At 66.7% G+C, this 57,671-nt stretch carries 47 protein-coding genes and 1 tRNA gene (1 of these 48 running past the window's edge); 17 read left to right on the forward strand and 31 right to left on the reverse strand.

Annotated elements, in window-relative coordinates; translation table 11 throughout:
• Positions 1-263: hypothetical protein (locus CXY76_RS02805; RefSeq protein ID WP_369826053.1), on the reverse strand; the 263-nt coding region annotated here is incomplete at its 3' end.
• Positions 260-1,405 carry a TadA family conjugal transfer-associated ATPase gene (locus tag CXY76_RS02810; protein ID WP_104162750.1) on the reverse strand — a complete coding sequence of 382 codons (1,146 nt, stop codon included), beginning with the start codon at positions 1,403-1,405 and terminating at the stop codon, positions 260-262. The genes CXY76_RS02810 and CXY76_RS02805, both read right to left, overlap by 4 nt.
• Before the next feature lie 705 nt (positions 1,406-2,110).
• Here CXY76_RS02810 and acs point away from each other — a divergent pair.
• Both acs and CXY76_RS02820 read left to right on the forward strand, forming a co-directional pair.
• Entirely contained in the window at positions 2,111-4,072 is a 1,962-nt protein-coding gene (gene acs / locus CXY76_RS02815) for an acetate--CoA ligase (RefSeq protein ID WP_104162751.1), read from the forward strand.
• Between the two features lie 134 nt (positions 4,073-4,206).
• On the forward strand, positions 4,207-5,460 hold the full coding sequence (locus tag CXY76_RS02820) for an acyltransferase (protein ID WP_104162752.1): 1,254 nt from the start codon (positions 4,207-4,209) through the stop codon (positions 5,458-5,460).
• A 298-nt stretch (positions 5,461-5,758) separates the two neighbouring features.
• Here the strand turns inward: CXY76_RS02820 and CXY76_RS02825 are convergent, their stop codons facing one another.
• Together CXY76_RS02825 and CXY76_RS19505 are read right to left on the reverse strand one after the other, a co-directional pair.
• Positions 5,759-6,229, reverse strand: a complete 471-nt coding sequence (locus tag CXY76_RS02825; protein WP_104162753.1) for a RidA family protein — start codon at positions 6,227-6,229, stop codon at positions 5,759-5,761.
• Positions 6,230-6,231: 2 nt separating this feature from the next.
• Positions 6,232-6,399: a hypothetical protein gene (locus tag CXY76_RS19505; protein ID WP_165787876.1), complete on the reverse strand. Its 168-nt coding sequence runs from the start codon at positions 6,397-6,399 to the stop codon at positions 6,232-6,234.
• Between the two features lie 111 nt (positions 6,400-6,510).
• On the opposite strand from CXY76_RS19505, the gene CXY76_RS02830 reads away from it, so the two are divergent.
• The 6 genes from CXY76_RS02830 to CXY76_RS02855 all read left to right on the forward strand — a co-directional run bounded on the left by CXY76_RS02830 (position 6,511) and on the right by CXY76_RS02855 (position 14,887).
• On the forward strand, positions 6,511-8,997 hold the full coding sequence (locus CXY76_RS02830) for a transglycosylase domain-containing protein (protein WP_233199527.1): 2,487 nt from the start codon (positions 6,511-6,513) through the stop codon (positions 8,995-8,997).
• Complete coding sequence (locus tag CXY76_RS02835) at positions 8,994-9,962, forward strand: metallophosphoesterase (protein WP_104162755.1); 969 nt, start codon at positions 8,994-8,996, stop codon at positions 9,960-9,962. The genes CXY76_RS02830 and CXY76_RS02835 overlap by 4 nt, the downstream gene beginning before the upstream one ends.
• Positions 9,963-10,028: 66 nt before the next feature.
• On the forward strand, positions 10,029-12,563 hold the full coding sequence (locus tag CXY76_RS02840; RefSeq protein WP_104162756.1) for a transglycosylase domain-containing protein: 2,535 nt from the start codon (positions 10,029-10,031) through the stop codon (positions 12,561-12,563).
• A 58-nt stretch (positions 12,564-12,621) separates the two neighbouring features.
• A tRNA-Pro gene (locus CXY76_RS02845) sits at positions 12,622-12,695 on the forward strand.
• Between the two features lie 75 nt (positions 12,696-12,770).
• Positions 12,771-14,255 (forward strand): DHA2 family efflux MFS transporter permease subunit, encoded by a 1,485-nt coding sequence (locus CXY76_RS02850; RefSeq protein WP_104162757.1) that lies wholly within the window; start codon positions 12,771-12,773, stop codon positions 14,253-14,255.
• 131 nt (positions 14,256-14,386) lie between these two features.
• The gene (locus CXY76_RS02855) at positions 14,387-14,887 is read left to right on the forward strand and encodes a VanZ family protein (protein WP_158253823.1); all 501 of its coding nucleotides are present in this window, start codon (positions 14,387-14,389) and stop codon (positions 14,885-14,887) included.
• Positions 14,888-14,940: 53 nt separating this feature from the next.
• On the opposite strand, the gene CXY76_RS02860 is transcribed toward CXY76_RS02855, so the two are convergent.
• The gene (locus CXY76_RS02860) at positions 14,941-15,984 is read right to left on the reverse strand and encodes an LCP family protein (RefSeq protein ID WP_158253824.1); all 1,044 of its coding nucleotides are present in this window, start codon (positions 15,982-15,984) and stop codon (positions 14,941-14,943) included.
• 125 nt (positions 15,985-16,109) lie between these two features.
• Between CXY76_RS02860 and CXY76_RS02865 the strand changes: the two genes are divergently transcribed.
• Entirely contained in the window at positions 16,110-16,493 is a 384-nt protein-coding gene (locus CXY76_RS02865) for a hypothetical protein (RefSeq protein ID WP_104162760.1), read from the forward strand.
• A 228-nt stretch (positions 16,494-16,721) separates the two neighbouring features.
• Here CXY76_RS02865 and CXY76_RS02870 read toward each other — a convergent pair whose 3' ends face one another.
• The 3 genes from CXY76_RS02870 to CXY76_RS02880 form a co-directional block, all read right to left on the reverse strand.
• Positions 16,722-17,483, reverse strand: coding sequence for an HAD-IIB family hydrolase (locus CXY76_RS02870; protein WP_104162796.1), 762 nt, complete (start codon positions 17,481-17,483; stop codon positions 16,722-16,724).
• A 6-nt stretch (positions 17,484-17,489) separates the two neighbouring features.
• Positions 17,490-18,803, reverse strand: a complete 1,314-nt coding sequence (locus CXY76_RS02875) for a UDP-glucose/GDP-mannose dehydrogenase family protein (RefSeq protein ID WP_104162761.1) — start codon at positions 18,801-18,803, stop codon at positions 17,490-17,492.
• 70 nt (positions 18,804-18,873) lie between these two features.
• Positions 18,874-20,697, reverse strand: a complete 1,824-nt coding sequence (locus CXY76_RS02880) for a DUF4012 domain-containing protein (protein WP_146073346.1) — start codon at positions 20,695-20,697, stop codon at positions 18,874-18,876.
• A 23-nt stretch (positions 20,698-20,720) separates the two neighbouring features.
• Here CXY76_RS02880 and CXY76_RS02885 point away from each other — a divergent pair, with 23 nt between their 5' ends.
• From CXY76_RS02885 to CXY76_RS19765, 3 genes are all read left to right on the forward strand, one after another.
• Positions 20,721-22,430, forward strand: a complete 1,710-nt coding sequence (locus CXY76_RS02885; RefSeq protein ID WP_104162763.1) for a lipopolysaccharide biosynthesis protein — start codon at positions 20,721-20,723, stop codon at positions 22,428-22,430.
• 62 nt (positions 22,431-22,492) lie between these two features.
• Positions 22,493-23,743: a polysaccharide pyruvyl transferase family protein gene (locus CXY76_RS02890; RefSeq protein ID WP_104162764.1), complete on the forward strand. Its 1,251-nt coding sequence runs from the start codon at positions 22,493-22,495 to the stop codon at positions 23,741-23,743.
• 57 nt (positions 23,744-23,800) lie between these two features.
• Positions 23,801-24,346, forward strand: coding sequence for an acyltransferase (locus CXY76_RS19765; protein WP_104162765.1), 546 nt, complete (start codon positions 23,801-23,803; stop codon positions 24,344-24,346).
• Positions 24,347-24,431: 85 nt separating this feature from the next.
• On the opposite strand, the gene CXY76_RS02900 is transcribed toward CXY76_RS19765, so the two are convergent.
• The 17 genes from CXY76_RS02900 to CXY76_RS02975 form a co-directional block, all read right to left on the reverse strand.
• Complete coding sequence (locus CXY76_RS02900) at positions 24,432-25,421, reverse strand: nitroreductase family protein (RefSeq protein WP_104162766.1); 990 nt, start codon at positions 25,419-25,421, stop codon at positions 24,432-24,434.
• Positions 25,421-26,812, reverse strand: a complete 1,392-nt coding sequence (locus tag CXY76_RS02905) for an O-antigen ligase (protein WP_146073347.1) — start codon at positions 26,810-26,812, stop codon at positions 25,421-25,423. Before CXY76_RS02905 ends, CXY76_RS02900 begins: the two co-directional genes overlap by 1 nt.
• A complete protein-coding gene (locus tag CXY76_RS02910) occupies positions 26,787-27,755 on the reverse strand; it encodes a glycosyltransferase family 4 protein (protein WP_158253826.1) in 969 nt (322 codons plus the stop codon). Before CXY76_RS02910 ends, CXY76_RS02905 begins: the two co-directional genes overlap by 26 nt.
• A gap of 68 nt (positions 27,756-27,823) precedes the next feature.
• A complete protein-coding gene (locus CXY76_RS02915) occupies positions 27,824-28,954 on the reverse strand; it encodes a glycosyltransferase (RefSeq protein WP_104162769.1) in 1,131 nt (376 codons plus the stop codon).
• Positions 28,941-29,639 carry a DapH/DapD/GlmU-related protein gene (locus CXY76_RS02920; RefSeq protein WP_104162770.1) on the reverse strand — a complete coding sequence of 233 codons (699 nt, stop codon included), beginning with the start codon at positions 29,637-29,639 and terminating at the stop codon, positions 28,941-28,943. Before CXY76_RS02920 ends, CXY76_RS02915 begins: the two co-directional genes overlap by 14 nt.
• Complete coding sequence (locus CXY76_RS02925) at positions 29,627-30,781, reverse strand: glycosyltransferase (RefSeq protein ID WP_104162771.1); 1,155 nt, start codon at positions 30,779-30,781, stop codon at positions 29,627-29,629. The genes CXY76_RS02920 and CXY76_RS02925 overlap by 13 nt, the downstream gene beginning before the upstream one ends.
• 2 nt (positions 30,782-30,783) lie before the next feature.
• Positions 30,784-32,271, reverse strand: coding sequence for a sugar transferase (locus tag CXY76_RS02930; RefSeq protein WP_233199528.1), 1,488 nt, complete (start codon positions 32,269-32,271; stop codon positions 30,784-30,786).
• Entirely contained in the window at positions 32,217-33,212 is a 996-nt protein-coding gene (locus CXY76_RS19610; RefSeq protein WP_233199529.1) for a hypothetical protein, read from the reverse strand. Before CXY76_RS19610 ends, CXY76_RS02930 begins: the two co-directional genes overlap by 55 nt.
• Before the next feature lie 9 nt (positions 33,213-33,221).
• On the reverse strand, positions 33,222-33,827 hold the full coding sequence (locus CXY76_RS02935; RefSeq protein ID WP_233199530.1) for a low molecular weight phosphatase family protein: 606 nt from the start codon (positions 33,825-33,827) through the stop codon (positions 33,222-33,224).
• Complete coding sequence (locus CXY76_RS02940; protein WP_104162773.1) at positions 33,827-35,272, reverse strand: polysaccharide biosynthesis tyrosine autokinase; 1,446 nt, start codon at positions 35,270-35,272, stop codon at positions 33,827-33,829. The genes CXY76_RS02935 and CXY76_RS02940 overlap by 1 nt, the downstream gene beginning before the upstream one ends.
• Positions 35,273-35,443: 171 nt before the next feature.
• Positions 35,444-37,846, reverse strand: a complete 2,403-nt coding sequence (locus tag CXY76_RS02945) for an ATP-binding protein (RefSeq protein ID WP_104162774.1) — start codon at positions 37,844-37,846, stop codon at positions 35,444-35,446.
• The gene (locus CXY76_RS02950; RefSeq protein ID WP_104162775.1) at positions 37,843-38,493 is read right to left on the reverse strand and encodes a response regulator transcription factor; all 651 of its coding nucleotides are present in this window, start codon (positions 38,491-38,493) and stop codon (positions 37,843-37,845) included. The genes CXY76_RS02945 and CXY76_RS02950 overlap by 4 nt, the downstream gene beginning before the upstream one ends.
• A gap of 70 nt (positions 38,494-38,563) precedes the next feature.
• On the reverse strand, positions 38,564-39,286 hold the full coding sequence (locus CXY76_RS02955) for a thymidine kinase (protein WP_104162776.1): 723 nt from the start codon (positions 39,284-39,286) through the stop codon (positions 38,564-38,566).
• A 34-nt stretch (positions 39,287-39,320) separates the two neighbouring features.
• Positions 39,321-40,679: a hypothetical protein gene (locus CXY76_RS02960; protein WP_104162777.1), complete on the reverse strand. Its 1,359-nt coding sequence runs from the start codon at positions 40,677-40,679 to the stop codon at positions 39,321-39,323.
• Positions 40,676-42,052 (reverse strand): sensor histidine kinase, encoded by a 1,377-nt coding sequence (locus CXY76_RS02965; protein WP_104162778.1) that lies wholly within the window; start codon positions 42,050-42,052, stop codon positions 40,676-40,678. The genes CXY76_RS02960 and CXY76_RS02965 overlap by 4 nt, the downstream gene beginning before the upstream one ends.
• Positions 42,053-42,173: 121 nt before the next feature.
• A complete protein-coding gene (locus CXY76_RS19770) occupies positions 42,174-44,819 on the reverse strand; it encodes a glycoside hydrolase family 3 protein (RefSeq protein WP_104162779.1) in 2,646 nt (881 codons plus the stop codon).
• 110 nt (positions 44,820-44,929) lie between these two features.
• The gene (locus CXY76_RS02975) at positions 44,930-45,181 is read right to left on the reverse strand and encodes a hypothetical protein (protein ID WP_104162780.1); all 252 of its coding nucleotides are present in this window, start codon (positions 45,179-45,181) and stop codon (positions 44,930-44,932) included.
• Positions 45,182-45,344: 163 nt separating this feature from the next.
• Between CXY76_RS02975 and CXY76_RS02980 the strand changes: the two genes are divergently transcribed.
• From CXY76_RS02980 to CXY76_RS02995, 4 genes are all read left to right on the forward strand, one after another.
• A complete protein-coding gene (locus CXY76_RS02980) occupies positions 45,345-46,406 on the forward strand; it encodes a LacI family DNA-binding transcriptional regulator (RefSeq protein WP_104162781.1) in 1,062 nt (353 codons plus the stop codon).
• Positions 46,407-46,631: 225 nt separating this feature from the next.
• Positions 46,632-47,657 (forward strand): TRAP transporter substrate-binding protein, encoded by a 1,026-nt coding sequence (locus tag CXY76_RS02985; RefSeq protein ID WP_104162782.1) that lies wholly within the window; start codon positions 46,632-46,634, stop codon positions 47,655-47,657.
• Positions 47,658-47,770: 113 nt separating this feature from the next.
• Positions 47,771-48,364, forward strand: a complete 594-nt coding sequence (locus CXY76_RS02990; protein ID WP_104162783.1) for a TRAP transporter small permease — start codon at positions 47,771-47,773, stop codon at positions 48,362-48,364.
• 8 nt (positions 48,365-48,372) lie between these two features.
• On the forward strand, positions 48,373-49,680 hold the full coding sequence (locus tag CXY76_RS02995) for a TRAP transporter large permease (protein WP_104162784.1): 1,308 nt from the start codon (positions 48,373-48,375) through the stop codon (positions 49,678-49,680).
• Between the two features lie 69 nt (positions 49,681-49,749).
• Here the strand turns inward: CXY76_RS02995 and CXY76_RS03000 are convergent, their stop codons facing one another.
• Positions 49,750-50,838: an Rv2578c family radical SAM protein gene (locus tag CXY76_RS03000; RefSeq protein ID WP_104162785.1), complete on the reverse strand. Its 1,089-nt coding sequence runs from the start codon at positions 50,836-50,838 to the stop codon at positions 49,750-49,752.
• A gap of 522 nt (positions 50,839-51,360) precedes the next feature.
• The gene (locus tag CXY76_RS03005) at positions 51,361-52,836 is read right to left on the reverse strand and encodes a malate:quinone oxidoreductase (RefSeq protein WP_104162786.1); all 1,476 of its coding nucleotides are present in this window, start codon (positions 52,834-52,836) and stop codon (positions 51,361-51,363) included.
• Between the two features lie 226 nt (positions 52,837-53,062).
• Here CXY76_RS03005 and CXY76_RS03010 point away from each other — a divergent pair, with 226 nt between their 5' ends.
• Complete coding sequence (locus tag CXY76_RS03010; RefSeq protein ID WP_369826056.1) at positions 53,063-54,016, forward strand: response regulator transcription factor; 954 nt, start codon at positions 53,063-53,065, stop codon at positions 54,014-54,016.
• Positions 54,017-54,160: 144 nt separating this feature from the next.
• Here the strand turns inward: CXY76_RS03010 and CXY76_RS03015 are convergent, their stop codons facing one another.
• The 4 genes from CXY76_RS03015 to CXY76_RS03030 form a co-directional block, all read right to left on the reverse strand.
• On the reverse strand, positions 54,161-54,523 hold the full coding sequence (locus CXY76_RS03015; protein ID WP_104162788.1) for a hypothetical protein: 363 nt from the start codon (positions 54,521-54,523) through the stop codon (positions 54,161-54,163).
• Entirely contained in the window at positions 54,520-54,861 is a 342-nt protein-coding gene (locus CXY76_RS03020; protein WP_104162789.1) for a hypothetical protein, read from the reverse strand. The genes CXY76_RS03015 and CXY76_RS03020 overlap by 4 nt, the downstream gene beginning before the upstream one ends.
• Positions 54,862-55,009: 148 nt before the next feature.
• Complete coding sequence (locus CXY76_RS03025; protein WP_104162790.1) at positions 55,010-56,206, reverse strand: GGDEF domain-containing protein; 1,197 nt, start codon at positions 56,204-56,206, stop codon at positions 55,010-55,012.
• Between the two features lie 34 nt (positions 56,207-56,240).
• Positions 56,241-57,671, reverse strand: the 3' portion of a protein-coding gene (locus CXY76_RS03030) for a cell wall metabolism sensor histidine kinase WalK (RefSeq protein WP_104162791.1). Its footprint extends 231 nt past the window's final position; the window shows 1,431 of its 1,662 coding nt (coding positions 232-1,662); its start codon lies beyond the right edge, outside the window; it ends in the stop codon at positions 56,241-56,243.

The raw sequence follows: 57,671 nt of genomic DNA on the forward strand, positions 1-57,671 counted from the left end.
GCCGCGGCGATGGCGTCGGCCACGCTGTCACCGGCGTGCGCGGCCCGCGCGGCGGCCCGCAGCAGTTCCCGGTTGCCCGGGTCGCTCGGCAGGCCGGCCCGGCCCGGGGCGCGGCGGCGATGTGGCTCGGCCTCCGCGGCGGGCGGCATCAGGTAGTCCCAGGCCGACACCGGCGACACCCCCGCCGAGAGCAGCACGGCCAACCGCTCGGCGATGCGGGCCACCTCCTCGATCGGCGGCGGCGCGGCCCGACGGCGGCTCATTCGGGCACCGTCGCGAGCCGTTCGGCGGCATCGAGAGTGAAGCGGCCCACCTGCGCCAGGCGCCGCCGGCCGCCGCGGCGTTCGAGGTGCAGCACCAGCCCGATGGCGCTCACGGTTTGCCGGGCCACCGCCGCCGGGCTCATGCCGGCGAGCGCGCCGAGGGCCTCGAGCCGGGCGGGCACGTCGGCCAGGGAGTTGGCGTGCAGGGTGCCGGCGCCGCCGTCGTGGCCGGTGTTCAGGGCAGCCAGCAGCTCCCGGATCTCCACGCCCCGGCACTCGCCGAGCACCAGCCGGTCCGGACGCATCCGCAGCGCCTCGCGCAGCAAGCTGTCCAGGCCGATGCGACCGGCGCCTTCGAGGTTCGCCTGGCGGGATTCCAGGGCCACGACGTGCGGGTGGTTGATGCGCAGCTCGGCGACGTCCTCGATGGCCACGATGCGCTCGGCCGCGGGCGCCTCGCCCAGCAACGCGGCGAGCAGGGTGGTCTTGCCGCTGCCGGCGGCACCGGTCACGAGCAGGTTCTCCCGGTCGAGCACCGCCGCGCGCAACCTGCCCAGCTGGGCGGCGGCGTCCTCACCGTGGCCGAACAGGCCGCCGGCGGCGAGGGCGTCGAGGCTGAGACGCTCGGCTCGCGGCAACCGGATCGACAGCAGAGTTCCGGTGCTGGACACCGGCGGCAGCACGGCGTGCACCCGGATGCCGTCGGCCAGTCGCACGTCGACGCAGGGACTGGCTTCGTCGATGTGGCGGCCGCCGAGGGCGATCAGCCGCACCGCCAGGTCACGGATGCCGCGCTCGTCACTGTGCCAGTCCGGCGCGGGCACCAGCCCGCGGCCGGCGTCAAGCCACAGGCCGGCATCGCCGTTCACGAACAGGTCGGTGACGGCGGGGTCGCGGGCGAATCGGGCGAGCGGGCCGAGCGCGGAGAGGTCGGTGCGGGAGGAAGGCGGCGGCGGGGCGGGGTCGGCGGCGGGTTGGGAGGCGGCGTCGCGGTTTGGGTCGGTCGCGGCATCCAGCCAGGTGGCCGCGTAGGACGGGCGCGGCGACTCTCCCCCGGGCGTCGCCCGAGCGGGGTCGATGCCGACGGTGAGGGCGCTGGGCCGCTTGAGGAAGGAGGGCACGGCGACGTAGGGCTCTGGCATGCGAGCACGCTAGCGGCCGGGCGGGTGCGGGGGCCGGGGCACATCCGGTGGTGTGCGATGGTCGGCCGGGACGGGACTGTGGAGGAGCGGCGATGCGACACACACACACACACACGTCACCGGGTCTCGATGGGCTCGACCGACGGGTGGAGCTCGACCACCGGGAGCAGAGACAACTGTTGCCCGGACGGACTTCTGCGCCTGGTGTGCGGGGCGCAGTTGTCCGGCCGGGCAACGGTTCTGCCTGGAGGGGGCCGATACAGCGATATTGCGGTACAGCGGGTCACGCAGTTGCCCGGTTCGCACGGGGGGATGCACGAACCGGGCGGGAAAACACGGGTGCGCCGTTGAGAGACACAGAACGTGCTGTTAAAAGAGGGGGGCGGCACCTATTGGGGGGAACAGGTGCCGCCTCGGCAGTGCATTGATTGGGGGGAACCAACGCACCACAGGTCAAAACTTTCGTTCAGACATTGATAAGCATACTTGGGAAAATCAGATCCGCAAGTCCTCCAGGTCCCCCTAAATGAGGACACAGAAATATCAGCCCGTGAGAGCCCGATTTCAAAAATATCGACAGCAGAAATCGGGTCGTTCTTCCGGCCAGTTTTGTTCTCGAAAGGGTCGTATCCGCCGTGTAGGGTTCAGGGACGGGTCCGCCGCGGCGCCCCGACACCGCCTGAACTCGCAAAGGAGCGAACCATCATGAGCGTGCAAATCGACCATCTTCTCCACGAATCCCGCCGATTCCCGCCGTCTCCGGAGTTTGCCGCGACATCGGTGGCCACCGAGGCGCTCTACACGGATGCCGCAGCAGATCGGCTTGGTTTCTGGGCCGAGCAGGCCCGCGACCTCCTGCACTGGCACAAACCGTTCACCCGCACACTCGACTGGAGCAACCCGCCGTTCGCGAAGTGGTTCGACGACGGCGAGCTCAACGTGGCGTACAACTGCCTCGACCGGCACGTGCTCGCCGGCAACGGCGACAGGGTGGCGCTGCACTGGGAGGGCGAACCGGGCGACACCCGGGCGATCACTTACGCGCAGCTCACCGACGAGGTCAAACGCGCCGCGAATGTGCTCCTCGGTCTCGGCGTGCGCGCCGGCGACCGGGTGGCCATCTACCTGCCGATGATCCCCGAGGCCGTCGTGGCGATGCTCGCCGTGGCCCGCATCGGCGCCGTGCACTCGGTGATCTTCGGCGGCTTCAGCGCCGAGAGCCTGCGCTCCCGCATCGACGACGCCGAAGCGGTGGTCGTGATCACCTCCGACGGCGGTTACCGCAAGGGCCGGGCCACCCCGCTGAAGCCCGCGGTCGACGCGGCCCTGGCCAGCGGCGACTCCTCGGTGCACACCGTGCTCGTGGTGAACCGCACCGGCGGCGACGTGGAGTGGAACGAACGCGACAAGTGGTGGCACGAGGAGCTCGCCGCCGTCTCCGGCGAGCACGAGGCGCAGCCGTTCCCCGCCGAGAACCCGCTGTTCATCCTCTACACCTCCGGCACCACCGGTAAGCCCAAGGGCATCCTCCACACCAGCGGCGGCTACCTCACCCAGGTGGCCTTCACCCACAAGAACGTCTTCGACCTCAAGCCCGAGACCGACGTGTTCTGGTGCACCGCCGACGTGGGCTGGATCACCGGGCACAGCTACGTGGTCTACGGGCCCCTGGCCAACGGCGCCACCCAGGTGCTCTACGAGGGAACCCCCGACACCCCGCACCCCGGCCGGTGGTGGGAGATCATCGAGAAGCACAAGGTGAGCATCCTGTACACGGCGCCCACCGCCATCCGCACGTTCATGAAGATCGGCCGGCAGGAGCCGCAGAAGTTCGACCTGACCAGCCTGCGCCTGCTTGGCTCGGTGGGTGAGCCGATCAACCCGGAAGCGTGGATGTGGTACCGCGAGGTGATCGGCAACCATGTCACCCCGGTCGTGGACACCTGGTGGCAGACCGAGACCGGCGCGATCATGATCTCCGCGCTGCCCGGCCTCACCGAGACCAAGCCCGGCGCAGCGCAGGTCCCCATTCCCGGCATCGCCATCGACGTGCTCGGTGAAGACGGCGAGCATGTGGGGCACGGCAACGGCGGCCTGCTCGTGGTCACCGAGCCGTGGCCGTCGATGCTGCGCGGCATCTGGGGCGACCCGGAGCGCTTCATCGAGACCTACTGGGAGAAGTTCCAGGATGCCCCGAACGCGCCGCTGTACTTCGCCGGCGACGGCGCCCGGCTCGACCGCGACGGCGACATCTGGCTGCTCGGCCGGGTCGACGACGTGATGAACGTCTCCGGGCACCGGTTGTCCACCGCCGAGATCGAGTCGTCGCTGGTCGCGCACCCCATGGTGGCCGAGTCCGCGGTGGTGGGCGCGCACGACGAAACCACCGGCCAGGCCGTGGTGGCGTTCGTGATCATCAAGTTCAGCCAGACGGATGTGGCGTCGCACGCCGACATCAGCGCCGTGCTGCGCGCCCACGTGACGTTGCAGATCGGGGCGATCGCCCGGCCGCGGGAGATCCACATCGTGAACGAGCTGCCCAAGACCCGCTCGGGCAAGATCATGCGGCGCTTGCTGCGTGACGTAGCGGAGGGCCGCGAGATCGGCGACACCACCACCCTCGCCGACACCTCGATCATGCAGATCATCTCGGAGAGCATGCGCTAACGCTCGTTCCCCCCCGCGAACTGTGAGCTAAGCACCTTTCCGAGGCCCGGGAAGGTGCTTTTCTCACAGTTCGCGGGCGGGCGGGCGGGCGAGCTCGGAGCAAACGTTCACAAACGCCCCCTACGGTAGGCCGAATGTCTCGAGATAGTTCCCGAACCCGGATGGGCGGGCTCGACGCCCTGCGCGGGGTCGCCGCCGTGATCGTGCTCGTGCACCACGTGTCGATGACCGCGCCGTCCGTTTCGGCCGCGTACACCTCCAGCGCCGACGTGGCCGTGTTCTCCCCCGCCTGGTGGGTCACCCTGTCGCCGTTGAAGATCCTCTTCGCCGGCCCGGAGTTCGTGCTGGTGTTCTTTGTGCTCAGCGGGTTCGTGTTGGTGCTCACCCCGCTGCGGCGCTGGCCGTGGACCCGGCCGGGCACCCCGGACACAGCCAGCCCCACGAGCACGGTCGAGGCCGACTCCCCCGGCCCGCCCGCGCCGGCCCCCGGCTACGACTGGTTGGCCTACTACCCGCGCCGCATCGTCCGGCTGGCGATCCCGGTGGTCGTGTCGGTGGGCCTGGCCGCCGCGTGGATCCTGCTCGTGCCGCGCACCGGAGCCGGCGGCGCGTGGATGGCGAAGCAGGGCAGCCCCGACCTCGGCATCGGCAATCTGCTGCGCGAGGCCAGCATCCTGGGCTTCACCGGCCGCCCCGACGTCAATCCGCCGCTCTGGTCGCTGGCCTGGGAGATGTGGTTCTCCCTGCTGCTGCCCATCGGCGTGATCTTCGCCGTCGCCACCCGCCGGTGGACGCCGGCCTGGGTGGCGGTGCTGCTGGCCACGTCCACCGCGGGGTACCTGCTCGGGGTCGAGCCGCTGATGTACCTGCCCGCGTTCGGTCTGGGCGCCCTGCTCGCGGCCAACCACGGGTCGCTCCTGGCCTGGTCGACCCGGCTGGCCGCTCGCCGCGGCGGCACCCTGGCCTGGGCGGCCATCGCCGTACTCGGGCCGGTGCTGCTCATCGCGTACTGGCTGCTGCGGCCGGCGCTCACCGAGCCGTGGAACAGCGTGGCGCTGTCGCTGCGGGTACCGGGCGCGGTGCTGGTCGTGGCGACCGTGGCGCTGTGGCCGCCGGTGCAGCGGATGCTCGGCGGGCGCCTGCTGGCCTGGCTCGGAACCATCAGCTTCAGCCTGTACCTCGTGCACTTCCCCATCGTCGTCACCTTCGCGCAGTTGTTCGGGCCGGAGCACTGGTGGTGGGGCGCGCTGGTTTCGGTGCCGCTGAGCCTGGTGCTCGCCCAGCTGATGTACCGCTGGGTGGAGTTGCCCGCGCAGACGCTGGCGGGTCGGGTCGGCGCCAGGTTCTCGGCCGGGCATCCGCGCCCCGAGGCTGTGCCCGCGGCGTAGCGCCCGGAACTCGGGAGCGTCCTTTCGGCGAGGTGACACTTGAGGCCCGCTCCCGGGCTTGCGACGGACCGCAACTGTCGTCTCGCGGTGTAGGCCGGCGGCGAAGGGACACTTCGGGCCAGTTCACGGGCTCGCGACGGGCCGCAACTGTCACCTCGCGAGCGGTGGGGGCGAACGCGGGCATGTCGCGAGGTCTCGACAAGCTCGACCAACGACGTGGGGCGGCAAACCCCCGCGAACTGTGAGAAAAGCACCTTCCGAGGCTCCGGGAAGGTGCTTAACTCACAGCTCGCGGGGTCTAGGCGAAGGAGACGGTCAGCTCCACCTCGACGGGCGAGTCCAGGGGCAGCGCGGCCACGCCGACCGCGGAGCGGGCGTGCACGCCGATGGTGCCGAAGATCTCGCCGAGCACGTCGGAGGCACCGTTGACCACGCCGGGCTGGCCGGTGAACTCCGGGGCGGAGGCGACGAACCCGGTGACCTTGACCACCTGGGTGATCCGGTCCAGCGAGCCGATCACACTCTGGATGGCGGCGAGCGCGTTGAGCGCGCACTGCCGGGCGTAGACCTGAGCGTCCGCGGCCGGCACGAGGCCGAGCCCATCCCCGACCTTGCCCGTGGCGGGCATCACGCCGGCCACCATCGGCAGCTGGCCGGAGGTGAACACCAGCGACCCGCTCACGACGGCGGGAACGTACGAGGCCACCGGCGGTACCACCGACGGCAGCTCAATACCCAGTTCGGCCAGACGGGCCTCGATCTGCGACACGATCAGGCGCCGGTCGAGCCGGCGACGGGACGCTTCAGGTAGGCGACGAGCCCGCCTTCCGGGCCGGTGACGACCTGCACGAGTTCCCAACCTTCCGAGCCCCAGTTGTTGAGGATGGCGGCTGTGTTGTGGATCATCAGCGGGGTGGTGAGGTATTCCCAGGCAGTCATGCGGCTCCGATTCAGGCGATTTTTCAGGTTGTGTCCCTTACGCTCAATTGTATGTCTGCCAAAAAACGTACGGTTAGTGGAGCGCTCGGCGGCCTCCTTGGCTTTATTGGAATGAGCGCCGTCGCCGGTGTCCTCGTCACCGTTGCCGTGACCCCCGCCCTCGCCGTATCGGGCATGACGGCCACCAACACGATCAACGTGTTCGAGAACCTGCCCAACTACCTCACGGTCGATCAGCTCTCCCAGAAGAGCACTATCTACGCCATCGACGGCAACGGCTCCCCGTTCGCCCTGGCGTCGTTCTACGACCAGAACCGTGTCGAGGTGCCGGTCGAGAGCATGAGCCAGGACGTGCAGGATGCCGCGGTCGCCGGCGAGGACCCCCGCTTCGAGCAGCACGGCGGCGTGGACCTGCAGGGCACCATCCGCGGCGCCCTGTCCACCGTCACCGGTGGCGGCACCCAGGGTGGATCATCCATCACCCAGCAGTACGTCAAGAACGTTCTCGTGCAGAAGTGTGAGGTGCTCACCGACCAGGACAAGCTGGACACCTGCTACGACGAGGCCACCGAGACCTCTCCCGAGCGCAAGCTCAAGGAGATGCGTCTGGCCATCGGCGTGGAGAAGGAATACAGCAAGCTCGAGATCCTGCAGGGCTACCTCAACATCACCCTCTTCGGCGGCAGCGTGTACGGCGTCGAAGCGGCGGCCGGTTACTACTTCAACACGACCGCGGCGAACCTCAACCTGTCCCAGTCGGCCAGCCTGATCGCCATCGTGAACAACCCGGAGAAGTTCCGTCTGGACAGGCCCGACAGCGAGGCCAACGGCGCCGCGAACGGTTACGCCGCCAACAAGGAACGCCGCGACTACATCCTGGGCGAGATGCTGCAGTACAAAAAGGTGAGCCAGGAAGAGTACGACGCGGCCATCGCCGCCCCGATCGAGCCGACCATCACCGAGCCGAGCACCGGATGCCAGACCGCCGGCGGCAGCGCCTACTTCTGTGACTACGTCACCCACGTGCTCAAGAGCGACCCGACCTTCGGCGAAGACGAAGACACCCGCATGATGAACTTCCGTCGCGGCGGCTACGACATCTACACGACCCTCGACCTGGACCTGCAGCTGGAAACAGAGTCGACCATGGCCGAGAACGTCCCGCAGACCTTCGACGGCTGGGATGTGGGCGCCGTGGCCACCAGCGTGGAGGTGGGCACCGGCCGGGTGCTCACGATGGCGCAGAACAAAATCTACAGCCAGGACCCCGAGGTGCAGGCCACCGGAGCCCAGTACTCGGGCATCAACTACAACACCGACTACGACCAGGGCGGTTCCCTGGGCTTCCAGCCCGGCTCCACCTACAAGGTCTTCACCCTCGCCGAATGGCTGAAGGAGGGCCACGCGCTCAACGAACGGGTCGACTCGGCCCGTAAGAGCGACTGGGGCACCTTCCAGGACTACTGCGACGGCCCGCAGAGCTACCCCGGCTACAACCCGAAGAACGACGCGAACGAGTCCGGCACCAACTACACCGCCCTCCAGTCGACCATCAACTCGATCAACACCGGCTTCATCGGAATGGCCAAGAAGCTTGACCTGTGCAAGATCCGCGACACCGTTGAATCCTTCGGGGTGCACCGGGCGGACGGCGATGAGCTCGAGAAGGGTGCCTCCTCGGTGCTCGGCACCAACGAGATCGCACCGCTGAGCATGGCCGTGGCCTTCGCCGGCATCGCCAACGCCGGAAAGACCTGCTCGGCCGTGGTCATCGACCGCATCGTCGGCCCGGACGACGCCGAGATCGCACCGCCCGCCTCCACCTGTAAGCAGTCGGTGGAACCGTCCGTTGCCGCCGGCATGGCGTACGCCATGAAGCGGGTGCTCACCGAGGGCTCCGCGACCCAGTCCAACGACTCCACCTATCCGAAGGTGCCGATGATCGGCAAGACCGGAACCACCGACGGCGCCAGGGACACCTGGATGAGCGGCGCGAGCAGCAAGGTCGCCACCGTCGTGGGCGTCGTGACCGTCAAGGGTGAGGCCAACCAGCGCTCCCGCGACTACGCCTTCGAGAGCGGCTCCGCGGCCACCGCCCGGCACCGCATGTGGCCGGACATCATGAGCGTCGCCAACGCCAAGTACGGCGGAGACAACTTCTCCGAGGCCTCCACCAACGTCATCCAGGGCGCTCAGGTGCCCGTGCCCGACGTGCGTGGGCAGTCGATGGCGGATGCCCAGACGGCGCTCGAGGGCGCCGGCTTCGAGTTCGCCGACGGCGGCGTGACCGACTCCGAGCTGCCCGCCGGCAGCGTGGCCCGCACCGACCCGGGCACCGGCTCGTCGGCCAGCAGCGGCGCCACGGTCACCGTGTTCTCCAGCAACGGCAACCAGATCCTGCTGCCGGATGTGACCGGCCAGAGCGTCGATCAGGCCAGGGGCACACTCAGCGGCTTCACCGTGACGACCACCGATCAGGCGGTCACCGACCCCAGCCAGAACAACAAGGTGATCGCGATGACCCCGACCGCCGGAACCGCGGCCACCAAGGGCAGCTCCGTCGCCCTCGTCGTGGGCAAGATGGGAGCGGCAGGTTGAGCGCCGCACGCGTCATCGTCACCTCCGCCGCCGCCGTGACTGCGGCGGGGCTGGCGGCGTTCGCCTGGGGTTCCCTCGTGGAACGCCGCCGGTTCACCCTGCGTGAGGTGACCGTTCCGGTCCTCGCGCCCGGCTCCGACCCGATCACGGTGCTGCACCTCTCCGACCTGCACATGGCCCCGTGGCAGCGCGACAAGCAGGACTGGGTGCGCGGCCTCGCCGCGCTGAAGCCCGACCTCGTCGTGAACACCGGCGACAACCTGGGCCACGAGGACGGCATCGCGGGCGTGGAGTATGCCCTCGAACCCTTCAAGGGCATCCCGGGCATCTTCGTGAACGGGTCAAACGACTTCTTCGGCCCGCAGCCGAAGAACCCGCTGAAGTACTTCGGCGGTCCGTCCATCCTGCGCACCCGGCACGTTGAGCTCGACACCGACGACCTGCACAGGGTGTTCGCAGAGCTCGGCTGGACCGACCTGAACAACGCCGCGGAGGCGCTGGACATCAACGGCACCCACCTGGAGATCTTCGGGGTCGACGATCCGCACATCCGCCGGGACCGGCTCGACCTGATCACCGGTGCCATCGACGAGATGCGCGGCAACGACCCGCTCACCGAGGAGACCTGGCCTGACCCCGAAGAGCCGGCCGGCCGGCGCTCGACGCTGACCGTTGGCGTGGTGCACGCGCCGTACCAGCGGGTGCTCAACTCCTTCATCAACCACGGCGCCCAGCTGATCCTGGCCGGGCACACGCACGGCGGTCAGGTGTGCGTGCCCAAGTTCGGTGCTTTGGTAACCAATTGTGATATTCCCCGCCGCCAGGTGAAGGGGCTCAGCCTGTGGAGTGTGGGGCTGCGCACCGCGTACCTCAATGTTTCCGCGGGTCTGGGTACCTCGATCTACGCGCCGGTGCGCTTCGCCTGCCCGCCGGAGGCGACCCTGCTCACCCTCACCGCCGCGTAGCCACGACCCCCTTCTGGGGTGGCTTGGCACGGCCGGGCAACCCGGTGATCCCCTAGGCTCGCTCTTATGGGGGAAACCAAAAGAACTTTTTCCGGCGTCATCGGGGGACTCGTCGGTTTTGTGGCGATGAGCGCCGTCGCCGGCGTGCTGATCGCCGTCGGGATCACGCCGGCACTCGCGATCTCGAGCCTGGCCACGAGCAGCACGATCAACGCCTTCGAGAACCTGCCGAATTACCTCAAGATCGACGAGCTGTCGCAGGTGAGCACTATCTACGCGGTGCCGAACACCGGTGTGCCCTACGAGCTGGCGTCGTTCTACGACCAGAACCGGGTCGAAGTTCCCCTGGCGGCCATGAACGTGTTCGTGCAGGATGCCGTCGTCGCCGGTGAGGACCCCCGGTTCAGGGAACACGGCGGTGTGGACCTGCAGGGCACAATGCGGGCGGCGCTGGCCAAGTTCACCGGCGGGCCCACCTCGGGCGGATCATCGGTGACCCAGCAGTACGTCAAGAACGTGCTGGTGCAGAAGTGCGAAGTCATGCCCGACCCGGACGAGCTCCAGAAGTGCTTCGAGGAAGCCACCGACCCCACCGAGGAACGCAAGCTCAAGGAGATGCGGCTGGCCATCGGGGTGGAGAAGGAGTACAGCAAGGACGAGATCCTGCAGGGCTACCTGAACATCACCGGCTTCGGCGGCACCGTCTACGGCATCCAGGCCGCGGCCGAGTACTACTACTCGGCCACCGCCGCCACCCTCACCCTGCCGCAGGCCGCCAGCCTCATCGCGATCGTGAACAACCCGGAGAAGTTCCGTCTGGACGAGCCCGAGAGCGAAACCAACGGCGCCGCGAACGGTTACGCCGCCAACAAGGACCGCCGCGACTACATCCTGCGCGAGATGCTCAAGCACAAGAAGATCAACCAGGCCGACTATGACGCCGCCGTCGCCAGCCTGATCGAACCGGTCATCACCGAGCCGAGCACCGGCTGCCAGACCGCCGGCGGCGCCGCGTACTTCTGCGACTACGTCACGTACCAGCTCAAGACCGATCCCACCTTCGGTGCCGACGAAGACACCCGCATGACGAACTTCCGTCGCGGTGGCTACCAGATCTACACCACCCTCGACATCGAACTGCAGATGGCGTCCGAGGCGGCCATCGCCGAGAACGTGCCGATGACCGCCAGCTGGGACGTGGGCGCCGTGGCGACCAGCGTGGAGGTGGGCACCGGCCGGGTGCTCACGATGGCGCAGAACAAGATGTACACCCAGCTGGAGGTCGCTCCGGGCCCGGAGTACACCGGCATCAACTACAACACCGACTTCAACCAGGGCGGCTCGCTGGGCTTCCAACCCGGCTCCACCTACAAGGTGTTCACCCTGGCCGAATGGCTCAAGGAGGGCCACCCGCTCGGCGAGCGGGTCGACTCCGCGCGCAAGGCCAACTGGGGCACCTTCCAGGACTACTGCGACGGCGCGCAGAGCTTCCCCGGCTATAACCCGCGCAACGACTCCAACGAGGCCGGCCGCAACTACTCGGCCCTGGAGTCGACGATCGACTCGATCAACACCGGCTTCCTCGGCATGGCCAAGCGGCTGGACCTCTGCAAGATCCGCGACATGGCCACGTCGTTCGGGGTGCACCGGGCGGATGGCGACCCGCTGCAGAAGGGCGCCTCCTCGGTGCTCGGCACCAACGAGGTCGCCCCGCTGAGCATGGCTGTGGCCTTCGCCGGCATCGCCAACAAGGGCATCACCTGCTCCCCCATCGTGATCGACCGGATCATCGGCGCGGACGGCGTGGAGATCCCCGCGCCGGTGTCCACCTGCACCGCGTCGGTGGAGCCCGAAGTGGCCGCCGGTATGGCGTACGCCATGGAGCGGGTCATGACCCAGGGTTCCGCCGGGCAGTCGTACCGCAACACCTCACCGCGGGTCGACATGATCGGTAAGACCGGAACCACCGACGGCTCCAACGACACCTGGATGAGCGGGGCCAGCACCGAGGTCGCCACCGTCGTGGGCGTGGTCAGCGTCACCGGAAAAGACAACAACCAGCGCAGCCTCGACTTCGACAGCGGTTCCGCGGCCACCGCCCGGCACCGCATCTGGCCGGACATCATGAGCGTGGCCAACGCCAAGTACGGCGGCGAAGAGTTCGAGCAGGCCGCCAACAACGTCGTGCGCGGGGTGCAGGTCACCGTGCCCGACGTGCGCGGCCAGAGCGTGGATGCGGCCCGCGAGACCATTGAGGACGCCGGCTTCGGCTTCCTCGACGGCGGCGTGACCGACTCGGAGCTGCCGGCCGGCACCGTGTCGCGCAGCGACCCTGCCGCCGGCGCCAGCACCAGCACCGGAGCCACCGTCACGGTGTACTCCAGCAACGGCGCCCAGGTGCTGCTGCCGAACGTGGTCGGGCAGTCCCTGGACCAGGCCAAGGGCTCGCTGAGCGGCTTCGGTGTGGTGGCCAACGAGCAGGCGGTCACCGACGCGAGCCAGAACAACAAGGTGATCGCGATGGCTCCAGCCGCCGGCACCCCCGCCACCCCCGGCGGCACCGTGACCGTGGTCGTCGGCAAGACCGCCCCGCCCGGCTAGGCCTGGTCGAAACCCGGGCACCCGATGGGGTTATACTTGTCGAGGTCCACAGGACCATCGGGGTATGGCGCAGCTTGGTAGCGCGCGTCGTTCGGGACGACGAGGTCGCAGGTTCAAATCCTGTTACCCCGACAGAAATAAACCCCCACTCAATCGAGTGGGGGTTTTTCTGTTCTCACGAGTTGCAGGTGCTTGAAAGGCCACGACATGACAGTCTCCCCCGCTTCCGCCCCGAACGCCGCCGTATCCCGCCGCGCCTGGCAGGCCCTCATCGTGCTGCTGGCGGGCATGTTCATGGCCCTGCTCGATACCACCATCGTCAACGTGGCCCTGCCCAGCATCCAAACCAGCCTGGATGCCTCCGAGGCGACGCTGTCCTGGATCATCTCCGGTTACGCCCTGGCGTTCGGTCTGGCCCTCATCCCCGCCGGCCGCATCGGTGACCGGATCGGTCACAAGTGGGTCTTCTTCACCGGCCTGGCGCTCTTCACGCTCGCCAGCCTGGCCTGCGGCCTCGCCCAGAACGACTTGCAGCTGATCATCGCCCGCGTCGTGCAGGGTCTGGCCGGCGGCATGTTCGTGCCCGCGGTCACGGCCGTCATCCAGCTGATGTTCCCGGCGGCGTCCCGCGGCAAGGCGTTCGCCATCATGGGCTCGGTCATCGGTGTCTCCACGGCGCTCGGCCCCATCGTGGGCGGCCTGATCATCGAGGCGTTCGGCGCGGAAGAGGGCTGGCGCCTGGTCTTCTGGGTGAACCTGCCGATCGGCGTGGTCGCGCTGATCGCTGCCGCCGTCCTGCTGCCCGCCGGCACCGGTACCGCCTCCGCGCCCGGCGCCCCGGCCTCGGCCCGCATCGACGGGGTGGGCCTGCTGCTGCTCTCCGCCGGTCTGGTGGCTCTGCTGGTGCCGCTGATCGAGGGCCAGGACCGCGGCTGGCCGCTCTGGACCTACCTGGTGCTCGCCGCCGGCGTGCTGCTCATCGTGGCGTTCGGCGCCTGGGAGGTGGCCCTGACCAAACGCGGCAGCAGCCCGCTCGTGCCGCCGCACCTCTTCTCGCACCCCGCCTTCACCGGCGGCGTCATCCTGGCCCTGGTCTACTTCGCGGCGTTCACGAGCATCTTCTTCACCATCTCGATTCTCTGGCAGGCCGGCCTCGGCCACACCGCGCTGGAATCCGGCCTGGTCTCGATCCCGTTCGCGATCGGCTCGATCCTGGGCGCGTCGCAGAGCAACCGGCTCACTGAGCGGCTGGGTCGCACCGTTCTCGTCGGCGGCGTGGCGCTGGTCACGGTGGGTCTGGTCTGGGTGTGGCTGGTGCTCCTGCTCACCGCCCCCGCCGATCTCACCCACTGGATCCTGCTGCCGCCGCTGTTCATCGCGGGCCTGGGCAGCGGCTGCTTCATCGCGCCGAACGTGGCGTTCATCGTCGCCACCGTCGACCCGACCGAGGCCGGCGCGGCCAGCGGTGTGATCGGCGTGATGCAGCGGGTGGGCAGCGCGGCGGGCATCGCCGTGGTGGGCAGCGTATTCTTCGGCACCCTGGTGGTGGCGGGCCCCGGCGCGGATGCCCTCGCCGCCGGCTTCACCCACAGCGCGACCCTGGCCATGGCCGTCAGTGCCGGGCTGAGCGTGGTAGCCCTGCTGCTGGTGTTCCTGCTTCCCAAGCGCGTCGAGGTGCACGGCAGCCGCTGAGCACCATCCGGCCGACGCACCTTGGCCTCCCAGCAAGCCCTCGCTACTCTGGGAGTTTGGTCCGTTGACGGTGATGTCCTCCCGCGCTGAACCCTGCCGGAGGCCATGACCTACTGCACAAGGGAGGTCGCGTGGACGCTCTGGCACCCGCTGTGGCCGAACGCCGGCACGCCACCCTCCGCCGGGCCGCCCGCTGGCTGACGGCCGGGTACCTGCTCGCGCTCACCCTGATCGCGTTCTGGCCCACCCCGGTGGACCGGGGTGCGGCCGGATCGATCACGCGCACCCTGGCGTTCCTGCACGCGCACGGCGTGCCGCAGTGGCTGGACTACCCGGCGGTCGAGTTCACCGCGAACATCGCCCTGTTCCTGCCTGTGGGGCTGCTGGGGGTGGTTCTGCTGGGCTCGGCACGCTGGTGGATGGCTGTCCTGGCCGGTTTCGCCGCGAGCAGCCTGATCGAGGTGGGCCAGCTGGTCTTCCTACCTGACCGCTTCGCCACCCCGCTCGACGTGCTCGCCAACACCGCCGGCACCGCCTTGGGCGCCCTGCTGGCCCTGGCCGTGCTCGCCGTAGTCACCGCCCGCTCCCCGCGGTCTTTGGTTGAGCCTGTCGCACCCCCTCCCGCCGGGTGACCCCGCTCGCTGGTTGAGCTTGTCGAAATCCCACAGGACGGCCTACGAACGCCTCAACCGGCCGCCTGCACCTGCCGCACTTCCCCGGCGAGGGTGTCACCGCGAAAGGCCTCCCGCAACGCCGGCAGCGCCGCCCAGTCCAGGTTCACGATCGACTGCCCGTCGGCGGAGGTGCCGGTGCCGGCGGTGGGGATGGTGAAGAAGCCCACGTCGCCCTCCCGCACGTCCCGCAGCTCCACGCCCAGGCTCACCAGGTCGGTCACCGACAGCTCCCCGTCGATCGCCAGGTTGGGGCTGACCGCCTCGATCACCCCGCCCATAGTGGCCGGGTTCGCGAGCACCGACGTGCGCATCAGGCCGCTGAGCAGTGCGCTGATCAACAGCTGCTGGTTGCGCACCCGCTGAAAGTCACCGTCGGCGAACGCATACCGTTCCCGGGCGAAGGCCAACGCTTCGGTCCCGTTGAGGTGCTGCACCCCCTGCGGAAAGGTGCGGCCCTCCAGATGGTGAGCCTCGAACGCCACGGGGTTGTCGATGTCCACCCCGCCGAGCACGTCCGTCAGCGCCGCGAACCCGGCAAAGTCCACCGCCGCGACATGGTCGATGCGCGACCCCAGCAGCCCCTCCACCGTCTGCACCGCCAACGGTACCCCGCCGTACGACAGCGCCGCGGTGATCTTCGCCTCGCCGTACCCGGGGATCTCCAGCCAGCTGTCCCGGGGAATCGACACCACCGAGAGGGACTGGCGGTCCGCTGGCACGTGCACGATCACGATGGTGTCGGAGCGTTGCCCGATGAGGTCGGCAATCGACCCGGTGCGCACGCCCCGGCTGTCAGAACCCAGCAGCAGAAAGTTCATCGCGGATGCCGCGGCGCCGGTGGCCACCGGCGGTCGCGCCGCCTCATCGGCCGGGAACGCCTCGCTGATCTTCTCCACAGACCCGAAACTGCGCGAGACGTTCGACACCGTCACCGCCGCCGCCCCCAGCACCACCACCGCGAACACGCCGAACAGCACAAGGACGATCCACCAGGCCCGGCGGCCGGGCGGTGGCGGAGCTTGATGGCGCGTTGGAACGTTCTGCACTTCGCGCATTCGGGTTGCCTCCTGCGGACCGGTGGGTTGCGGTGCGCTCAACATAGACCCGCCGGTTCAGGGCCGGATAGTGTCCTCCAATGTCGCACCGCGGTTTGTCATCCCGGAGTAGGTAGGCTCACCGAATGCGTCTATTAGCCCCGGCCACCGTCCTCCTCGGCGTCATCATGCTCTCTGGCTGCGCCGCAGCCACCCCGACGGCGAAGGCAACACCAACCGCCTCACCGACGCCCACACCGACCGCCACCGCGCTCACCGAGCCGCAGCTGCTCGACAAGCAGACCAAGACCATGGTGAGCCTCTACAGCCAGGTGGTCTGCACCAACCTGGCGGAGCGCCCCGACCTCGACCTCGACGACGCCGTTGACAAGGTGCTGGCCACCTACGCCACCGAGGGCCTCTCCGAGGAGTCCCGGGTGGAGCTGGCTCACCGCGTGCTGGAACAGTCCGCCGCTCAGAGCTGCCCTGACCAGAGCGAGCGCGTCGCCGCGGACCTCAACGGCGAATAACCCCTACAGGCTGTCGTCGACCCAGTAGTCCTCGCATTCGTCGGAGCACCAGTACCTCTCCCGGTCATCAATCCGGGTGCCGCATTGGCGGCAACGATGACCGCGCCGCGCAAACAGCGAACGCGGCGATAGGCCGGTCAGGACATTGGGCATCGGGTTGCCTCCAGTCATACAGGGTGTGCGTACATCAACACACGAGTATGAGCTGGAGGCAAGCCCTGTCGACTTCTAGCGGGCTAAGGCAGGAACGAGCGTGTCCAGGAAAGCCGCGGTGTCTTCCCAGTTCTCCACCGCGACGCAGTCGACGCCGAGAGCCTTCACCGGGTAGTCGTTGCCGTTCTCGTCGAGCCGGTCTCCGACGAAGAGCATGTCTTCAAGCGGGATACCCGTGAGCTCGGCCAGCCGGGTCATGCCGTAGGCCTTGTCGATCCCGCGCCTGGTGATATCCACCGAGGTGGACCCGCCGGAGCGTACTTCGAGATCAGGCAGCTGTGCCTGAACGGCTTCGCGCAAGGCTGTCTTTTTGGCTCCGTCGACGTCCCACTGGGTCTTCGCGGCCACCGGTGCGGCCTGGCCCAAAGCCGAGAACGTGATCTGCGAGCCGCGGTCCTCAAGGATCGGGCCCCAGGGCTCGGCTTCCCAATAGCCGAGGTCACGGGCGGTGGCCTCAACGGCGGCGAGGGCACGCTGTTTCTGGTCGTCGGTGAGGTTCTCGGCGTACACCTGCTCCCACTCCCCCGCGCGGTGGCGGTAGTACTGAGTGCCGCAGGTGGGCATGAGGTGCAGGCGCGCCAGGGTGGCGTCGTCAACGTCGGTGAGGTTGTCGACGACCTGCATGGTGAACTGCGCGAATTGCCCGCCGGAAATCACGCACACCTCGGCCACGCTCAGCAGCTGCACGAGCAGCGATGCCATGCGGGGGTCGATCGGCGACTTCGAGGGTGCCAGGGTGTCATCGAGGTCGAAGGCGACCAAGCGAGGGTGGTTCAATGCCATTTAAGGTCGGCCCAATCCGTAGTAGGTCCAGCCGGCTTCTCGCCAGGCTGCTGCATCAAGGGTATTGCGACCATCGATGATGGTGCGGCTCTTCACCAGTCCGGCGGCCCACACCGGGTCGATCGACTTGAATTCCGGCCATTCGGTGACGAGCACAACGGCATCGGCGTCGCGCAACGTCGCCTCGATGTCGGTGGAGTATGTGATCTGAGGATGACGAAAACGGGAGTTCTCGATCGCCTGTGGGTCGGTGGCCACCACGTCGGCGCCGAGGCCGCGCAGCTGCACAGCTACATCCAAGGCGGGCGAGTCGCGCACATCATCGGAGTGCGGCTTGAAGCTGAGCCCGAGAACGGCGACCTTGGCGTTGTAGACCGGGCGGTCGAGGGCCGAGACGGTGAGGTCGACGACCCGCTGGCGGCGGCGCAGGTTGATGGCGTCGACCTCCTTGAGGAAGGCGACGGATTCGCCGCGGCCCAACTCTTCGGCGCGGGCCGTGAACGCGCGAATGTCCTTGGGCAGGCAGCCGCCACCGAAGCCGGCGCCCGCATTGAGGAAGCGACGACCGATGCGGGCGTCGTAGCCGATGGCGTCGGCGAGTTGAGTGACGTCGGCACCCGATACCTCGGCGATTTCGGCCATTGCGTTGATGAAACTGATTTTGGTCGCCAGAAACGCGTTCGCCGCGACCTTGACGAGTTCAGCAGTGGCGTAGTCGGTCACCACCAGCGGGGTCTGGGTCGACATCGCTCTGGCGTAGACCGAATTGAGCTGTTCTACCGCGCGCTCACCGGCCTCGCCTGCGGGAACACCGTAGACCAGGCGATCCGGGGCAATAGTGTCTTGCACCGCGAACCCCTCGCGCAGGAACTCCGGGTTCCAAGCCAGGGCAGCGCCCGTTCCGGCAGCCTCGATAATTGCGGCGAGCCGGGCGGCGGTGCCGACAGGTACGGTGCTCTTGCCGACAACCAGATCGCCGGCGTTCAGGTGCGGGATGAGTCCCGCAACGGCTGCGTCCACATATCGCAGGTCGGCCGCGTAGCTGGTTTTTTTCTGCGGGGTACCCACGGCGATGAAGTGCACCTGTGCGCCAGCCGCATCCGCGATGTCGGTGCTGAAACGTAGGCGCCCGGACGCCGTGGCCGACGCCAACACCTCGGGGAGGCCCGGCTCGAAAAACGGGGTCCGTCCTTCGGAGAGGGCGGCAATCTTCGCAGCGTCAATGTCGATGCCGACAACCTCGTGCCCGAGCTCGGCCATTGCCGATGCGTGAACGGCGCCCAGGTATCCGCATCCGATGACAGAGATCTTCATTCGCAATTACCCATAGGGCAAGTGTACCGACGGCGCAGGGGCCTTCCTCAGGGCTCCGAGGGCGCCGGGGCTACTTGCAGCCGGGAGCGTCCACGGCGACTGTTGTCGGGTTCAGCATGGGCGTCGTGCGAAGCGCAGGCGCTCCGTAGGTGCCGGCCGGCCCAGCGAAGGTGGCTGTGACCTGGCTGGTTTGGCCGGGAGTGAGCATCACATTGAACTTCGCAACGGGTCTGCCCAGGTCGTCCGTGGTGGCCAGCAAATCCGCTCCCTCGGCGACATCGGCCGAGACGAAACTCGTGCCGGGCGGCCCGTACACATAGACCTCGGTGCGGAACTGATCGGCGCCCCAGTATTCGGTGGCCACGTAGCTGGGCAGTTTCTCCGCCAGTTCCTCGGTGAGGGTGGAGTGCAGATCAACCTTTGTTGTGAAGGTCGGGGTCGCGGCGGTGCAGACATCCGTGCTCAGCGTCGCACCGGTCTCCAGGTAGAAATCCATCTTCGAGGTCGAGGTGTCGCGGAAGAATACCCCGGTGGTCGTTTCGGCCTCGTTCGAGGCCGGCAGGATGCCCGCGATCGGGGTCCCTTCCAGTATCTTCTGCTCTTCGGGGTGTGCGCTCCACGCCATGATCCGGTGCTCGTTCACTCCCTGGGAAACAGCATTCAGCATGTCCAAGGGTTCGCCTTGGGAATTGGTCACGGCGTTGAACATCGTCATTGCCGCCTCCGCAAAGAAAGCGTCGGTCTGGTCGGGCCCGTTCTTGCCCTGGTAGCGGAAATAGATCTCGTTGAGCAGCAGGGCGACCGCATTGTCTTTCGTGAGAACGTCCCCGGTGCTCATGGCGACCGGGCCGGTGGCGCCGAGCATGTGTGCGAGCGCGGCTGGGTCGATCGAAATGACGCCGTCGACGGTTCCGCCGAGGTCCTGTTGCCAGAACGCCTGGGTGATCTGGGCGGCAGTGGGGAAATCGGGTCGGCTCGTCGCGAGGTTCAGCCGGGTGTAGATGAGCGGGCTGTACAGCGCCGCCAGCGTGGGATCCTCCGCGATGACCGGTTCACCGTCACGCCACGGGAACGTCTGACTCGACGCCTGCCGGGCGATGCTGATCTGCCCGTTGTCAACGGTGACCTCGGTCAGGGCGGCCGCGGTGCCCCCGAGCGCCGTGGACTCTGCGAGGTTCTGGAAGATCAAAATGTAGGTGCGCGGCCCAGAGGCGCCGAGCATGTCGGGTACCACAGAGGCAATCGAGCGCACGTCGCCGACGGTGGTTGCCGCGCCGTCGAGAAGGGTTCCGAACTGGGTGCCGGCCGCGTCAACCTGCGCCACAGTGCCGTCGAGCTCGATCGCTGCCACGGATTCCGCTGCAGAATCAAGCGCGGCGCTCGCTGTGGCGAGGGCCGAATTCAGCTCCAGGATCGGCGTGAGGTTGATCTTTCCGTCAACGGGCTTCAGGGAAGCGGCGCTCAGGCCAGACGCGACCTCCGCGACGGGCGCGACAGCTTCTTGCGCCACCACGTCGACCGCTTCGGCCAGCTGGCGAACGGCCGAGAGGTTCGGCCCGGCGATGGGGATGATTTCTGCGGCCCGCCAGATCGGATCCTGGGTCTGGTCGACTGCCTTGCTTGTGGCCGCGGACAGCTTGGTCGATGTTGCGCCAAGTCCGACAAAATCCATGGCGGTGGCCTGGGACTTGAGGGTGCCCACGAGGACCTGCGCCTGTTCGAGTTCCGCCTTCGCCGTCAAGACCCTGGACCCGACCCAGCCCGCGGCGGCTCCGACCACAACGACCAGGCCGACGCACACGGCGAGGATGATCAACGCGCGACGAGGGCGCTGCTTCCGTCGGCGCGGTCGATTGGGGACAGCGGCGGCGCGGTCAGCGATTGAATCAGTCACTTAGGAAAGCTAACCCATGAGGGATGCTTGGGTTGCATCGGGTGGCGGAGGCCCGTGCAGACGACGCAAGCTCCGACAATGGCCCATGCCCCCCAATCCGGGGGTGGCACGAAGCTAAGATCGAATGCGGAGTGTTGGAAACGAGCGGGCGCAGGCGCCAGTCGCCACTTCGCAGTCGTACAGAACTAGGGAAGTCGTGGATTGAGCGCACACATGGGATTCAACGTGACAGGGGAAACGCGCCAGAATCGACCCCGCCCGGTGGCAAGCTTCGAGAGAGCGCTTTGAGTCTTTCGGCGACCGCCACTCGCGGGGGCGCAGCGGTAGTTGCCGGTCAGGTAATCAAACTCGGCCTGCTCTTAGTGAATCTCGTCGTTCTCGGGCGCTTGCTTTCGCCCGCCGACTTCGGCCTTCTGGCTATGGTGATGGCTGTCGTCGGGGTCGGCGAGCTTTTCAGAGATTTCGGTCTGTCCTCAGCGGCCGTGCAAGCAAAATCCGTGACGCCCGCGCAGAAGTCAAATCTGTTCTGGATCAACTCGCTCCTTGGCCTGGTGCTCGCCGGCGCGTGCTGTGCGGCAGCCACACTGATCGCGTCCCTCTACGGTGATCCTCGGCTCGTCAACGTCATCATCGCCATCTCTGTGACGTTCCTCCTCAACGGCATCCAGACCCAGTTCCAGGTCGAGCTCACCCGAAATCATCGTTTCTTCACGTTGGCGGCAACCGACGTCGCGTCGCAGGTGGCCGGCCTGGCGGTGGCCGTGGTCCTCGCGCTCTCGGGAGCGGGATATTGGGCGCTGGTGGGTTTGCAGCTCGGAATTGCGACCACGCTCTGCATCCTCCGCGTTGTGGCCGCACGATGGGTTCCCGGCTTGCCCTCTCGACGATCAGAGATCAGGCCGTTCCTCGAATACGGCTGGCACTTGGGCTGGGCACAAATCGTCGGCTACATCAGCTACAACATTGACAGCGTCATTCTTGGCGCTCGCTCGGGCGCTGCGGCCCTCGGTCTCTACAACCGCGCTTTCCAGATCATCACGCTTCCCGTCGTTCAACTTCTCGGCCCGCTTTCGAACGTTGTGCTTCCGCTCCTGTCGAGAGTGGAGTCCAAGGAAGTATTCGTTCGGGCAATCACACGGATTCAACTCATACTCAGCTACACCTCAGCGATCTTCTTCGGGTTGCTTGTGGCCACCGCCTACCCGTTCGTCAGGCTGCTCTTGGGACCAGCATGGGTGCAGTCAGCACCGATCCTCCAGATCCTGAGTGTTGGTGCCCTCTTCCAGGTGATGACCTACACCGGATACTGGGTTTTCCTGGCTCGCGCCCTCACCAGGTCGTTGCTCCGCTACAACCTCGTCACAAAGACATTCGTGATCCTCTGTGTCATCGTCGGGAGCAGCTGGGGGCCACTCGGTGTGGCGGCGGGGTACTCGCTCGGTCTCGTGGTGTCGTGGCCCGTCTCGTTGCTCTGGCTCAGCAGGGTCAGTGATTTTCCCGTCAGGGAGACCACTCCGATTGCCCTCAGAGGAATCGGATTGGCCATCGCCGTGGCATCCTGCGGGCTATTGGCCGGAGCGCTGCTCACGGTCGACAACACACTTCTGCAGTTCGCTGTCAACACGTGTGGCGCGGTCGTCGGCCTGGCGATCACGCTTCTGCACCGTCCTCTGCGGAACGAGCTTCTCCAGCTGGCCACTTCCGCAACCCAAGCTGTTCGACGAAAGCTGTGACGGTCACTTCGGCCGCCGGTGAGAGAGAAAGAGGCATTTTGACTTCTGTGACGCCCCCGCGAATGACACCCCCCAAGGCAACCGCAAAATCGTTTGCCAAAGGTGCGCTCGTCTCCGCTCTGGATAGCCGCGCTCTCCTTTCCCTGACCGCTCTTGCCGACTCGTTGGCTGTCCGCGCGGGGTCCCGCCGGCGGCAGACCGGCCAGGTGGGGCCGCATGTCATCATCAATTCCACCGGCGGCGGGAACATCGGCGACCAGGCTATGTTTGAGAGCTTTCTGGCGAACGTCGAGGGGCCGGTGCGGGCCATCGTTCGCAGCATCGATGCGTTCGACGTGCCAGACTCGCTGGCCCCTGGACGTGTCGAGTTGGTGGTCCTTCCCCGGCTCATTTACGGGCGTGGACTGAGCCGCCTCATGGATGTTCTGACCTTCGCGCGAACCCTGCGCGGCGCTCGGTCTCTTTCCATCGTCGGAGCGGACGTGATGGACGGCGGCTACGGTCGGCGCCCGTCCGCGCTCGAATGGAGCTTGGCCACCGCGGCCGCGAAGGCACAGATCCCCACGCGTGTGCTCGGCTTCAGCTGGAAAGAGAGTGTCGATCGGGTGATTCTGAGTGCGGCACGTCGGGCCGCCCGGGGCGGGGTCGTCGCGATCGCCCGTGACCCCCATTCACGAGCCCGGCTGCGAAAAAACGGTATCGAAGCGGTCGAGGCTGCCGACGTGGTTTTTCTGCACGCCGGCGTCGCCGAGCCCAACGCGCATGACGCGTTGGTGCGGGGGTGGGTTGAGGCGGGGAAACGGGTCGCCATTGTGAATATGAGCGGGCTCATCAACTCGACCCTCAATCAGAACGACGAGTACGCCCACATCGTTGAAACTCTCGGCGAACTCGGCTACGAGATCCTCTTACTCCCCCACGTGTCGACGGATATTCCCGTGATCGAATCGTTCAAGGCCTCCAGCGCAGACCACAAGGATGTCAACCACGTGGACCGGCTCCTCACACCGTCTGAGGTCAAGGCCCTCGCCGCCCAGGCCGATGTCGTCGTCACGGGGCGAATGCACCTCTCGATTCTCGCCCTGAGCTCGGGGGTCCCGTCCATTGTCTTGGCGACGCAGGGCAAGGTGCTCGGATTGATGGAGTTGGTGGGGACTCCAGACTCGTGCATTGATCCTGTCCGGGGCTTCGCACGCCAGGTCACGGGCCAACTGCGCGAACTCGACAGCAATCGTTCCGCGACCGCGGCAGCGATCACTTCAGGTGTGCAACGCGCACGCGTGCTCGCGGCGGCTAATTTCCGTGACCTCTGAATCGGTGCGAGTTGAAAAACCCACGGTCCGCGAGCGCTCAGCGGGCGGTGAGCTCCGATGATCGTCAGTGCACTACGAATCGTCAGAGCTGTCATCGCTTTCCGAATGGCGGGGGCCCGCGTGAATGGGGCCCCCCGGGTTTTCGGTCGCCTCCCCCAGGTCAGGAACAAGGGAACTCTGAACATTGGATCTGGGTTCCAGGTTCGCGGGCAACGGTTCCGTGTGGGGATCGCTGTTGATCGCGATGGGACGCTCAACATCGGTGAGCACGTGTTCCTGAACCAGGGCGTCAGCATCGCCGCCAAGACAACGATCACAATCGGTGACCACACGAAGATCGCTGACCTGGTCACCATCCAGGACACGAACTACCATCGTGTCTCCCCGGACGAGCCAGTGGTTTCGGCTCCGATCACCATCGGGAGAAACGTCTGGCTAGGCCGACTCTCGATCATTTCTCCCGGGGTCACGATCGGGGACAACGCCGTGGTTGCTGCGGGTTCAATCGTCACAAAAGACGTCATGCCCAACACCGTCGTTGCCGGCACGCCAGCCAAGTTCCTGAGGTCGTTCACCACGCCGCCGGGGTGGGTACGCGACTAAAGCCGGCGGGTGCCCGCGACGTCGTCGCGGCACCCCGGCGCGTGCTGTGCTGCCACCTCAGGTCGTGCGCGTTCCGTCCGTGAGGTCAATCGTGTTGGACGAGAATCTCGTCCAACCGGCGCCGGGGAGACCTGGCCACCTTGAAATTCTTCGGAGGAATACCAACGGCGATCAGAGTGATGACGTCTTCGTGGGCGGGGATTCCAGACGACGCCCGGAAGGTGTCTGACTGGCTGTTCTTCATCGACCAATTGAGGTAACAGGTGGCCAACTCTCGGGAATGCAGCGCCCAGCCCAGAGTCATCGCGAAGAGACCCCCGTCAATCCACCGCTGATTGCGCTCCGACGGGCCCGAAAACAGCCGCGCGTCCACCGTCACGGCCAACACAACCGGGATGGAACTACGAAATCCAGCATTCCCGTTCTGTTGGGCGAGAACAGAGACCGCCGCCTCACCCGTATACACATGCACGCGGAAAGCCTGTCGATTGCAGACAGACGGGGTGTGCGTGGCCATCGATACAGCCGCCTCGATATCCGCCATGTTCACGCCGATGGAATCATCGAAATCCCGCACGCTGCGACGGGACGAGAAGAAGTGCTCCCACCGCTCCTCAGCGGGCTCTCCCGGGTCAGCCTGCCGAAACACGTCATCCCTGTTCACCCGAAGCGCAACGCTGTCGTCGGCGTCGCCGCCTGTGTTCCAGCTTTGAAGAGCGGCGAGGGCGGACGTGGCGAAGATGCCATAGGAGTCAGCGGCGGCCTCGGTGCCGTCGAGGTTGCCGAGTCCCACGACGAGTCTCTTTTCGACCTCCACACCGAAAGGTCGCTTCGGGTTTCGAAGCGCCAGCCCCTTTTCCACCCGGTGGTAATCCTTCGTCAGCTGGGTCTCGAGCTGGCGTCCGCTCCAGCCGGAGTTGAACGATCCCTCCCCCGGCCCGCCGAGAAGGCGATGGCGTTTCGCGTCGAGGAGTGCCTCGTGGGTGTTGCTCAGGTTCGCTCGCAGCCTTCTCCACGTGTCCAGGGCGCCGGAGGGCAGCATGTTCTTGGCCAGTGCCTTAATGCGTTGCATCATTAGCGGGTGTACTTCCTGTCGTTGTCTAATCGAACGCGCGCGTTGGTCGGAACAGACCCGTCAGGAGTCTCGCTCGGACGCCTGATCTGCTCAGCGCAGAAGCCGAGCACGAACAGCCACAGGGGCAACGTGTCTGACATCATTCCCCAGCCGGTCAAGGCCACAATCATGATGCCGGGGAGGGACGCAAGAACGGCTCGCGCGTACATCCCGCTGGGTTGCATCGCTCGTCGAGTCTTCCAGGCTCGGGCAACCAGGATGAGAATCGGCAGGAAGAGGAGCGTGGCACCGATGAATCCCAACTCCACGACGGCCAGGAGCACAGAGTTGTGCACCGGCCAGCCGGTCGCCGTCAGAGCATCGAACGGTCCGACCGCGGTTACGTAGGTCCCCGGGCCGGTTCCGATCCACCATGGCCGCATCTGGATCTGCTGGAGCGCAACATCGGTGAAGTGAGTGCGAAATCCACCGATTTCGCCGGTCTCGAACCGGCCCAGCCAAACGCCGGCTGAAGCCGCCACGACACCGAGCGCGGCGAGCGGGATCATCACGCGTCGACCGATATTCTTCGCTTCCTGCGAAGTCATCGCCCAGATCACGATCATGATGATCGCTCCGAAGAAGTTGGCCCGACCGCCGGAAAGCACGAAGGGAATGGCTGAAATGCAGATCGACCACCAGGCGAGCTTGCGCACCGTCGTTTGAGTTGACTTCGTCAAGGGCAGCAGAAGGACCATGAGCAACAGCAGGACCTTCCCCAGTCCCGTGGGGTGGCCAAAGGAACCGTTCACCCGGCCGATCAGCCCCAGGTCCGAGGCCGCCGCAGCGCCCAGTGGAAAGAGCGGAACGCCGACGAACTGTGCGACCGAGATCACCACCTGGACAGCGACCGTGATGAACAGCCAGCCGACCAGGATCCGCTCCGACTTGTCCCCGATCTTGAGGAACGTGGAGATGTAGCTGCCCGCAACCCACGCCAACGCCGCGACACCGAGATGCATGACGCCGGACCACTGCTCGTTGTTGCCGTCCCACACCAAGAAGATCCAGACGAACAAGAACAGGCCGAAAGCACCGTAGGTCAGCCACTGTGTCCCTTGCCTGCGAAGGAATACTGCAGTCAGGACGACCAGGCAAATGGCGACCGTGTAGGTCATGACGCGCGGTTCAGCACCAGAGATTGAGGCTCGGGTTTGATCGGCCACCGTGGCGCCCGCCAGTACCTTCGGAAGAAAACAGAGGCTGGTGAGCATGAGCGGAAGCAGGACGTTCAGGGCACCAAGGAAATGCCCGATGACCAGTAGGACTACGAGGCTGACGATCCCCGCGACTATCAGCATGAAATCACGTTCGACTTTCTCACGCTCACCACCGCCCAAGGATGTCGTCAACCGACGAGGTAAATGCTCCCTGCGAGAAGCGGGAGATGAGTTGCGAGCGGTCGAGCCCCGGCACGTCAGTGCGTTGGGCCGGTGCCGATCGAAACAGCTCCTCAATGTTTCGGATCCACGGTCCATAGTCCGGGCTGAAGCCCGACCGAACGTGGTCGGTTCCGTACACGGTCAGCCCACGTGCTATCGCTTCGACTGCCTTGACCTTGATGCCTCCACCGTGATCGATCGGCACGATAACGGCGTCGATGTTGTCGTAGAAGGAATCAAGATTGTCCAGGGCACCCAGGACGGTGGCGGGGACACCCCAGGTGCGCACCCGCTCGGAACCGAATCCTGCCACCACAATTTCAAGCTTCCGGGCCGTCAATAGATGACCGAAGTCGCGAAAGAATTTTCTCAAAGACATTTCGTTGGGCTCGTATCCGAGGTTGCCCAGGAAGCCGACACGCGCAACGGGTCCATGTCCACGGTCATGTGAAGCGAATGTCTGGGTCGGCGTCGGGAGCCACTCCGCGCTGGCGTTCGTTCCAATCGACGTCAGGTCCCCATATCCGGCAACGGTATTGAACCGCGCCTTCGACGGCAGCCGCGATTCCCGACGACGCCAGATTGCACTCTGCGTCAGGCCTCCCGGCATGGAGAGCGGCGAAGAAGCGCCCATGGTGCGCGAATTCACGCTCCACAGATCCATCCAGTCGAAAATGATCGAATCCCGAGGAAGGTCGCGGGCAGCGGCCTTGAACACGACGGGAACGGCAATGACGTTGAGATCGGCCGGTGGCAGGGGCGCAAGGGAACGCGAGAGCGGCATCGGGGCGAGAGTTCGCTTGGCCTTGGTGCGGAAGGACGGCTTCCGGTCCAGACTCGGTCCGCGTGAATTGAGACCGTGAATGGTCACGGTATAGCCGAGCGACTTCAGTGCCTCTTCCCACGCGATCACCCGCAACCCGCCTCCGTCTCGGGGCATGTCTTCTCGGCCGTACCAGTAGACGACCGTCGCACTCAGACTCACTTTGCCCCCGCACGGGGCAAGATCTCGGCCCAGAAGGAACTGAACCTGCTGTTGAACGCCTCGATCGAGTACGAACGAAGATAAGAGTCCCGGGCGGCGGCCCCCATGACGTGAGCCTGGTGGCTGTCGAGGTCGTGCATGATCGACCTCAGCGCTGCGCTATCCCGAAGCGGGAACAGGCGGCCCGTCTGCGCATCATCTACGATTTCCGAGAGTCCGCCGCCGTCGCTCCCGATCACGGCGCGGCCCCGCGCGAAAGCCTCGATCGCGATCAGGCCAAAAGGTTCGGGCTCATCGGACGGCACCACAACGAAGTCGGCTGCATCGACCAGAGCGGAAATGTCTTGCACCTCACCCTGGATAACGACGGATTCACGATTTTTCATTTGAGCGACGATGCCCCGCACGTCCACTGGTTTGCCCATCTCCGGCGGCCCGCCGACAATGACGAGCTCACCGAGTGGCTCCCCTGAATCCCAGGCCGCCAAGAGAGTCGAATGACCTTTCCACGAGTTCCATCTGCTCGCAACAAGGAACTTCAGCACCCCGCCGCGAGCGGTGGGATCGACGAGGGGACGGTCGTAGTCGGACACGCCATTGAGGAACACTCGTGAGCGACTGCGCACGCTGCCCCTGAGCCCGTCCTGGGCCGCATTGGAGATGCACAAGCACTCTGTGGCTGCGGTCGCGAGTGCGCCCAGTACGTGCGCTTCACGCCCTCGCCACACCTCCTGGCAGTGGAGGACGACGTGGGGAACTCCCAGGATCCGCGCAAGAATACCCACGGCGAGGGAGGCCGAGGTCGTCATATACACGGTGTGCGGCTTCAGCCTGCGTAGTTCGAGGAAGGTCCGAATCATCATCATCAGAGTCTTCGGAAGATGACGCGGTGAGAGGTACTTCCTCCGAAGAATTGGCAGCGCCCTAATCTCAAACCTCAGATTGTTGCGCGTCAACTCGGCATCAAGGCTGAACACTGATGGCGCCGCGTCATCGGGCAACCAGACCGTCGCGGCCCGTTGGTCAGCCTCGGGCAGAGTTTTGAGCACTTGGAGCAGTACCTTGTCCGCACCGTACATCTCGTTCGACGAGTGCACAAAGACGACACCCGCTCTATTTCGCGTCATCAGCGTCTCCTCGCGTGCGAAGCACCCGGGCTGGTGTGCCTCCGGCGACGGAGTTGTCGGGGATGTCCCGGGTTACCACACTGCCGGCAGCTATGACCACACCGGACCCGACTCGTACGCCGGCCGTGATTGTGACGCCGCTGCCGATCCAGCAGTCGTCGCCGATCTCCACGAAACTCCGGGAGACTCCCTGCGCCTTGATCGGGATCGTCGGGTCAGCAAATATGTGGTTCTCCGAGAAGATACGAACTCCCGGACCCATCATCACATCGGACCCTATGGAGATACGTCCGGAGCATCCGATGAACCCGTCACAACCGATGCTTGACCTGTCGCCGATCCACAGTCCCTCACCGATCTCACCGCCGTAGTAGCTGCTCGGGCGGATGAGAGTGCCCCTGCCTATCGAGACATCCGAGCCGAGATTGATACCCTCGCTCGAAATGCCTTGAACCTCCGCATACGGTTCCAGGACGAGCCTGCCCGTATGGCTCACGTATCCCGGATTCTGAATTCGTGCCCCGCGCCCGAGGAGGAGCGGGCCCGACGACCGTTTGAGGAATGGGACTACCGCGAGGCCGCGGGCCGTCATCAACCCCACCCGCAAAAAGACGCCAACGGTCGCGTGCAGGTTCCGGGATCTCGGCAATCCGTGAAAGCGCTGGAAAAGAGTCAAGATTTCCACCCCAGCACCGAATCGACCCCGTGACGACCTGAGCCCGCGCCCGGCTCTGCCTGGAACAGAGCCCGGAGATTGTCCTCGTACGCTTGGCACACCTTCTCCCAGGTGTAGATCTCAGCCACCTGCCGACGCCCATGCTCGATCGCGTCGATCTGCCACTGGGAATCAGCCATCGCGCCAAGAACTGCCCGCTCGATGTCTGTGCTGGTGGGGAGAACGAACATGCCCGATGAGCCCAGGACTTCACGGTTGTATTCGGTGTCCCTCGCCACTGTGGGAGCACCACAAGCCATGGCCTGCACCAGAGCCGGATTGGTGCCGCCGACGCTGTGACCGTGGAAGTACACACCGGCATGCTGCCACAGGGAGAAGAGACGACGGTCATCGCTCACATGGCCGAGCCAGGTGATGCGCTCGTTCGACTGGGCAAGAAGCTGCGCTTTCTTGTCGAGCGGGCCGCCATATCCCTCCGACCCCACGATGACAACATCGTGGGTGCGTGCAATCGCCTCTGCGGCATCGAGGAATTCCGGAATGGTGTTCTCCGGCACAAAGCGGGCCACCACGAGCACATAACCCCGGTGGGTGAGCCCGGGTTCGATGGGTAGTTCAGGAGGGACCGCTCCCCCATAGGGAATGAACACACCATCGGTACCGAAATCCTGATTCCATCGTTGCGCGATGACGCGAGAGTCATAAACGAGACGAGTCCCAAACCGCGCAGTCAGCTTCGCCCCGGTGCGAAACATCCATTTCGCCAGCCGACCCCATTTGGCCCGGTCCCACTCGATTCCATCGACGTTTATCAGCGTCGGGATTCCCCGCGCTTTCAGGATCGGGAGCCAGAATCCGTTCGCTACGTTCATTACAAGAGCAACATCGGGCTTTCGCTTCGCGGCGTCGAGACATGCGGTCAACCCGTAGGAGAGGGTGCTGAGGGATTTCCGCTCGAAGCCCCGCGTCACTACGGAGCGCACCCGATTGTCCACGTCCGGGTCGGAACGGCGGGTCGACCCATGCCTCCCGTAAACCGTCACGTCCCAGCCCTGTTCGGCCAGGTAGGGGGCAAGCCGGCGCACCGCAGTTTCAAATCCACCGTAGTAGCTCGGGTAGCCACGCGTTCCAATAATCACAACACTGGGCATGCTCAGTAGGCTCCATTCGGTTTCACAACTGCGCGCACAGTTCGGTACAAAATCATGACGTCGCCAATCAGTGACCAGTTTTCGACGTAATAGAGGTCGAGCCGGATGCTGTCTTCCCATGAGAGGTCCGAGCGTCCACTCACTTGCCAGAGGCCCGTGATCCCCGGCTTGACCAGCAGGCGTCGCTCGGCGTGGTTGTCGTACTGCTCGACCTCCTTCGCGAGCGGCGGCCGCGGACCGACCAAGGACATGTGCCCGAGGAAGACATTGATCAGTTGGGGAAGTTCATCGAGGCTGAATCGACGCAACATGCTCCCCACCTTGGTCACACGCGGGTCGACCTTCAGCTTGAAGAGCACACCGTTGCCATCCGAGCTGTTGAGCAGGTGGGGAAGTTTGTCTTCAGCGTTCGTGACCATCGACCGAAACTTGATCATGCGAAAGTGGTTGCCGTTCAGGCCGACACGCTCCTGATAGAAGAACGCTGGGCCCGTGCTGTCGCGACGCACTGCGATCACAATCCACGCAAAGAGAGGGCTCAACAGCATCAGCCCAAGCCCGGAGGAGATGATGTCGAACGTGCGTTTTGCCGCGTGCCGGCTGCCCGTGAATGCAGGAAAATCCACTTGGATCAGGGGCAGGCCTGAGACAGGGCGTGTGTGGATGCGCGGGCCCGCGATATCGGTCAGCGCCGGGGCCATGATCAGGTCGATCCTCAGCGTCTGTAGCTGCCAGCCGAGTTCCCGGAGGCGCCGCGGGCCGAAAGTGTCGGCTCCGGTGAAGATCACCGTGTCCGCACGGGACAATTCGATGGCTTGGACTATTTGATTGAAATCGCCCAGCACGGGAACCCCCTCAACGAGGTCCTGCTCAATGCTGCCGTTCTCGGTCACGGCACCGGCCAGGTACAGACCGGCCGCAAAGTCGCGTCTGATCCCTTCTACGACGTGGGTGCTTTTCTCCCGCTCTCCCACAACGATGACCCGGTGCACGAATTGGCCGTCCCGACGGCGGGCAATCAGCCACTTCCGCCAGGCCCAGCGACCGATGAGAAGAAAAAGAAGTCCGATCGGGAGGGCCGTGAGGAAGTACCCCCGTGCCAGATCCACCTTGAGCAGAAAGACGACGATTGCCGTGAGACCGAATATCCGAGCGCTAGCGTCGACGATGCGCTTGTACTCGGTGCTCCCGGTGCCGATGATCTTGTGGTCGCGTGTTGCGTAGAACTCCAATGCGAGCATCCAGAAACCAATCAAGGCCAGGGACACAAGCGTGTAGCCGATGGTGAAGTCGGTGAGATTCTCGATGGGGATACGCAACTCTGAACGTCGAGCTCCGAACCACAAGACCTGGCTCCCCAGTACCATCAGCACGATGATGGTGAGATCGGTGAAGAAGAGCCGTGAGGCGTAGGCGCGCTGCCAGGAGACCCCGCTCAGACCCACGACAAACCACCGTCCGTAGACCGGGCGAATGCGTCGCCCGCCCACAGCCAGACGGTGCTGTCCGCTGCAACGGAAATGGCGGTCTCGCCAGGGTTGACCGTGGCGGGCAAGCATGCCGTGCCGGCGGTGGCAACGAGGGTGCCCTCCTGGGAAACGCTAACCAGAGAGACACCGTCGCACCCAGCCGGATTGGCCACCGCCACCGCATAGCCCTCGGTCGTTGCCGCGAGCGCGGCCGCGCCCGGGACAACGGCAGGCTCAGACCAGGTTGCGCCGGAATCCAGGGTTGTGACGACCGAAGCGTCGAGGCAGAGGACGGCAGCAGCGGCGTTGTCGGTTGCCGCGATGGCGGAGACCGCAGCGCACGGTGCAACCACATCCCCACCGGGCGTGTGCACAGTGCCTGGCGTTGCCGGGTTGATGTACCACTCCGCCGCTACGCGATCGGGGTAGGCCTTCCACGCGTCGCCCGCGACGAAAGTTGTGACGAGTTGTGGTGCGCAATCCGTGTCGTCGAGGGTGACCAGGGACATCGTGTCGGCGTTGGCGACGTTGATCGCCAGGATGGAGGAGGCACCCGTCTCGTCAGAGGCGTTGAATCCCTCCCAGGTGGACCCGGAATCGGTCGTGAGTTCGGGATCGGCCGAGGTGGCAGGGCATCCACCGGTCGTGGCACGCCAGGCGGTTGAATCGTCGAGCGCAGCGAGGATGCGAGTGGGAACGACCGTTGCTGTTGCGGTGGCCTCTGCCGGCGCGACCTCAACGGGTGGAGCAGCCTCGACAGGCTCGGCTGATGATGGGGCCGAGGTTGGTGCCGCCGCAACGGTTCCCGCGCTGGCAGGCGGTTGAGTTGCAGTGAGTGCGAAAGCGACCAGACCGATATCGATGAGCAAGAAGACGGCCAGGCCGATGACGATGAATCGCTGACGAGTGCGGTTGTTGCGGTTGTTGCGGTTCCCTCGACTTTGGGGTGTGGATGCGCCCATGAGATCCCCCTAGGGCTGGTGAACTTTTGCGGATCTGTGGAACAGCGATACGACGTCGTTCACGGCTGGAACGAGCTGGCGGGCGGATTCGGCGTAGACCTCATCGCTTCGCCGATACGGGTCAACGACGTCATCATCGTCGGGATGCTCAGGCGGGCCCACGGCTCCGCGCTGTGAGGCCGCGAACCCGACCAGCGTGGAGAATCGACCTGCGACATCATCCAATGGGAGCGCTGCGGCCTCGTCGAGGTCTTCGTCGGTGACGTCACCGACAAGCCGGGCGAATTCCCGGATGGTGAACGTGTAGCGGATGGCCTTCGGGAACAGCTCCACGATTGCCCGTCGGTGTTCTCGGGACATGGCAAATACCAGGTTCGCCTCGCTGAGCTGTTCCACGGTGAGTACCCGCGCAACGTGCCCAGAGGGGTCCCCACCGAAGTGCCGGGACAGATCGGCGGCCTCAGGGGGCATCGCCTGTCCGGTTAGGCCGATGGTACCGGCGCTGCCAAGGGTGACCTCCGGCCAGTACGCCAAACCGACGCGGAGCAGTTGTTCCGCCAACGGCGACCGGCAGATGTTGCCCGAGCACACCGTGAGGATGGTGAAGCCCGCCACTAGGCGGTTCTCCGGCGCGGCTTGCTGAAGCTGTGCCGTCTGGGCGGAGCAGCCACGTCGGCATTGCTGTTTTCTTCCTCAAGGGCGGAGCCATAGCTGTACTGGCCGTAGCCGTACGAGTCCGGCCCCTTCGTCGGAAGCATCGTGATGACCATGCCCACCAACCGGCTGCCTGCGCGTTCGAGGGCCTTCACCGCGGCGGACAGCTCGTTGCGCTTCGTGCGGCCCGAGGCCACAACCATGATGGCACCGCCGCAGAGTTTGCTCAGTACCGCAGCATCAGTGACGAGGAGCAACGGCGGCGCATCGATGAGGACGATGTCGAACTCTTCGGTGAGCGCGGCGAGCATATGCGCCATCGCACTCGAGCCCAGCAGCTCGCTGGGGTTCGGGGGTACGCGTCCGCTGGGGAGGACATACAGTTTGTTCTTTCCCCACTTCTGCAGGACGTCGGAAAGTTCTGCGCGACCGATCAGTACGTCGGTGAGACCGACGCCACCCTCGATGCCCATGTAGTCGGCGACGCGAGGCAGTCGCAAGTCACCGTCGATCAAGGCAACGCGGGCGCCGGTCTCGGCCATGGCGATGGCGAGGTTTGAGGTCGTCGTGCTCTTGCCCTCACCCGGAATCGAGCTGGTGACGACGAAGCTACGGGGGCCGCCTTCGATATTGACGAACTGCAGGTTCGTGCGCAGGCTGCGGAAAGACTCTGCGCGAGGGTTCTTGGGGTCGGAGTGAACGACCAGCGGCCGGATACGCGCGTCGGGGTCGTTCGTGATGCCACCGAGCATCGGGGCATCCGTGACGAGGTCGATGTCATGCAAGCTGTGAATGCGAGTGTCAAGAACACTGCGCAGCACGGCAAGACCGATGCCCAGCGCCAGACCGATAAGGAGGCCGAGCGCGATGTTGAGCGGGATGTTGGGGCTGGCGGGTGCTTCTGGCACGAGGGCCGGCTGAATCGTCGCGATCTTCACCGGGCTCAAGGCTTCGCCGTCGGGCTTCTCCAGCTGGTCGACCACGATGCTACTGAAGTTCTGGCCCACAGCATTGGCTATCTTTGCGGCGAGCACCGGGTCGTCGTTCGTGACGGCGACGTCGATAAGGACAGTGTTAAGAGGAGAGGAGGACTCAACCATTTCCGCGAGGTCAGCAGCGGTGAGATCGAGCTTAAGGTCGGTGATCACCTTGTCCAGCACTATGGCGCTATTCACCACATCGACGTAGGACGTGACCGCCTGGCGGGCGAAGCTGGTGCCGGCAACGAGCTCGCCGCTACCAGCGTCTGCGGAGGACTTCACGGAGACGTAGAGCTGGGTGCTGGCGACGTAGGTGGGCGTCGTGGCGATAGAGGCCGTGGCAGCAGTTGCCACCCCGAACAGGGTCAAAGCCAGAATGAGGATCCAACTTTTGTGGAAGATCCTGAGATAGTCCTTTAGTTCCACGCGCGTTCCTTCGGTAAGTACTCGTCGAGAGGAACCGCTCGTATTGCATTATCCCCGAAGTCATCTTTGCACATCCGTGGCGCAAAATGACCCTCGAACGGGAGGTGCGGGCACACAGCGTCACGGAGGGTGGCCGCGGTGACAGCTGTCCCCCGCACAGGGGTGGCCCTGTTAGTCGGGGTTGCGCACGGTTCCGTCGGGGCCGACGACCAGGATGCGGGGGGTACCGGACTCGATCACGATGGTGGCCACATCCGCCCGGCCGGCCGGTAGCACGCGCACGGTGGCGCGGCCATGCTCGATGGTTTGAAGCACGTCGGCGACGGTGCAGGCGAGGGTCTCGAGCTGCTCGGGCGGGGTGTCGGCGCTGTCGTCGAGCACGGTGACCTCCACGCCGCGCTGCCGGGCCGCCTGCACGGCGAGGATGACGGGGGGCACGAACAGGACGCGGCCGCGGATGGCGTCGCGGAGGCTGGCCTCGACGAGCAGGCACGCGGCACGCTCCTCGGCGGTGAGGGCGTGCGGCTCGGCCAGCCGCAGCAGGGTGGGCCGGGCGAGAGCGTTGACCCGCCGCAGCTGGGCCTTGCGCTCACGGATCGCCGCCACGGTGGTGGCGTCCTGGCGTGCGCGGGCGAGGTCGTTCTGGGTGAGCACCTGCAGGTCGCGTTCGGACCGGCCGAGTCCCACCACGAAGAGGCTGCCGGCGAGCAGGGTGCCGGCATGTCGGCTGACCAGGTCCACACCGACCATGGCCGATTGGCCGGTCTCGACCGCCCAACTCACCGCGAGGAGGGCAAGCACCGCGTAGCCCATCCAGGCCGACCGGATCTGGCCGCGGGCGGCAAGCACCACCAGGATCAGGGTGATCGCGCCGAGGTGCCAGTGCGCGAACGGGGCCTCGTCGTGGGCGGGCAGATAGGCGAACATCAGCACGGCACCCAACCCGCTGAGGCCCAGGGCCACGGCCACTTGCGTGCGGGGGAAGGGGCGGGTCAGCGGGCGCATCAGGGTGATGCCGGAGAGCACGATTGCGAGGTAGGCGCCGACGAGCAGGGCCAGCGGCCGGCCGGGGACGATGTTGATGAGGGCGAGGAGGCCGTGCACCAGAACGAAGAGGGCCAGGATGAGGCGGGCCATGGGGGTGGTCAGGTCGAGAGACCGGGAGAGGAAGGCGGGGGTGGGGTCGGCGGGCGTGGGCGGCGGGGTGAGGTCTGGAGATCGGCCGGCGGGGGTCTCGACAGGCTCGACCAACGGTGGTTGCGTGTCGCGGATTGGCGTGCGGTCGGGGGCCCAGGCCACGACCACGTCGGTGCCCCGGCCGGGGGTGGAGCGCACGTGGGCGGCGCCGTCGGGCAGCCGGGTCATGCGGCCCAGGATGGACTCGGCGATGCCCAGCCGCTCCGGCGGCACCAGGGCCGGGTCGAAGCCGACGCCGTCGTCGCTGACGGTCACCTGGAATCCGTCGGTGGTGGAGAGCACCGTGACGGTGCGGTGCACCGGCCGGGCGGGGTCGTGCCCCGCGGCCGAGTTGACCGAGTTGCGCAGGGCTTCGCCGACGGCGCCGAAGATGGCTGTCACGGCCGCAGAGGGCACGGTGCGCTCGATGCCCGCTTCCTGGCCGGCGCGGGCCGGGTTGTCGAGGCGCACCGCGGCATCCGGGGCGATCTGATGCGCCAGCGTGGCGATGCGGCGGGCGGCGTCGGAGACCAGCACCACCGGCTGCGGCGGCGGGGAGCGCAGCGCGTCGAGCTGGGTGAGGGTCTTGGACGCGTGGCCGGAGACCACGTGCGGCGGGGTGCGGCCGAGGCCGGCCATCAACAGGGTGGAGATGACGCTGTCGTGCACCAGCGCATCGATGCTCAGCCGCTCCTGCCGGCGGGCCACCCGCGCGGCCCGGTGTGCTTCGGCCTGCCGGGTGAGCAGGGTGGCCTCGTCGACCCGGGCCGCGGCGCGCCGAGCGGCGAGGGTGAACGCCACGAACACGCTCACCAGCAGCAGCGAGTAGAGGCCGTCGGCCAGGCCGATGAGGGCCGGGTCGGTGTCGGCGGAGGTCTTGAACCGCACGAGACCACTGAGCAGGCAGGCGAGCACCGTGAACGTCCAGGCCAGGCGGCGGCGGGCGAAGACGGCGACGGCCACGCAGGGCACCCCGGTGAAGGTGATCGCCCAGGGGATGTCGGCGCCGGCGGGCAGCGGGCCGTCGCGCACGACGAGCCAGAAGCCGACGATGACGAGGAAGCTCAGCGCCTCGGCCGTTACAAGGCCCCGCAGGATGCGCGCCGACCCCCACCGGGCACTGAGGCCCAGGGCGATCGGCAGGCCGAACGACGCCACCCAGGCGGTCGCAGCCAACCCGGGGGCCGGCTGCCAGGCCTGCGCGAAGTAGGACGGCAGCGAAAGCAGGCCGAAGATGCCGGCCGCGGCGGCCACGGCGATGCAGAGCAGCCGGGTGAGGTTGGCGGTGGCGGTGTGGGCCGGGGGCTCGGCGACCGTGGGAATCGGCACGGTCGGGTCTGGGGCCGGCTGTGTGCCTGTGCCGGCGCGAATGCCGGTGCCGCCCGTCAGCGCGGTCATGAGCGGCCGGGCAGCGGCAGGATGCCGTCCTCCAGCGCGCGCTTGTACAGGTCGATTTTGGTGTTCGCCGGCCGACCGACCCGTTCGTACTTGGACCGCACGCGGCGGATGTAGTCGACCACGGTGAGCTCGGACAGTCCGGTGTGCGAGGCCACCAGCGGCGCCTTGGCCCCGGCGGCGTAGAGCGAGAGCACCTCGCGCTCGCGGGGGCTCAGGCCGGCGTCGGAGAGGTCGGGGTCGCCATCCAGGGCCGCAGCCCACTCGGTGGACGCGACGGTGTCGCCAGCCGCCGCCCGGGTGACGGCGTCGAGCAGCACGTCGGTGGGTTCGGACTTGCGCACCACGCCGAGCACCCCGCTGCGGGCGGCGGCGCGCATAAGACCCGCGTCGTCGCCGCCGGTGAACGCGAGCACGGATGCGCCGGTGGCCCGCAGCCTGTCGACGTTGCCGGTGACGGTGGAGCCGTCGGAGAGGCGCAGGTCGAGGATGACCAGGTCGACCGGGCTCTCCCCCACCTCGGCCAGCAGTTCGGTGACCGTGGCGACGGTGGCCACCACTTCGATGTCGGGCAGGGTGGCGAACAGGCCCGCGAAGCCGCGCACCACGATCTCGTGGTCGTCAATCAGCGCAACGCGGAACTTGTGCATGTCTGCCTCTCCTGCCGTGCCGAATCGGGTGCCCTGATAAATGACGGCTTTTGCCGCCGGGGATGCTTCCCTAGGGTATTGATGGGGAACTTGCCGGGGGGCAAGCTGGGGCGCTCTCGATGGGCGGATTTGCTTCGTGCGGATCCACATCGATTGAGCGCCCTCGCTCCGCCGGCTCCCGGCGCCGGTTGTTGAGCACACCGTGGCTCTCCTCGAGGTAGCAGGAGCCGCAGAGCGACTCGTAGGTGACCTCGACGCCGTCGATGGCCACCTGGTCGCCGTCGAAGACGAACGCGCCGTCGACCTTGCGCCCGTTGAAGACGGCCTTGCGGCCGCACCGGCAGATGGTCTTGAGCTCTTCGAGGCTGTGCGACACCTCGAGCAGCCGGCGGCTGCCCGGGAAGGCCACGGTCTGGAAGTCGGTGCGGATGCCGTAAGCGAGCACTGGGATGTTCTCGATGATCGCGATACGCAGCAGGTCGTCGACCTGGGTCTCGGTGAGGAACTGCGCCTCGTCGACGAGCAGGGCGCTCACGTCGAGCCCGGTGCCGGCCAGGGTGTCGGCGCGGTGCTGCTGGAACAGGGCGTAGGCATCCGTGTCCGGCGTGAGCAGGAAGTCGACGCCGCGGGTGACGCCCAGGCGGGAGAGGATGCCACGGTCACCCTTGGTATCCACCGACGGCTTGGCCAGCAGCACCTGGTGGCCGCGCTCCTCATAGTTGTAGGCGGCCTGGAGCATCGAGGTGCTCTTGCCGCTGTTCATTGCTCCGTATCGGAAATACAGTTTCGCCATAACCGCCGGTACCGTCCTCTTAAACGTTGAGGTTTCAGCGTACTTGGCGGGGCGGTTGCTTCGCGCGCAACCCGGCGGGGGTGGCCGGGGTGGCCGGGGCTTCCCGGGGTGGGCCGGCCTCGTGCGGGTCGCGGGCGCCGTCGAACTCGATGGTGAGCGAGGGGCGCCGCACGGTGACCCGCACGTTGGCGAAGACCACCCGGATGACGCCGAGGTAGGGGCGCAGCAGGGCGCGCACCTTGCGCGGCGGCAGGTCGAGGGCGGCCTGGATGGTGATGGTGTCGACAGGGGCAGATGCCGTCGCCGGGGTTGCCGGGTTGCGCTTGGTGGGCTTGGCCAGGGTCAGCAGGGGTTGAGTGAGGGTGGCCGGGGCGGGCCGGGCCGGGGTGGGCATGGTCGATCCGGTGATCTGCACGACAAGGCTGTGCGGGTCGAAGCCGGGCGCAGCGCAGAGGGCCCCGATCAGGGCCGCGGTGGCGGCACGCTGCTCGGCGCGGAAGGCCGTGGCGCGGTGTTCGGGGTCGGCAACGACGAGCAGGCCCGGGGTGCCGCGCTCGGCCAGGGCGCTGCGTTCCCGGGTGGCCACGGAGTCCAGCCAGGTGCGGTCGATCTCGGCGACCAGGGTGCGGCGCACATCGGCGGCGAGCTGACCGGCTTGGGCGATGTCCAGGGCGGTGACGGTGCCACGGTCCAGGAGCTCGGCGAGGAACGGGATGACGCCGGACTTCAGGGCGGAGACCTGCTGCTCCACCACGGCCCGGGCCATCTGGCCGCGGGCTTCTTCGGTGCGGGCGACGATGGCGCGGCGGGCATCCGTCTGCCAGGCGAGGATGGAGCGCACGATGCGGCGGGAGTACGCGGCACCGGCGGCGGTGGGCGCGAGGATCTGGGTGACCGAAACAATCGCGTACACGGCCACGGGCACGTGCACTTCATAGGAGCCGGTTTGCGGCACGGTGATCAGGATGGCGACGACGCTGGCGACGGCGCCGGACAGGGCGATCTCGCGCCAGGGCCGGTAGGGGGCCAGTGCCAGGAGCAGGAAGCCTATGCACACCGGGCCGAAGTCGTCTTGCACGAGCAGGTTGGCGCCCCAGCGACTGAGCTGTTCGCAGACGTACCCGAGCAGGGCGAAGCCGGCCATGATCAGGTGGATCCGGCGGCCGAACGGCGAGTGCGCCGGTTGGGTGGCGATCACCAGGGTGGCCGCGGCGGCGGCCATGGCCAGCACGGCGAGGGTGGCCAGCAGGATGTTCTGGATCTGGTCCTGTTGCAGGACCGTGGCGATCACCGAGTAACAGAGCACGATCGAGGCGATTGCGGGCGACAGCGGCCAGGCGGCGAGGGTGCCCAGCGGGTCGAGGCGCTGCTGGGTGGCGCGCCGGGCGGTCACGGGGTGGTCCCATCGGTGGTGGCGGCTGGGGTGGGCGCATCCGCGAGCTGCCCTGCTGCGGACGAGTTGCCCCGGTGTGCCGGGGCAACTGGTCCGGACGGGGGCAACTCGGCGGAGAGGGCAGCCACGGCCGGGGCGGTCTCGGCGGCGGCTTCGGCGGCCGCGGCGATGGTGGATGGCACGATGGGCGGTGCGGGCAGGGTGAGCAGCACCGAGGTGCCGGCGCCGGGACGGGACCAGATCACCACGGAGCCGCCGAGCCGTTCGATGCGTTTGCGCACCGACTGGCGCAGCCCGAGCCGGTCGCTGCCGGTCTCTGACTCCATGAAGCCGCGGCCGGCGTCGAGCACCATCACCGAGACGTTTTGCCCGTCGGCGTCGATGACCACCTCGGCGGTGACGATGCCGGCGTGCAGCAGCACGTTGACCAGACATTGCTGCACGGCCAGGCCCAGCTCCCGGTCGCTCTGCGGATCCAGGCGCGCCAGGGCCTCCTTGTCGCCGGTGATGTCCACGACGAGGCCGCGGTCACGCATGCGGTCAATGGCGCGGAACACGGCGCTGGACAGCCATCCGTCGTTGCCCGCCGCGGTGGCGGTGCGTTCGTCGACGTGGGTGAGCCAGTCGCGCTCGGCGAGGGTTTGCAGGGTCTCGCGGAGGCCGGCCTCGAGGCCGCGGCTGAGCGGGCCGGGTTTGGCGCGCGCCACCGACACCAGCTGGTTGAGGGTCGTGTCGTGCATCAGGGCGATGGCGCGCACGTCGAAGTCGTGGCGCAGGATGCGGGACTCGTCGTCTTGCACGGCGCGGTGGATGGCGGGCTGGGCGGCGCGCCCGGTGCGGCGGGCGAGGCCGTCGAGCAGCATCACGCCGACGAGGAACAGGTAGATGACGATGGTGAACACGTCGGGGCGGTCGGGCACGGGGGTCTGCGAGATGGCGAGGGTGGCGGCGGCCTCGGCGAGGAGGAAGCCGAGGGTGCTCCACAGCACGCCGACGAGCGCGCCGGTGCCGGCGCCGCCGACCATGATCAGGGCCATCTTGGGCAGGGAGATCAGGAACATGTCCGAGGACGGGAAGACACCGGGCATGCCCAGCACCGCGCTGGTGAACAGGTACGTGCACACGGCGCCGATCAGCAGGTAGGCGATGGTGAGCGGCACCGTGCGCCACTTGGCGAGCAGGCCCAGCAGGGCGCCCATGCCCAGGATCGCGGCGACGGTGATCTGCAGCCGGTCGGTGACCGGGAACACGCTCAGCGCCAGGACCGAGAACAGGGCACCGGCCAGGCAGACCAGGCCGAACCAGTGCGACGCCCGGGCGAGGGCGCGGCTGAGCGTGGCCTTGACCAGGTGGTCGGGTAACCCTAGTGACATCGCGCCCTCTCCGCGTCTGATTATCTCAGGTGGGCGGGGGTTGGCGGCGTTCTGCCGGCGGATCTTGCCTAACGCGAGATTGGCCCGGCACGATCGAATCGTGCCGGGCCAATCCCGGTTTCTACTGGTCCTGGTCCAGTTCTGGTTCCAGTTCGCCTTGGCGGTGCCTGCGGTGAGCGAGCAACAGTCCGCCACCGGCCAGCATGGTCAGCAGCGCCATCACGACCACGGTCATCGAGATGTCGACGCCGGTCGTCGGGAGGTTCCCCGCCCGCGCCGTGGCGTCGGCCGCGTCGATGGGTGTCGGGTCTGCTCCGGCCGGGGCAGCCGGCTCCCCCGGCATGGCCGGGTCGACCGGGGTGCCGGGGTCAACCGGGGCGCCGGGGTCAACCGGGGCGCCGGGGTCGACCGGGGTGCCGGGGTCGACCGGCAGCACGGCTTCGGGATTGGCGTAGCTGTACCCGGCACCGAACGGGAACAGTGCGCCATCGGCGGTCTCCTCGTAGCCGGGAAGGTCGCTGAACTGTTCTTCCACAGCCGCGCGGGTTCCCGCGAGCGCGAAGGGCATCTTCCCCGTGAAGTCGACGTCTTCTTCGGTCGAGCCGACCTGTCCGGAGAGCAGATCCATGAGCGCCTTGTCACTGATGCCGAACCCGGCAACGATCGCGCCGGCATCCCGAAGGCCGCTGGCCTCGTCGAGCACGAACGGCTGGCGGAAGTAGACGTGGAGCACAACCTTGCTCGGGTCGCCGACCTCGTCGATGACCTGCTGGATGGTGTCCAGCGACGGCGTGACCTGCCACGACTCCGAGGTCGACATTCCGGTGAAGTCGAGAATGCTCGTCTCCCACGGAAGTGAACCACCGAATTGCAGCCCGCTGTCGGTGCACGTTGCGGCGGCGTAGGCGACACACGCGTCGGCGGCCCCAAACGGGCTTTCGCCGTCGAGGCCGGCGAAGCCGTCCGCGACGATCGGGTTCACGTGCTCGCCCTCGGCGGCGGCTTGGCTGTTGTAGCCGCGCGTGTTGACGTTCTGCGCCGACATCGAAATGACAACGTAGTCGCTGCCCTCCGCGCTGGGTCGCGCGCCGTCCGCAGCCGCGCTCTGCCCGTCGACGACGTCATAGCCGTAGGACTCTGCCACCCCCGGTTGGATGTCGCCGAGGAGGTACACACTCGAACCCTCGGCCAGCGGCAGGGTTCTCTCGCTGGTCGGGTCGTCGGCCGTGATCGGATCGTTCTGCAGCAGCACGGCGGACTTGTGTTGAACGTCCAAAGCGACAGCCTGGTGTTCTGCGGCACCCACCGTTGCGTCGGCAGCTGCCTCATCGACATACGGGTCCTCGAACAGTCCCATCTGGAAGATGGGCTCGAGGAGCCGTTCCGCAGCCTGGGTGACCCGGGCCTCGGTGACGAGACCATCGCTGACCAGGTCGAGAATAACCCCGACATCGTGGAAGCCGGACAGCGTTTCGGTGCCGCCATTGATTGCCGCCGCCACACGCTCGGCAACCGTCGCCTCTTCGAGGCCCCACGCGCGGGACTCGATGATGCCGGTGTCGGAGTTGACGTAGCCGTTGAAGCCGAGCTCGTCCCTCAGAAGCCCGTTGACGATCTGATCCGAGAAGGCCATGCCGACCTCGTCGTAGGTGACACCGTTGCGGGTGAGGTCCATGGGAACGCCGTAGTACGGCATGATCGCCGAGACACCCGCCTCGATAGCGGCTTCGAAGGGCTGGAGGGCGTAGTCGAATCCGCCGCCCTCATAGGTCTGGGTCTTACCGAAGGAATAGTGCGGGTCGAACCCGAGCTCCTGCGGTCCGCCGCCGGGGAAGTGCTTCATGGTGAGGGCAACCGACGACTCGGGAGACAGCGAGTCGCCGTCTGAGTTCACCGGGCCCTGCAGGGTCTGCACGAGGCTCCGCATGATGTTGGAGTTCAGATTCGCGTCTTCGGTGAAGGTCTCGTGTGCCCGGTACCAGCGCGGTTCGGTGGAGAGGTCGGCCATGTAGCCGTACATCCCGCGCAGGCCGATGGATTCCCATTCCTCGCCCATGACTCCGGCGAAATCCTCGATGACAGACATGTCGCCTTCGCCCAGAGCCGCGGCCGCGAGGCCGGCCTCCTTGGGGAACGCGGTGAATGCGCCCGCCGCCTCGTTGATGCCCGCGCGCGCGTTCGGGTCGATGTGGTTGCGCGCATTGGACTTGAAGAGCACCGGGATGCCGAGCCGCGAGTCCTCGGCCAGCTCCTGAACCGAGTTCATGTACCCGGCCGCTTCACCGGGGGTGACGCTGGTGCTCGCGGCAAAGCCGCCCGCTGCCGGATCGCCGCACACGGCCTTGTCGGCGCTGGTGACGACGTTGCGCACGATGAAACGCCGCATGTTCTGGGTGTCAATGTAATCCGCTGCCATGGAGGGAACCACGCCGCGTGTGCCGGTGGCCGTGTCGCAGGCGGCGTTCATCGTGTCGATGAGCATGAGGCCGGCCTTCTCCTCCAGCGTCATCTGGCCGACGAGATCGGCGACCCGCTCGTCGACCGGCTGGCGCGAGTCTTCATACACGTCGAGTCGGCCGTTGCCGTTGCGGTCCTTGAACTGCTCGCCATCCACCGTGAGGTACAGCTTGCTGCCCCGCTCCGGGGTGGCGGATGCGGCGGGCTGGACGTTTGTCGTGACCCCCATCGCACCACCGGCGAGCAGAGTGAGAACGAGCGGAACAGCCGTTCGGGACAATAGTTTGCGGCGGGTTTTTTGCACAGTCATAGACAATCTCCGTTGATCGAGTGACGTGCGCGTATCTGCTCGAAGAGAGGATTTGGAGCGAGCAGACAGCGCACCTATCTGCCGATGCTCACGGAGTTCAGCTGCCGTGCCTAGCTCTTGCCACCAGTTGTCGCACCGGTCAGATCGAGTGCGACCATCGTGAAGCCGGCCGATTTGATGAGGTTCACGACCTCGCTACGAAGCGGTTCCACGGCGAGGACCGGGATGACCGAGGAATCCACGATCACTCGTGCCAATTCGCCGAAATGCTGCACTCGCACGCCGCCCAGGCCCAGGCGGCGGAGCTCCGTCTCCGCCATCTCCACTTGCGAGCTGGCTTGAGTGCCGGTGACGTCGGTCATGGTTTTACGCTCCTTTGCGTGATCTCGCCGTGTTGCTTGTTGCGGCCGTACAGTCATGAGCGCGAAGCGGCGTGGATTGTCACTGTAACCGGTGCCGGTGCGAAACAATTCGTTTCTCTCCCGCTGTTTGGCAATCGGTTGTCATTCTGAGTAGGCTCACAGAATGTCTGAAGACTCGGACGGCAATGGCGCCCGTCGATCCAGCCCCACTATTTACGATGTCGCTGCGGCCGCAGGCGTGGCACCATCAACGGTTTCCCGAACCTTCTCGCGGCCAGGGCGGGTGAACAGCGAGACCGCAGAGCGCATCCGCCGGATAGCCGCGGAGATGGGCTACCGCACGAATCCGGTGGCGCGGGCGCTACCCACGGGACGAACCTCCATCATCGCCATCATCGTGTCGGATGTGACCAATCCCTTCTTTTTCGAGATCATCCGTGGTGCCGAAGAGACCGCGTCAGCGGCGGGGTACACGCTTCTGGTGGCGGATGTGAACGAGTCCGCGGATGCCGAGCGCAAGGCCCTGGACCGCACGCTTCCCCTGGTCGAGGGGATCGTGCTGGCAACCTCCCGCATGTCCGATTCCTCCATTCGCGTCGCGGCCAAGCAGCGACCGACCGTTGTACTCAATCGCACGACCACCGACATTCCCAGCGTCGTCACCGACAACGCCCGCGGGATGAAGCGGGCGGTGCACCATCTCGCCGACCTTGGACACACCAGCATCACCTACGTGGCCGGCCCGCAGGGGTCGTGGGCCGACGGGGTTCGATGGCGGGCCTTTTACGACGCGACCACCGAACTGGACATCAGGGGCAAGCGGGTCGGGCCCTTCGCCCCAACCCAGGCCGGGGGGCTGTCGGCCGCGCATGAGTTGGCGAAAGACGCCACCTCCGCAGTCATCTCCTACAACGATTTGATGGCGATCGGCATGATGCGCGGCTTCGTCAGGCAGGGGATCAGCGTGCCGGACGACATCTCCGTCGTCGGCTTCGACAACATCTTCGGCTCAGACTTCTGCACGCCGCCGTTGACCACCGTGGCGGCCCCGCTGCACAGCCTGGGCGCCTACGCCGTGCAGACGCTCCTCGCCGAGCTGGCGAAAACGTCCTACGACAGGCAGGCCGCGCCGAAGCCCCTCAAGGTTGTTCTGCTGCCCTCCCAACTGGTGGTGCGCGGATCGACCGGGCCACGCAACGCGGTGCTTGCCAAACGAGCGTCGTAATCCCGTCCCGTTCCACCCCTGCGGCAAATGATGGCAATTGGTTGCCATCATCTGTCGGACTTGCGTAAATGAGTTCAGCGCCGGCGGTCCTCGTCACGCGCAGTAGCACTCACACAGCACGGCAACGGCGCCCAACCCCCGGCACAGCAGACGGATCCAACGTCATTCGGGTGGTATCTCCTCGGGACGCCTGCGCCGCGCATCCCATGCACCCAAGGAGACACCATGCGGAACACATCGCGGTTTTTCGTAGCCCCCACAGTGGGCTTGCTCGCCCTTTCGCTCGTTGCCTGCGGCAGCAGCACCGCCGAAGGTCAGGCGGCCGGCGGCGAGACCACCACCCTGCAACTGGCCCTGAACCAGACCGAAGAGCACCCCTCGTACATCTCTCTCGACGCTTTCGGTGACCGCCTCGTCAAGTCCACCGATGGCCGCTTTGACATCGAGGTCTTCCCGAACGAGCAGCTGGGCGCCCAGGCCGACACCCTGCAGCTCGTCAGCGACGGCGTTGTCGACATGGCAATCGTCTCCGGGGCCCAGCTGGAGAACCTGTCCAAGGACTTCATCGCCTTCAACCTCCCCACGGTATTCGATTCCGTCGAGCACCAGATGTCCGTGGTGAACAACCCGGAGATCACCGGCGACCTGTACTCGTCGCTGGCCGAGAGCAACAGCGTTTCGGTCGTCGGCGGCCTCACTCAGGGTGCCCGCAGCATCTACACCAAGACTGCGCCCGCCGAGACGCCCGCCGACCTCGCCGGCCAGAAGATCCGCGTCCAGGAGAGCGAACTGTTCCTCGCCCTCGTCGAGGCCATCGGCGCCTCGCCCACCCCGATGGCTTTCGGTGAGGTGTACACGGCTCTGCAGTCCGGCGTTATCGACGGCGCCGAGAACAACGAGGTTTCCTACTTCACCCAGAAGCACCACGAAGTGGCCCCGTTCTTCTCGTACACCAACCACCTCATCGGCCTGGACTACCTGATCATCAACAGCAACACGCTCGAGGGCATGAGCGACGAAGACCGCGCAGCGTTCGACGAGGAATGGACGGGGACCTACGAACAGCACACCACGCTGTGGGGCGAAGCGACCGACGACGCCATCGCCGGCGCCACCGCGGCGGGAGCCACCTTCACCGAGGTCGACTCTGACGCCTTCACCGAAGCGCTCGAGCCGCTGGTTGACCAGTTCCTGACCGAGCCCAGCCAGAAGAAGCTCTACGACGCCGCTCGTGAGGCCAGCACCAAATAGTCTGCCGTCACTCGCGGGGCCGGGCCGGAGCAGAGGCTCCGTCCCGGCCTTGCGCGTGCGTACCCGTAACGCGACACCGCCGTACAACTGGGCTGGCACCCGAAGGGAAAACAATGGCTACACATCCGGACGATGAGGCGAACTCCTCCGAACACGACGACGCAGCAACCGTGCGCACATCCAGGACGGTCCCAGCTCTCGAAGCGATCCGCAAGACTACAGACCGCATCCTGGCCCTGTTGTGCATGGTGATCTTCGTCGCACTCGTGGTGATCGTGAGCTGGCAGGTCTTCTCGCGACAGATACTGCAGGACTCGGCACCGTGGACCGAAGAGGCGGCGCGTTACACCTTCGTAGTCCTGGCCCTTCTCGGCGCGGCGCTGGTTTTCTCGGAACGCGGTCACATCGCCGTGGAGCTGCTGGCGTCCAGGTTCCCCGTGGCCGGTCAGCTGATCATCTCGGTGGCCGTTGAACTGATCGTGATCTTCTTCGCGGTGTTCGTGTTCGTCATCGGCGGCTACCGGGTGGCGGCGAATGCCTGGAACCAGGGACTCTCGACGCTGCCGCTGAGTGTGGGGCAGGTCTACATGGTGCTGCCGCTCGTGGGCATCCTCATCACCTTCTACTCGATCTACCACCTCATTACGGTTCTCCTCAACGGAGAGCGCCCCACGCCGTCCGTCGACGAGACCGCGGAAGTGATCTAAGGCGCGCCATGGATACTCTGACAGTCACCACAATCGTTCTTCTGGGCGGAATCGCCCTCTTGCTCGCGTTCGGTGTTCCCGTTGCCGTCGCAATGGGCCTGCCGTCTGCCTTCGCCATCGTGCTCCTGTTGGGTTGGGAGGGCGCCGCGCTCACATCCGCTCAGCGGGTGTTCTCCGGAAGCAACTCCTTCGCACTCCTTGCCATCCCCTTCTTCATCCTGGCTGGTGGCCTCATGACGAACGGCGGGATAGCGACCCGCCTCATTGACCTTGCTCTGGTCGTCGCCGGTCGACTCCCCGCTTCACTCGCGCAGACGACCGTGGTGGCGAACACCATGTTCGGCGCCGTTTCCGGAGCATCGGTCGCATCCGCCGCCGCCGTCGGCACCGTCTTGTCACCGCGAATGAAGAAGGACGGCTACGACCCGGCGTTCTCCGCCGCCGTCAACGCCGCGGCCTCACCGGCGGGGATGCTCATCCCGCCGAGTAACACCTTCATCGTGTACTCGCTCGTGTCCGGAACGTCGATCGCGGCCCTCTTTATGGCCGGCATCGGCCCGGGTCTGCTCTGGTCTGCGGTCTGCTTCGTCATGGTCGCGATCTATGCCCGCAAGCACCCGGAACTCCGCAGCCACGTCCGGCCCAGCCTGCGCCAGGCGCTCATCGTCTTCCTGCGGGCGCTGCCCGCGCTGGCGCTCATCGTCGTCGTCATCGGCGGCATCCTCAGCGGATTCTTCACTGCGACCGAGTCCGCGGTCATCGCCGTTCTCTACGCCTTGATCCTCGGGCTCGTGCAGCGCACGCTGCCGGTGCGCGACCTGCCCAAGGTGATCCTCGAGGCGGCCAAGACCACCTCCATCGTGATGCTGCTGATCGGTGTGTCCGGCATCCTCGCGTGGGTGCTCTCGTTCTCCCGCATCCCGCAGACGATCAGCGAGAAGCTGCTCAGCTTCACCGACAACCCGGCGATCATCCTCGCCATCATCATGGTGGTGCTGCTGCTCGCGGGCACGATTATGGACCCGACCCCGGCGATCCTGATCTTCACGCCGATCTTCCTGCCCGTCGTGGTGTCGGTCGGGGTGGATCCCATCCACTTCGGCGCGATGATGGTCTTCAACATGTGCCTCGGCAACATTTCGCCCCCGATCGGCAACAACCTCTTCGTCGCGGCGAGAGTTGCCAAGGTGAAGATAGAACCGGTCATCGGCCGGCTGATGCCGTTCTTCTGGGCGCTGTGCATCGGCCTGCTCATCGTGACGTACATTCCCGAGCTGTCGACCTGGCTGCCGACTCAGCTCGGCCTGATGCCGTAGTAGCGCACGGGAGAGGCGCGGGGCCGGCGGTCGCGCGCCTCTGCTGTGTCGCGATCCGGGAGGGGGCGCTCAGAACAGGGTGGGCGAGAGCTCCGGCGGCAGCTCGGCGGAGATCAGCGAGCCGGCCGGGCCCGCCGTCGGGCCGGGCCGGGCATCCGCACCGGTCAGTGCTGTGGAGAGGATACCGCCGGTCGCCGGGTCCTCGGTGCGCCGCTGGAGCCCGTGCGCGCGGATCAGCGGCTGGATGCGCTCGGCCAGCCACTGGCGGTACTCCTTGGGTGCGTAGGTGCCCCGTTTGTAGAGCTCGCGGTACCGGGGCAGCAGCTCGGGGTGGTCCTGTTCGAGCCACTGGAAGTACCACTCCTTGACCCCGGGCTTGAGGTGCAGCGAGCTGTAGAGCACCCCGGTGGCGCCCGCGGCCTTGGCTTGGCGCATGGCCTCGTCGAGGTGGGCCTTGGTGTCGGTGAGGAACGGCAGGATCGGCATCATGAACACCGAGCAGTCCAGGCCACGGTCGCGGATGGCACTGACCGTGGCCAGCCGGGCCTTGGTGCTGGGAGTGCCCGGTTCCACGGCCTGCTGCAGCGCGTCGTCGTAGATGGCGATCGACATGGCCAGGTCCACCGGCACGTGTTGGCTGGCCTCACTCAGCAGGTCGAGGTCGCGGCGTAGCAGGGTGCCCTTGGTGAGGATCGAGAACGGGGTGCCGGAGTCGGCAAGCGCGGCGATGATGCCGGGCATCAGCCGGTAGCGGCCCTCGGCCCGTTGGTACGGGTCGGTGTTGGTGCCCAGCGCCACCGGATGCCGGCCCCAGGTGGGCTTGGTCAGTTCTTTCCTGAGCACCTCGGCGACGTTGACCTTCACGATGATCTCGTTGTCGAAGTCCTTGCCCGCGTCGAGGTCGAGGTAGTTGTGGGTGGGGCGAGCAAAGCAGTACGAGCACGCATGAGAGCAGCCCCGGTACGGGTTGATGGTCCAGCCGAATGGCATCGCGCTCTGGCCGGGCACCCGGTTGAGGGCGGACTTGGCGAGTACCTCGTGGAAGGTGATCCCGTCGAACTCGGGGGTGCGCACGCTCCGCACCAGGTTGTTCAGCCGGGCCAGGCCGGGCAGCGCGCCGGCCTGCTCGGTCGTTAGTTCCTGTCCACTCCACCGCATGCATCAAGTCGAACACATGTTCGACTGGGATGCAAGGTGGTGGACGGTGCGTGCCCGATCTGTGCGACTGGGCTCGGCTGCGGGCGGGACCTGGCCGCGTGCAAACGCGGAGTTATTCGGGACACGCCGCGTGGGCGGACGGTCGATACGGCGTGTTGCGAGATTCTCCGCCTTTAGTGCGGGCCTGGGCAGCCGGGCCGGTGTGGGTGCTGCTGGGGCTTGAGCTACTCGGGCCGTGCGGGCAGTGCGACCGGAGCGCGGCTCACGCGGGTTGCGCGGCACGGCGGGGCGCCGCATCCGCCGGTCGGGTCGTCATGCGGGGCAGGCGCCGCTATGCGCCTGGCGCGCCACCCGCGCAGCGGCGCCTGACCCGCATGACTCGAGTCGGGCCGCGGATGCGAGACGGGACGAACCGCAGGGCGGGTCGCGGGGTCTCGACAGGCTCGACCAACGAGACGGGACGAACCGCAGGTCGGGTTGCGGGCTCTCGACAGGCTCGACCGGCGAGGCCGGGCCGGGGGACTAGGCGGTGAGGTGCAACGTCTTAGCGGTGGAGGCCAGGGAGGCGGCCGCCGCGGCGGGGTCGTCGGAGAGCTTGGTGCCCAGGCTCGGGACCATCTCGCGCAGCTGCGGCTCCCAGCGGGCGTACTCGCCGGGGAAGCAGCGTTTGAGCAGGTCGACCATGATCGGTGCGGCGGTGGAGGCTCCGGGCGAGGCGCCGAGCAGACCGGCGATGCTGCCGTCGGCGGAGGTGATGACCTCGGTGCCGAACTGCAGGATGCCGCCGGCCTTGGCGTCCTTCTTCATGACCTGCACCCGCTGGCCGGCGGTGATCAGTTCCCAGTCCTCGGCCTTGGCCGTGGGCATGAACTCGCGCAGCGCGTTGAGCTTGGCGGTGCGGGAGGCGAAGACCTCCCCGATCAGGTACTTCATCAGGCCGAAGTTGTTCTTGGCCACGGCGAGCATCGGCACGAGGTTGTGCGCGCGCACCGAGAACGGCAGGTCGAACCAGGTGCTGGTCTTGAGGAACTTGGGGCTGAAACCGGCGAACGGGCCGAATAGCAGCGAGGTCTCGCCATCCACCACCCGGGTGTCGAGGTGCGGCACCGACATCGGCGGGGCGCCCACGGCGGCCTTGCCGTAGACCTTGGCCTGGTGCTGGGCCACGATGGCGGGGTTGTTGGTACGCAGGAACTGGCCGCTGATCGGGAAGCCGCCGAAGCCCTTGATCTCGGGGATGCCGCTGCGCTGCAGCAGCGCGAGGGCGCCGCCGCCGGCACCGACGAAGACGAACTTGGCCTCGACGGTGTTCGTGTAACGGCCCACCAGGCTGAGCAGTTTGAGCTTCCAGGAGCCGTCGTCCTGCTGCTTGAGCGAGGTGACCTGCTGGTTGAGGTGCACGTGGGTGCCGCGCTCCTTGAGCGAGGCGAACAGGTAGCGGGTGAGGGCGCCGAAGTCCACGTCGGTGCCGGACTCGATGCGGGTCGCGGCGATCTTCTGCTTGGCGGCGCGCTTCTTGGTCAGCAGCGGGGTCCACTTTTCGATGACGGCGCGGTCCTCGCTGAATTCCATCCCGGCGAACAACGGCTGGTCGGCGAGCACGGCCATCCGTTTGCGCAGGTAGTCGACGTTGGCGGCGCCGTGCACGAAGGTCATGTGCGGGGTGGAGTTGATGAATTTCTCGGGCTCGGGCAGCACCCCGGTCTCGACCAGATGCGACCAGAGCTGGCGGCTGATCTGGAACTGCTCGTTGATGGCGACGGCTTTCTCGGCCGTGACGGTGCCGTCGGCGGCCTGGGGCATGTAGTTGAGTTCGCAGAGCGCCGCGTGGCCGGTACCGGCGTTGTTCCACGGGTTTGAGCTCTCCTGCGCAAGCTCACCGAGGCGCTCGTAGACCTGGATGTTCCAGTCGGGCTGCAGTTCGGCGAGCAGGGTGGCCAGGGTGGCGCTCATGATTCCCCCGCCAATCAGGGCGACATCGACCTTTTCTGAATTCACGTTCTAACTCTAACCCGCCGCGCGGGCCGCTCCGCCGGGGTGCCGCCGGGGTGCCGCGGCGGCGGCTCCGGCCGCCGGCGAACGGTGGAACGAACGGGCCGTCGAGCTCACGGCGGCAGCCGGCTGGCAATCCGGTCGACCGAACAGATCCGATCTTCGTGATGGATGCTCAGACCGCGTAATATACTCAGGTATGTCGTCGTCAGGGGAAAAACGCAGGGTAGCTGTGATTATTGAGGACGACGCAGACATCCGCCATCTGCTGGAAGCCGTACTCACCCAGGCCGGATTCGAGGCCATCGCCACGAGCAACGGACTCGACGGGGTACGCGCGGTACGCGCGTACGACCCGATCGTCACGACCCTCGACGTCAGCATGCCCGGCATGGACGGGTTCGAAACCGCCAAGCGGATTCGCGCGTTCAGCGCCACCTACCTCGTGATGCTCACCGCCCGCGACGAAGAGATCGACACGTTGCAAGGCCTGGAGTCCGGCGCCGACGACTACCTCACCAAGCCGTTCCGGCCGCGTGAACTGCGCGCCCGCATCGACGCCATGCTGCGCCGCCCCCGGCTGGCGCTGCCGCCGGAGGGCACCGAGGTCAGTGCCGAGCCCGCCGCACCAGTGAATGCGCCGGCCCCGAGCGCGCCCCCCGCTGCGGAACCCGAGTACACCCCCGCGTACGTTCCGCCGGTCATCACGCCCGCTCCCCCGGCGGCCGACCTGCCGCAGAGCCTGGCCCCGGTGCCGTCCGCCGGCCAGCACGTCGCCACCGTGCCTCTTCCCCAGGTCCGCACCGCCGCATCCGCCAGCGACGATGGCCGGGCCGACGACTGGATCGAGCACAACGGGCTGCGGCTGAGCAACGACATGCGCCTGGCCATGCTCGGCACCAGCGAGCTGGACCTGACCCGCACCGAGTTCGACCTTCTCGCCGCGCTGCTCGAGTCGAAGCGGCGAGTGCGCAGCAAGGCTGACCTGGCGCTGCTGCTGCGCGGCGAGAGCTACGTGACGTCGTACTACGTGAATGAGGCCGACAAGCGTGCCGTCGAGGCGCACCTGAGCAATCTGCGGCGCAAGCTCGGCGACAGCCTCACCGCCCCCCGCTGGCTCGAGACCGTGCGCGGCGTGGGCTACCGGCTCGCGGCGTCGGATCAGGCCGGGCGCGACTCGTACTAGAGGGCCATCCGCGCCACCTGCGGGTCGGAACCGCGCTCAAGGGCGTTCACTGCGCCCCGTACGGCCCGTCGCGCCCGCTATAGCTGGCGCTGTCGGCCACAGGGGGCGCAGTGACGACCCGGGAGCGTGCGCGCGGACCGTCGACTAGAGCTGGAGGGCGAACATGGTGGCCAGGTCGGAGCAGGCCAACTCGCCGACCTCGTTGAGACGGGTGATGTGACGCACGGAGCCCGCGATGTCGCCGTCGCGCAGGGCGTCGTGCATCATCGCCGCGGTGGCCTCCACGGTGACCGCGCCCACCATGGTGCTGCTCGAGCGGATGCTCAGCAACACCACGTGGGCTTCCTCGGCATCCGGGAATGGGTACGCCAGCGCCGCGGCCAACCGCTGGGAGCGGCTGTGCCACAGCTGCACAAAATCGTGCACGAAGCGGCGCTGCATTTCCCGGTCGCCACCCACCTGGGCGAGCAGCGCGCGCAGGGCAATGACCTCGATGTGGGCGCTCACACCTGGTAACCGCGGTGGCGCTTGAACAGTGTGAAGAACACGGTCAAAATCTGCAGCACGGTGGTCACTCCAAGGATCGGCCATCCGATCCGCAGGATGGTGGATTGGACCATGATGGGTAGCTGCATCCAGATGAACACCATTGCGGCCGCCGCGGCGAGTCCCACAAGGAGGGGCACGAGGTTGTCGTTGCCGGAGTCGGTCTCGTTGTACGCGGGCAGTTTGCAGCCGACGGTGGACCGATACGTCGGCAGGACCGCCACCATCGAGTTGAACTCGTTGGCGTAGGCATCCCGCGCCGGCGAGGCGGTCGGCACAGTCAGGGTGTTGTTGCTCACGGTCCCCACTCTGTCAGGAGAAAGCACGTATTGCCCCTGGCCTGAGGCAAGATTCTCGCAAGATGGGCTCAAGAAACAGCGCAGCGGCCGCCGCAGCTTCGCGAACCGTGAGAAAAGCACCTAAAACGTGAGGTTTTTGGGGCTTAGCTCACAGTTCGCGGAGGCCTGGCTCGCGGGCGGCGGCGGCGGCCTCGGTGGTCACGGCGATGTCGTTGCCGCCGCGGCGCTTGACGACGTCGATGGCCCGGCCGGACGCCGCGCTGAGGGCGGCGAGGTCGTAGCCGTGGTCGAAGGTGTCCGCGATACCGAAGCTCGCCGTGAGCCGGATCTGGTACGACTCCCCCAGCGGACCGTCGACGAGGGCGTTCTGCATCCGCTGCACGATCGTGAGGGCCTCGGTGGCGGATCCGACGGCGGCCAGCACGTAGAAGCGGCCGGCGGCGGGGTGCCCGATCTGCGCCATCAGCGGCGCGCTGCCGCGGAGGGTGTCGGCGAAACGGGCGATGGCTTCGTCGCCGGTGACGCGGCCGAACGCCGTGTTGATCTCCGGGAGGTTGTCGATGTCCGCGCCGATCACGGCCAGGCCGAGCTCGGCCCGTTCGGCCCGCTGCAGATGGTCGGTGGCCGCCTGCTGGAACGCGGTGCCGGACAACACGCCGGCGGCCGAGTGGATGCCCACGGTGATGTCACCGACGGCGTTGCTGCCGACCCGCTCGGCGCGCAGGATCGACGTGGCCACGCAGACGGTCACGATGAGTCCCATGTTGAGGATCGAGGTGGTGCCTGAGCTGAAGTAGGTGGTGAAGGTGGCGCTGTCGACGCCCTCGACGGTGAAGGCGATGGCGCGGCCGGAGTAGAAGAGGGCGACGATGAAGAGCACGATCGAGAAGATCCGCCCGTTGACGTTGCGGCGGAGCCGCCCGCGCAGGGCCTCGTAACCGCCCAGGGCGCCCATCAGCGCCACGACCAGCCAGAGCGGGGCCGCCCCGACCCACTCGCCGCCGTCAGCGCCGGGGAGGAGGCTGATGACAGCCACGACCAGCGCCAGGCCGCCCACCACGGCGAAGCCGGAGCCGCGGCCGTTGTAGACCCGGCTGCCCGACCAGAGCGCACCGACGGCCACGACCAGGGACGCGTTGGCGAAGGTGATCGACCACCATGCCTCGTCGCTGACGATGTAGACGCCGTAGCCGACGGCCACCATGATGCCCGCCACGAACGCGAGGCTCCACAATCGGCCCGGCGGGTCGTTGCGGTTCAGCGCGGTGTTGAAGATGAACGAGACCCCGCACAGGATCACGATCAACCCACTGATCATCTGCAGGGTGGGTCCGTCTAGTTGCATGCTGTCCCCCGTTGAGCGGCGCGGTGTGCCACGCTCAACCTCTGTTTACCGGGAGCGTGGCGATTGCCGTCGTCCCCTTGCCTTTGGTCGACTCCAGGCGCAGATCGCCGCCGTGTTCGCGCATGATGTCCCGGCTGATGCTCAAGCCCAGTCCCGTGCCGTGCACGCTGGAGCCCCGCACCGAGTCGGCCCGGTAGAACCTGTCGAAGAGGTTGCCCTGTTCGTCTTCGCTCATGCCCCGGCCGGTGTCGGCGACTCGCACCTCGATGCCGCAGGACACCTCAAGTACCTCGACCCTGACCTTGCCGGACTCCACGTTGTACTTGATCGCGTTGGAGAAGATGTTGTCGATCACCTGACGCAGCCGAAAGGCATCCGCGATGACCGTGATCGGTGCCAGCTCGGCCAGTTCGAACCGGATGTTGCGTTGCGCGGCGAGCGGCTCGGCCGACTCGGCGGCATCCGTGATGATCGCGGACAGGTCGCATGGTGCGACGTTGAGCGCGAGACCCTCTTTGGACTCGCTGGCCGCAGTGAGCAGGCCGGAGACGATTTCGAGGAGCCGGTCGGAGTTCTTCGACGCGATCTCGAGCATCCGGCGGGTGTCGGGGTCGATGGTCTCGTCGTCGAGGGCGAGTTCGAGGTAGCCCAGGATCGAGGTGAGCGGGGTGCGCAGCTCGTGCGAGACCGACGCGACGAGGTCGTCCCTGGCCTGCACGGCCCGCACCTCGGCGGTGACGTCGCGGGTCACGATCACGCCGCCGTCGTACCGGCCGGTGTGGTCGTGGATGGGCCGGGCCGACACGAGCACGGCGGCCTGCTGCTGGTCGGGCGAACCCAGCCACACCGTCACCCTGTCCACGGTCTCACCGCGGATGGCGCGCTGGGTGGGCCGGTCGGGACCGTCGAATTGCGTGACGCCGTCTTCCTTGTAGACGATGGTGGCCAGGCCGATGCCGTCGCTGACGCCGAACCGGGTCAGCATGGAACGCTGGGCCCGGTTGACGAAGTTGACCCGGCCGTCGCTGTCGTAGCCGACCACACCGAAGTCGACGGTGTTGAAGATCTCGTCGAGGGTCTGCTCCTGGCGCCGGGAGCGCTGCAGGGCCGCCTCGAACAGGCCGGCCTGCTGGGTGAGCAGCACCCGCTGCGCCAGCGCCCGCCGGTTGGTCGTATACGTGACGGAGGCAACGAACGCGAGCATGATCGTCACGACGGCCAGCAGTGGCGCCTGCGAGGTGGCGTAGCCGGTGGCGTTGAGCGGGTCGCTGAAGAACTTCAACGGCAGGCCGGCCCAGAGCAGCAGGCTGGCGAAGATGACGCTGCCGGCGGCGCCCGCCTGGCCGAAGTGTGTCGACATCCAGATCACCGGGAACACCAGCAGGAAGCTGACGCCGAGCATGGGCTGCGCCTCCCTGGCCAGGGAGAGGCCGACGATGTCGAGCAGAGGGAGGACGACGATCCA

This window comes from Cryobacterium sp. N22 (assembly GCF_002929555.1).
GTDB lineage: Bacteria > Actinomycetota > Actinomycetes > Actinomycetales > Microbacteriaceae > Cryobacterium.

Excerpts from the sequence above, each read along its gene's own strand:
- CXY76_RS02985 (WP_104162782.1), top strand. The coding sequence starts at position 46,632 with ATGCGGAACACATCGCGGTTTTTCGTAGCCCCCACAGTGGGCTTGCTC.
- CXY76_RS02955 (WP_104162776.1), bottom strand. The coding sequence starts at position 39,286 with ATGGCGAAACTGTATTTCCGATACGGAGCAATGAACAGCGGCAAGAGC.
- CXY76_RS19765 (WP_104162765.1), top strand. The coding sequence starts at position 23,801 with ATGATCGTCAGTGCACTACGAATCGTCAGAGCTGTCATCGCTTTCCGA.
- CXY76_RS19505 (WP_165787876.1), bottom strand. The coding sequence starts at position 6,399 with ATGACTGCCTGGGAATACCTCACCACCCCGCTGATGATCCACAACACA.
- CXY76_RS02810 (WP_104162750.1), bottom strand. The coding sequence starts at position 1,405 with ATGCCAGAGCCCTACGTCGCCGTGCCCTCCTTCCTCAAGCGGCCCAGC.
- CXY76_RS02865 (WP_104162760.1), top strand. The coding sequence starts at position 16,110 with ATGCGTCTATTAGCCCCGGCCACCGTCCTCCTCGGCGTCATCATGCTC.
- CXY76_RS19610 (WP_233199529.1), bottom strand. The coding sequence starts at position 33,212 with ATGGGCGCATCCACACCCCAAAGTCGAGGGAACCGCAACAACCGCAAC.
- CXY76_RS02915 (WP_104162769.1), bottom strand. The coding sequence starts at position 28,954 with ATGACGCGAAATAGAGCGGGTGTCGTCTTTGTGCACTCGTCGAACGAG.
- CXY76_RS02875 (WP_104162761.1), bottom strand. The coding sequence starts at position 18,803 with ATGAAGATCTCTGTCATCGGATGCGGATACCTGGGCGCCGTTCACGCA.
- CXY76_RS02990 (WP_104162783.1), top strand. The coding sequence starts at position 47,771 with ATGGCTACACATCCGGACGATGAGGCGAACTCCTCCGAACACGACGAC.
- CXY76_RS02980 (WP_104162781.1), top strand. The coding sequence starts at position 45,345 with ATGTCTGAAGACTCGGACGGCAATGGCGCCCGTCGATCCAGCCCCACT.
- CXY76_RS02890 (WP_104162764.1), top strand. The coding sequence starts at position 22,493 with ATGACACCCCCCAAGGCAACCGCAAAATCGTTTGCCAAAGGTGCGCTC.
- CXY76_RS02945 (WP_104162774.1), bottom strand. The coding sequence starts at position 37,846 with ATGACCGCGCTGACGGGCGGCACCGGCATTCGCGCCGGCACAGGCACA.
- CXY76_RS02850 (WP_104162757.1), top strand. The coding sequence starts at position 12,771 with ATGACAGTCTCCCCCGCTTCCGCCCCGAACGCCGCCGTATCCCGCCGC.
- CXY76_RS02860 (WP_158253824.1), bottom strand. The coding sequence starts at position 15,984 with ATGCGCGAAGTGCAGAACGTTCCAACGCGCCATCAAGCTCCGCCACCG.
- CXY76_RS02830 (WP_233199527.1), top strand. The coding sequence starts at position 6,511 with ATGAGCGCCGTCGCCGGTGTCCTCGTCACCGTTGCCGTGACCCCCGCC.
- acs (WP_104162751.1), top strand. The coding sequence starts at position 2,111 with ATGAGCGTGCAAATCGACCATCTTCTCCACGAATCCCGCCGATTCCCG.
- CXY76_RS02925 (WP_104162771.1), bottom strand. The coding sequence starts at position 30,781 with ATGCCCAGTGTTGTGATTATTGGAACGCGTGGCTACCCGAGCTACTAC.
- CXY76_RS02885 (WP_104162763.1), top strand. The coding sequence starts at position 20,721 with ATGCTTGGGTTGCATCGGGTGGCGGAGGCCCGTGCAGACGACGCAAGC.
- CXY76_RS03025 (WP_104162790.1), bottom strand. The coding sequence starts at position 56,206 with ATGCAACTAGACGGACCCACCCTGCAGATGATCAGTGGGTTGATCGTG.
- CXY76_RS03000 (WP_104162785.1), bottom strand. The coding sequence starts at position 50,838 with ATGCGGTGGAGTGGACAGGAACTAACGACCGAGCAGGCCGGCGCGCTG.
- CXY76_RS02840 (WP_104162756.1), top strand. The coding sequence starts at position 10,029 with ATGGGGGAAACCAAAAGAACTTTTTCCGGCGTCATCGGGGGACTCGTC.
- CXY76_RS02900 (WP_104162766.1), bottom strand. The coding sequence starts at position 25,421 with ATGATGCAACGCATTAAGGCACTGGCCAAGAACATGCTGCCCTCCGGC.
- CXY76_RS02950 (WP_104162775.1), bottom strand. The coding sequence starts at position 38,493 with ATGCACAAGTTCCGCGTTGCGCTGATTGACGACCACGAGATCGTGGTG.
- CXY76_RS02820 (WP_104162752.1), top strand. The coding sequence starts at position 4,207 with ATGTCTCGAGATAGTTCCCGAACCCGGATGGGCGGGCTCGACGCCCTG.
- CXY76_RS02965 (WP_104162778.1), bottom strand. The coding sequence starts at position 42,052 with ATGTCACTAGGGTTACCCGACCACCTGGTCAAGGCCACGCTCAGCCGC.
- CXY76_RS19770 (WP_104162779.1), bottom strand. The coding sequence starts at position 44,819 with ATGACTGTGCAAAAAACCCGCCGCAAACTATTGTCCCGAACGGCTGTT.
- CXY76_RS02995 (WP_104162784.1), top strand. The coding sequence starts at position 48,373 with ATGGATACTCTGACAGTCACCACAATCGTTCTTCTGGGCGGAATCGCC.
- CXY76_RS02975 (WP_104162780.1), bottom strand. The coding sequence starts at position 45,181 with ATGACCGACGTCACCGGCACTCAAGCCAGCTCGCAAGTGGAGATGGCG.